The sequence below is a fragment of the Microcystis sp. LE19-8.1F genome (assembly GCF_027531715.1).
GTDB lineage: Bacteria > Cyanobacteriota > Cyanobacteriia > Cyanobacteriales > Microcystaceae > Microcystis > Microcystis wesenbergii_A.
The window spans coordinates 1-45544 of record NZ_JAPZSO010000116.1 but is presented as its reverse complement, the minus strand read 5'-3'; the positions used below and the strand labels follow the sequence as shown (position 1 = coordinate 45544).

The following is a 45544-nucleotide window of genomic DNA, read 5'->3' as shown; positions in this document are numbered from 1 at the left end:
TGGCACCATGCCATCCTAGATGGGGTTGAAGGGCTTGCTTTAAGGCGCTATACTGATTCATAGGGTTTTCGAGATTAGTGCTATTTCTCATAAAACCCTACTCCCGCCTACTTTTCAAGCTTTTTGTCCTGTACTTAGATCAGTGGATAATCTCACTTAATAAACTCATAATCTCAAAACTGAATCGGGAGGCGGATCAATGAATGATTGCTTGTCAACTCCGAGTTCTGACTGATTACTGATTACTGATTAAGTAGTCGGACATAAATTCTGTTGTCTATCTTAAGAAATGTAAATTGCCGCAATTCTTACTGAATCCTGACTCCTGACGACCGACTCCTTACCCCACAGTTAACTTTACTTTTGTCCAACTACTTACTGATCACTGAAAATGCACCATGCTTCTATTCGGACGGCTAATATCCATCGGGCGATCGCTTTTTATCAACTTCTCGGTTTTACCCCAGAGGAAAGATTCACTACGGGTTATACTTTGGCCTGTTGGCTAACGGGGTTAAACGGACGCATCGAATTAATCCAAATTCCCCAACCGAAACCCGCACCCGATGCCTTTAGTGATCAGCATTATGTCGGTTATTATCACCTGTCTTTTGACCTAACAGAAAATGTCAGCAATTTACCAGAATGGTTAGAAAAATTAACCAATAACTTTCAGCAAGCCCATCAAGAGGATGCTGATTTATATCAACCTTTAAATATTCTTTTACAACCCCAACAACAGATGATCGGCGATCATGTCTATGAAGTCATTTTTATTGCCGATACAGACGGTTTACCCTTGGAATTTATCCGTCGTTTAACCTAAAAAGATTGTCCCACTTCTAAGACTTTTGTTTGGCCGTTGCGAGACAAAATAACCTGTTGATTGCCAACTTCCACTAAAGTCCAACCGTTGATAAATTCCCCCGGAGAAATACGAGTAGTTATCCCCTTATTATCAAATAAAGCTGAAGATCGATCGCCTAAATCCATCACCCCCACCAGGGTATTTTTCACCTGATTATTGGTAGGAATAAGCACTGCCACCGGCGGTTTCACCTCGGGGGCAGCCGGTAATGGTGGCGCAGAAATATCGGGATTTGGGGGTGGAACCGGGACAATTTTGGCAGTGGTTTTAGGGGGTTGGGGATAAACGGGAACGTAAATTCTTTCTATTACCCTAGGAGTATTATTAACCGGTAAATTAGCGGGTGGTGGTGGTGGAACCGTGGCTACCGGAGAAGGGTTATTTTTAGGAGAAGGATAAGGATCGGGGGATGAAGTTTGACCTTGGCGATCGATAATAGTCAGAGATGATTGCAGATAGGCGATAAATTGGCGAGCCTCTGGAGAAACTGTGCCATTTTGAGAGACAGGGGCATTTTTTTGACTGATTAGCCCTGCCACCACCCAACCTAGATAGACGCAAGCAATGACAAAAATAACCTTATCTAGGGGCATTCTGGGATTTTCTTCATGGCCCGCTGCCATATTTTTTGCACTCCTCGATCGCTGCTGTCGTTTCGATTCTAACAGGATAGCGCATCGCCAAAAACAATTTTTAAATTGCTCAAAATGCCCCTAGGGGGGATATAATAGAAAAAGAATGATGTATCTTAATATAAATAAAGTTTTGTAACAATTCTGAAATCCTTTGCTCAACTCTACCCTAGTCCCCGCCAATCCCGATCGCCTGAAACCCCTAGTCCCTAACTGGGAAAAATGTCAATCCGTCTTTTGGACAGCAGCATTTCTGGTATCAGTCCCCGTGTTCCTGCAAGCGCCCCTAGTGCGCTACTATCCCGAAATTAGCCTAGGTTTAACCGTTTTCTGGGTGGGGTTAGGGATTTGGCTGCTCAAACAAGCAAAAATCAGTCTTTGGGGAGATTTACTTTTGGGCTTTAGTTGGAGTTGGTTAGCAGGTTCTCTGTACTGGGGTTGGTGGCGTTGGGAACCGTTGATCCATATTCCCATGGAAGCGATCGGGCTGCCCTTTGTTCTCTGGGGATTATACAAAGGTCGCGGCAAAGTGGGCAATCTTTTCTATCTGGGTTCTTTGTTAGGGACCGCCATCACCGATTTATATTTCTATCTAACGGGACTAATTCCCTACTGGCGACAATTAATGACCGTGGAACTAGATCCCAACCTAGTATCGCCGATATTTGATAACGCCTTGGCCCAAATTCAGACCCCCTGGGGCATCAGTTGGGCGATAGTGCTGCTCAACCTGCTCCTAGCGATCGGTATCTATCCTTTGCAAAAACGGGTATGCCATTGGTGGGCATTTAGCGGAGCCGTATTGAGTACAATTTTAGTCGATGGTTTATTTTGGATTACCGCTTCTCTGGCTTAATGGTTTTTCTAGCTCATTTCCATTTCTAGTCAATAGAATAAACTATATAGTTAGCACCCCCTGTCTATCGCTGCTCATACACCCGTGGCTCTACTAGGACAAAATCCCTATTTACTACTCCATACCGAGAAGGGACAACGTTTTTTCCCTCTCGTGGGGAGACCTTACTGGACAATCGGACGGGGCAAAGATAACGATATCATGATTAAAGATCACTGTATCTCTCGTAATCACGCTATTTTACAATCCACGGAAACAGGAGATTTTTATCTGATCGATCTGGGTAGTCGCAATGGAACTTTTGTCAATGAGAGAAGGTGAGATACTTTCTTCTCTGATTGGCAATTGGTTTCGCCATGCAGGGAGTATTATCCGCAGTTCCGGCAGTTGGGTAGATAAATATATTGGTGATGCGATCATGGCCATCTGGTTTCACGGCCAACAGGAAGTCCATCAAGACGATATCCTGCAAATTTTCGCAGCAATTACGCAACTATACAACGTGACCTGCGCCTTAAGCGAACAATATCCTTTACCCTTCAAATTACGCATCGGTGCGGCAGTGAATACCGGTTATGCCATGGTGGGTAATACTGGCAGCGGTGAACATCCAGATTATACGGCGATCAGCGATACAGTCAACGCCGCTTTTCGTTTAGAGTCGGCTACTAAAGAAATGGGTAGGGATTTAGCCATCGGAGCAACTACCTACAGTTATCTCATCGGTTTACCCTATCTCCACCAAGCTTTCGAGCAACATACCGTCAGTCTGAAAGGATACGACGATAACACTATTACCTACGGAACCACTTTTGATGACTTGGATCGTTTCCTCGATGCCAATAGTAGTGAGGAGATGACCGGAATTACAGGAGTTGCCAGCAGTGTCGGTTTTCAGGATTTAAATTAAATGGGGAGTGGGGAGACGTTTCAGTGATCAGTGATCAGTAAACAGTAATCAGTGAAAAGACAGTAGGAAACTTCTATTTAATACTGTACACTTAAAACTCAAATCTGATCAGTGATCAGTGATCACTGATCAGTGATCACTGATCACTGACTTACTCCTCGGCGGCGGCGAGAACTAAATCTTCCTCTTCCAGGGCGGGAGGGACTTCAATTTCTGCGACTACTTCCGAGACGGTCCGGCCTTCCGCTTCCGCTAGACGTTTTTCTCGGTATTTAATCGCCATTTCTTCCGCTTTTTCAAACACTAACGGGCGATTTTTTAGCATATCTCCCGGTTCTGGTTCTAATTGTTTAGTCGAGAGGGAAATGCGACCTCTTTCGGCATCGAGATCGATAATCATCACTTTCAACTCATCATTGACATTGAAAACCGTGTGGGGGGTGTCAATGTGATCGTGAGAGATTTCGGAAATATGCAGTAAACCACTGACTCCACCGATATCAATGAAAGCACCGTAGGGCTTGATTCCGCGCACGGAACCGATTACCACCTGTCCCACGGCTAAACCGTTCATCTTGCGTTCCACTAAAGCGCGACGATGACTTAAAACCAGACGGTTGCGATCCTCATCCACTTCTAAAAACTTTAAGGGCAATTCCTGACCGACTAAATCCTCTTTCGCTTCTCTGGTGCTAATGTGAGAACCGGGGATAAAGCCGCGGAGACCTTCAATCCTGACTAATGCCCCACCACGGTTAGTGGCGAAAACATTCGAGCGCACGGTAGCATCTTCTTTTTGCAATTGACGCACCCGTTCCCAAGCGCGCATATATTCAATGCGACGGATCGACAGGGTTAGCTGTCCATCTTCATTCTCGTCGGTAAGAATGAAAAATTCCCTGGTTTCGTTGGGTTGTAAAACTTCTTCGGGATTATCGACGCGGTTGATCGACATCTCCTGCACGGGGATAAAAGCGGCGGTTTTAGCACCGATATCGATGAGCGCTCCCCGGGGTTCCATGCTGAAAACAGTCCCGGCGACAACATCTCCCGGACTGAAATGATAATCGTATTTGTCTAGAAGGGCGGCAAAATCTTCATGGGTAAAGCCTATGTTTTTGTTTGCGGTTTTTTGGGTGGTCATGTACGTTGTTTGGTCCTCGGAATTTCCGTAGGTTTTTCCTCCTATGTGATGTACAGTTTCTAAATAAAGGAGATGCCTCCCAATTTAGTTTCTAGGCAGGGCCTAGGGGATGAACTGCCGCATCCTGCTTTCTTGCAGGCAATCTGCCTCAAGAATGACTTTTAAGAATCTAACCAGAGCTTGGACTTTAAATAGCACAAGGGATCCTAATTATAACTGAATCGGGAACTATTTAGGGTTTGCTGAATAAATCTAAAAACATTGTTCGATAAGACTTTTAGACCTTTTTGAAATCCAAAAGTACCGCCTATTGGAGTGATCGGGGGGAAATTTTCAGGACTTTTTCCCTGAAAATTAGGTAATTGACCCCCTGAAAATGGGTAAAACCCTACACCCTACACCCTACACCCCACACCCTGCCCCCAGGAAAAACTTTTTGCCGCAAAGCCTATTTAAGACGAGGTGATCACGCTGGCTTCTTCCACTTGAGACCAAGAAGGATAGGCGCGTTCGATTTCGGAGGATTGCAGCAGAGCTAAAGCGGCGATAAAGTCTCTAATTCCCTGAAAATTGCCGTAAACCGAAGCAAAGCGCACATAGGCCACTTCCGATTCTTGCCGGAGGTATTCTAGGACTAATTGACCGATCTCCTGACTTGTTACCTCCCGTTTTGAGTCTTGCTGCAGACGGGATTCGATATCATTGACGATCGCCTCTAATCTTGAGTGGGGAATGCCGGTTTTTTCGCAAGCGCGAACGATCCCCCGCAGCAATTTAGAGCGATCAAAAGATTCCCGTTTACCATCTTTTTTAATCACCGTGATCGGCACGAATTCGATGCGCTCGTAGGTGGTGAACCGATATTTACACTGTAAGCATTCACGACGACGACGAATGCTCTGACCGTTTTCGGAGGAACGGGACTCTAAAACGCGACTATCGGTATGCTGACAATTAGGACACTGCATAGGAGGCGCTCGGTGAGGGGAACCTTTAATTTAAGCCTTTAAATACGAAAACCAGAGCCGCTAACCTGCTTTTGACAAGCGGGCGGCTCAGGGAAGAAAATTATTAACCTAAACGGAGTTAAGAAATTTACTTTTGAATCCGGGGAGGTTCCCGGAAGGCGATGGCGAAGAAAATTACCGCCAAAGCCATAGTTAAAACCAAAATGTAAGCGACGCTTTCCATGGTTGGACATCCTACAAGATTGCTATGACAATCCTATAGTATCAGGAAATGAGCTTTTCGGCTTGTCTAGGGATGTAATCTACATCCCCAGAATCAGTGGCGATCTATTTAACGCTAACTTTTGCCCCGGCATCTTCCAGTTTTTTCTTGACGGCGGCGGCATCATCTTTGTTGGTGCCTTCTTTAACCGCTTTGGGAGCGGCTTCTACTAGGTCTTTCGCTTCTTTGAGTCCTAAACCGGTCAATTCGCGCACTACCTTGAGGATAGCAATTTTCTTGTCGGCGGGAACTTCTTCAAGAACGACGTTAAATTCGGTTTGTTCTTCCACAACTTCAGCCGCAGCCGCGGGAGCAGCCCCGGGGGCAGCCATCATCATCATGCCACCGGCCGGAGCGGCGGCGCTAACTCCGAAGGTTTCTTCGATACCTTTGACTAATTCAGCAGCTTCTAAGAGGGTAAGGGTTTTGAGTTTTTCTAAGATTTCAGCTACAGCAGACATGGGTTAGACTCCTAATTGTTTTAAGTGATCGATTGGTGCGGTGTTAAGCCGCTTCTTTTTCTTCTTGACGGGCCACGGCATCGACGGCACGGGCCAAAGATGCGGGAACTTCGTTGATGCTGCGGGCCAGTTTGGCGGCAATGGCGTTGATTGCTCCGGCGGCCTGAGCGATTAACTGTTCTTTCGACGGTAAATCGGCGATCGCTTTGATCTGATCTTCTGTTAACAGTTGACCTTTTGTCCCTTCTTTGAGGACACCGCCGCGCAATTCGGTTTTTTTGCTTTCTTTTTTGAACTCTTGATAGGCCTTGAAAGCTCCACCGATATCCTCTTTTACGAGCAGAAAGGCGGATGTTCCCGATAAAAGGCTTTTCATCGGTTCCCAGCCACTATCTTCAGCGATCGCCAAGCCCATCAAAGTATTTTTGGTGACTTTACAAATCGTTCCCGTGGGGCGCAATTTGCGGCGTAGATTGCTGATTTCGGCGACGGTTAAACCTTGATAGTCGATGACCATCGTTAATTGAGCTTCCCTCAGGGAGGTTTTTAATTCTTCTAGAATTACTCCCTTGCTTTCTCTGCTTCTCCCCATCCCTTGTTCACCTCCTGTATGCGGGGGACCGGTTCCACAGGCGCAAAAATAACCCCTTGTAGCGCCGGGGTTGAGTGGAGAGAATCAGTTCAGGCACGACCAAGACAGAAAATATCTCTTTCTTTAGTCTTTTTGGCTGCTGTTTTCTCGCTTTGACCTCGGCAGGGTATTTAAGCTGTTTCGCACCTGCTGTCTTTGGCTTAAGCCAGTGTTTTATTATAACATTATTGCTGGGTTTATGTCAAGCACTAGGAGAGATTGTCCAATGCGATCGCACAGTGTCTTTCATTGTAGCAGTTATCTTAATGGTGAGGTAGGAAGTCTCTGGTTTGAGGGAACGCCGGAACGCTGGAACTGCGGAACATTGGACCTCTTGCATAAATCAACAAATTTTCTTCAAATGTAAGGAAAAGGGGGTGTATGTTAAAGGCTAAAATTTTTTGGGGCTTTTTGCGTCGTCAAGTCCAAACTGGTTGTATTTTGAACTGCCAAAACTATTGAATGTTCTTTGATTCTTTCTACTGTACTTTTGGCTTGGGCAGCAATTAGTTCTGAAGGTGGAAAATAGGGGGAATTACCAAAATCATACCAAATCCGTTTTTAATAGTGTGATTACTGGCACTCCCTGCTCCCCACTCTTCTATGCCTTTTCAACAGGATTTAGTATTAGATTAAGACTTCCCCTATTTTACTCTTCAACTCAACGAACAGGCTCACTTGCTGGGTATGACAGCAGGTAAGCTGCCCGCGCATTTAAATTGCTTGTTGAGACGAGGCAAGAGGCAAGAGGCAACAGTAAAGGGATTGGGGGAGATTCGGCTAATCTTAAGAATAAGCGCTTTAAATGGGTCTTAGCTTAACACCTGAATACAGTCCGCACAAAAATGAATGAGCATGGTGCGTTCCCAAAAATCTATCGGTGGAGCAGCAGGAGTTGCATTAGGGAACGCACCCTACCAGAGCTACTTATAACGAGACAAATGGGGGAGGAGAACCGATGTCATCCGCAAATAGTTGTGTTAGAATGGCGAAAAATTCTCACAATTGATAATTATGTTAGCAGAATTAGCCGCCGCCGAAATCGCTAAAATCGCCTTTGAAGCTGTTATCGGTAAATTAACGGAAGCAGCAATGGATAAAGGTGTAGAATTGTGGCAAAAAATTAAGCAAAAGTTACAAAAGGAACCCACCGCAGCCAAGGTTTTAGCGGCAGCCGAACAAACTAAATCCGAGGCGATGATTGAACAGCAAGTGGTTCCTTTTTTACAGGTAGAAATGCTCAAAGATCCCAATTTTGCCCAAGAAATCCAAACCCTAGCACAACAAATTATGATAATTAATCAGAATCAAACAGAAACGAAAACTCAAATTGGTACGCAAATTAACAAAGATATTAAACAACAATTGAACATTCAAGAAGTTAAGGGTAATTTAAATCTAGGAATCCCTCCTGAATGACTGGCGGATCTGCACCCAAAAGCAGACGCAATAGAAAATAATCGCAGTAGTCAAAGGAGTATTTTAAGGGGAGGAGATGCTCGAAAAAGTCTCGCCTATTGGCAAGGAAGGAAGGAGGAAATCACCCAAATTAAGCAGTTATTTAATGATAAAAATGTTGCGACGATTGGCATCAAAGGAGTTGGAGGAATTGGAAAATCTACCCTAGCCAGTAAAATTTTTGAGGAGGAAATTACCCTCGATCCTTCCCTAGGGGACGATGAAGATTTATTCCCAAAACGCCTTCCCTTTTGGTGGGAAGCGGGAAATCTGGGCGGATTTAGTGGTTTAGCTCGCCAATTCCTGACGGAATTTGGTTATCCCGTCCCCGAAAAAGAAATAGATTTACAGGAAGCTTTAATCAGACAATTGCAACGCCATCGCCACCTAATTATTATCGATAATCTAGAGAGTTTATTAGGGGAAGATGGTTCTTGGAATAATGAATTTTATCAGCAGTTTTTCACTGCTTGGATAGAAAAAGGTGACACGAGCAAAATTATAGTCACCACCAGAGAAAAGCCAAAAACTAGGGGTTTTAACCGTTGGCGTTGGATTGAGCTAAAAGGTTTGAAACCTCCTGAAGGGGCGCAATTGTTAGCAGAATCGCAAATAACAGGGGATCTAGAGAACTTTTCTCGACGGGTGGATGGTCATCCATTACTCCTGCGATTGGTGGCGGATTTAATCTTAGCCGAATTTCCGCAAAACCCCAGTTTAGAAAGGTTAGCGGATTTAGGATTAGGAAATTTATCGCAACTTTTGAGCGATTCGCAGGTGGTGGGGAGTCATCGTCAAGAGACAGTGGGAATTGCTTTAGTTTTAGATGCTAGTTTTCAGCGACTTAGCCAAAGACAGCAAGAATTATTCACTAAAACCAGCATTTATCGCCGAGAATTTGATTCTCCGGCAGCCAAAGCGGTGATGGATAATTACCCGGAGATCGCACTGTCCGAGATCACGGCAGATCTGCGAGAATTACAGCGACGATCATTATTAGAAGAAAAAGAGGAAAATCGCCAGCGAATTTTTAGTTTTCAGCCTTTAGTTTGGGAATATGCACAATACAAAGCCGGCGATCAAAGGGAATTACACCAAAAAGCGATCGCCTATTATCTTTCTATTGCTCAACCCGACTCCTGGGAAATCCTCAACGATGTGCAACCTTACCTAGAAATTTTCTATCATCACTATCAGTTAACCGAGTACGACAATGCTTTTGATATTCTCCGTGCTATCGATGATTTTCTCACCCGACGGGGGTATTATCAAACCCTAGCGGATTATTACCTTGAATTAGTCACTGTTTACCAACAACAGGAGGAGCAAACCAACTGGAAATATACCGCATCCCTCACCAGTTTAGGCAATGCTTACGGTTCACTAGGAGAATACCAAAAAGCGATCGAATTTCATCAACAGTCCTTAGCAATCAAACGGGAAATCGGTGATCGGGGGGGTGAAGCGAAATCCTACGGTAATTTAGGCACTGTTTACGGTTCCCTAGGGGAATACCAAAAAGCGATCGAGTTTTATCAACAGTCTTTAGCAATCGAACGGGAAATCGGCGATCAGGGGGGTGAAGCGAATGCTTGGTTTAATCTGGGACTTACCTACTATAAACTCAAACGTATATCGGAAGCGAAAGAAGCATTTCTTCAGTCGCGGGAATTATTTCAAGCATTGGGGTTAGCAGCGGATGTTCAAAATTGCGATGATGAAATTCGGCAATTAGAAACCCGAAAATATCCCTTAATCGTTGCTTTCTTTCTGGGGGTGGTTAAGTTTCCTTTAGTTTCAATTGGGGGGATAATAGTGGCATTGTGGCGATTGTTAAAAAGATGGTTGACGAAAGCATAATTAGGGGTAGGATGGGTTAGGAATCCCTTATTTTTAACCTGAGTTTGACATCTGCTAAGTAGTCGTGCAAAATAAATTTCCTAGTGAAGAAAGGCAAAAGGCAAGAGGCAAGAGGCAAGGGGGGGTTAGATATGTGTAATTAATTTTGCTTAGGTACTTAGTTTCCCCTCATAACTACCCTAAAGTGAGAAATTATAGTAATATTTCTAAGGATTGCCAGAAAAGAAAGAGCGCCACGCTGCCGTGCCGATCGCTCCTCCTAAAAGGATAATTAACGTCCAAACTTGATTTTTTTGGGTTCCTTCCAGCTTTTCTAGTCTTCTATCCATCCCATCGACTTTCTCAGTTAGTTTTGCCTGTCCCACCTCTAGCTTAGTTAACCGTTCGTCGATTTTCTCAAATTTCTGGTTAATATCTTTCTGTAGGCTGTCAAATTTCTGGTTAACATCTTTCTGTAGGCTGTCAAATTTCTGGTTAAAATCCTTCTGTAGGCTGTCAAATTTCTGGTTAAAATCCTTCTGTAGGCTGTCAAATTTCTGGTTAACATCCTGTTGCAAGGTATCGATTTTTTGGTTAAAATCCTTCTGTAGGCTGTCAAATTTCTGGTTAACATCTTGTTGCAAGGTATCGATTTTTTGGGTGACATCTCTTTGTAGGATATCGATTTTTTGGTTAACTTCCTTGATGCTGTCTTTGATTTCCTTGAGGACAGATTCAAGACTATAAGTAACGGTTTCGTTGGACATTTTGGTAAAGTCCCTGTGAGTAAGTTTTCTTAAGCGCTCTCCGTTGATAGTACACTAATTTTATCTTAACCTCCAGTTGACAGAACCTAAAATCCTAGACTTTCGCATCTAGCGCACACTGGAAGTTTTTCGGTGATGTTTTTGCTAATTTGATTCTTACTCATCCACCTAGCAGTATGGCGATTGTTAAAACGCTGGTTTAGGAAAGCATAATTGCGTAGGGTCAATTTTATCTCTAGATTAGCGGAGAGAACGAATCTGCAATTGGTAATAATTCTCGTCTAAACCTTGATTATGCTTGTTATTAACCGAATTAAGCTGTTTTTGCAGTGCCAAAATGCGATCGCTGGTAGCGGGATGGGTGCTGAGAATTGCGGGGGTAGAAGCCCCCTGTTGTGCTAATTTTCCCATAAAGGAGATCATCGCCTTGGCTGCATAACCGGCCTCAGCTAGATTGTTTAAACCCAGTTGGTCCGCCTCTAATTCATCCTTGCGACTATTGGGCAGATTATAGGCGAGATTGACCCCCAATTGTACCCAAGTTTTTGTGTCTAATCCCGCCGCGCTGAGAAGTCCTTGGGCGAGGGCAGTATTGCGTAATTGGGTGATAGAATGACGACCGACGATATGGCCGATTTCATGGGCAATAACACTGGCTAATTCTGCCTCATTATCAGCAGTTTTAATCAATCCCGTGTGTAAATAGACAAATCCGCCCATAGTAGCGAAGGCGTTAATGCTATTGTCGCGCAGCACGTGAAAAGTGTAGGGAAGGTCAGGGCGATCGCTAGTTGCCGCTAATCGCTGCCCGATTTCTTGGACATATTGGTTAATTCTGGCATCTTTGGACAGTTGTATCTTGCCTGATTCTAATAAACCCTGATTAATCTGCTTACCGAGGGCGACTTCCTGCTGAGGAGAAATAGTGGCGAGTTGAATAACTTGCACACCGCGAAAAAGTAAATCCATCCACGAGCGTGCGAAACTAGGTTGGGGATTGATCATCCCGATACTGAGGGTGAGCAGCAGAGTAATAAGGGTTAATAGCCAAAAACGGCAGAAAATAGGGCGCATAGACGATTCGATCCCATAAAAACCTCATTCCCATTCTAGACAGTCAACATCACCCTTTGCCGGTTACGTACCTAAGCAAAATTAATTACACATATCTAACCATCTCTTGCCTCTTGCCTCTTGCAAGAGTGCCTATCTTCACTAGGAAATTTATTTTGCACGACTACTCACTGTCCCCGATTGGTTTGATAGACGTAAAAGTTAAATAAATCGAATAAACTGCCAACAAAAGCAAAGGTGACAGCGATGGTGAACATTCCTTGTAGGGGATAACCGCCGCCGAAAATGGTTAAAAATTGCAGGATTTGGCTAAAACCGGTCTGAGAAACCCAAGTAAAGCCGGGGACGTGACTGGTGGCGAATAAAGCAGCTAAAATAGAACCCACCAAGAGGACGGGGGCAACAAAACTTAATAGGGTGGAAAATAGCAGGGAACGGAGCAAAGTAAGCATGAATGCTGATCTCCAGAGAATTAGCGGGCGATCGAACGGGAATAGGAATCTACACTCGCTCCCCTCTAGGATATACGTTCATCTCGGCTGGGGGCGGTTTGTTAAAAAATCTTAAAATATCATTAAGATTCTTGGTTAACAACGATTAAGTGGTACACGGCGTCGGGTGTGGGGTGTGGGGTGTGGGGTGTGGCCCCCCAACCCCACCGACATCGGGGGTGTGGGGTGTGGGGAGAATAAATAGAAATAATCTCCTGCCTTTTGCCTCCTGCCTTTTGCCTTTTGCCGACCGCCGACCGACGACCGACGACCGATCACGGGTAACTGATCACTGATAACTGGAACTACCTGAAGCATTGATCCCCGTGGTGTGGTACTGTCAATTCAGTGTGTTTATCGGCACTGGCTTAAGATTTGTCGCTATTGTCCTCCCCTTCTCCTGTCGCTGTTTTTGAGGCTTTCTATGACCGACATTCCTTTCACCCTAGACCAACTGAGAATTATCAAAGCGATCGCTGCCGAAGGAAGCTTTAAACGGGCGGCAGATACCCTGTATGTATCTCAACCGGCGGTCAGTCTTCAGGTACAAAACCTCGAAAAACAGCTAAATGTGCCGTTATTTGACCGGGGCGGTCGGAAAGCCCAATTAACGGAAGCGGGACACCTACTCTTAAGCTACGGCGAAAAAATTATCACTCTCTGTCAAGAAACCTGTCGGGCGATCGAAGATCTACAAAATCTGCAAGGGGGAACCCTGATCATCGGAGCTTCCCAAACCACGGGAACCTATCTTCTTCCCCGCATGATCGGGCTTTTTCGGCAAAAATACCCAGAAGTATCCGTACAGCTACAAGTTCATTCCACCCGTCGCACCTCTTGGAGCGTTTCTAACGGTCAAGTGGATTTAGCCATTATCGGGGGAGAAGTTCCCGCCGAATTACAAGAAACCCTGCGGATTATCCCCTACGCAGACGATGAACTGGCTTTAGTCCTGCCTATTTTTCATCCTCTGTCTAAGGTAGAAATGATTCAAAAAGAGGATTTATATCGACTAAAATTTATCACCCTCGATTCCCAATCGACGATTCGCAAAGTCATCGACAAGGTTTTAACCCGTTGCGAGATCGATACCAAACGCTTAAAAGTGGAGATGGAACTTAACTCGATCGAGGCGATTAAAAATGCTGTACAATCCGGGTTAGGGGCGGCTTTTGTCTCGGTGACAGCGATCGAAAAAGAACTACAAATGGGTGTGATCCACGCTACCCGAATTAAAGACGTGGAAATACGACGCACTTTATCGGTAATTATTAACCCAAATCGTTATCGCTCAAAAGCGGCCGAAGCTTTTACCCTGGAAATACTACCCCAATTCTCCACCTATCCGGAATATCTGGCTGACGACCACAACTTTGAACCGATTCCTAACTCGCAACCCGCCGAAATTATGAGTAAATAAGTCGATCGAGACGGGCTAAATCTCCCTCGGAACATTTAAGCTATCTCTTGGGAAAATTACTGCCGGGATAAATTACTTTTTTATCGACTTTAATCCAATGGAGACTCTCTAAACGACTTCTAAGATTAGTAATAGTTACTCCCAACTCGTCGGCGATCGCATACAGATGTCCCCATTTAGTCAAGTCACGGCCCTTGATGGCTTTCTCTAACTCACTCATCGCCATTAGTAAACAACTGGCAAAATATTGGGCTTGCCATTCAATTCTTTGGCTAGAATCAACTGTCCGACACAGAAAAGGTTGAATTGTCTCTAGGGAATCTCCCTGATTGATTCGATCCAAAAAGTTAGAGACAGCCGTTTGATTAATATGAAGAACAAAATGACCAATTTCATGGGCTAAACTCGAATTTTTAAAACCTTCTTTTGCCAGGGATGAATTTTGAGAATCTCTTAAGAATTTTACATCTTCATTGAGAATAATTTTCTTTTCTGTGGGAATAATCATCGCGGCGATTTCTCCCTCTTTATCTGGCTTTATGTCCGTCCATTCAATAGCCAAATCAAAATGATCGGCCGTCGCTTCCGCAATATCGCAATTTTTTAAGGGACGACGACGATGAGCTTTTACTTTCTTCAGAATATCGTCTGCCTGAGTTTCAATCACTGCTTTGGGAATAAAACTATAGGGTTTAATAATATCCAAGATATCTACTCCTGCTCATCTAATTTTGTCGCCTCAGAAATAATTTTTTTGGCAAAATTGGGATTGTCTTTCATGCGACGCAATAAAATCGGCATTTGTTGGTATTTTTGAACTAATTCTTTAAAGACTTTTTGATCATCTGAACTAATTCGTCCCGCCAATTCCCCTAAGGTTTGAGCATTTAATTTTAAATGAGTCGCTAAGGACTCAATAACTTGCTGACTAGGAGGATAACCCGCATGATCATTTTCTAGCTTCGATAGATAGGTATAGTCCACCCCAATCAACTTAGCTAGTTCTCTCTGACTATATTCTTCCTCTCGACGAGCTTTGCGGATAACCTGTCCAAATGTTTCTGACACTGCTTTTCTCTCAATCGCTCAAAAAAATTATATCAAGGGTTGACTTAAATAGTCAACATAGGCTAGAGTTAGTTTATTGGTGTTGATTATTTTAGTCAACACCAGAGCAAACACTGCCGTGTCATCCTAGCATTATCCTGACCGAGGGGAAAAATTGTGTCCTGTCAGTTTCCCAAAAAGCCTTGGCATCCTCCAATGAGCTATAGTCTTTGGCGATCGCTTAAACCAGCGATTGGCTATGAGAATTGGCATTGTCAGACAAAACGGGGGTTTGAAAAAGCGCGAAACAAAGAACCAGAAGTTCAAAGATTACTATCGCAAGATAATCAGTCGCAAAAAATTGGTAAGTTGGCACAACGAGGAGTTTTTGAGTTTCATCAAGAGCCGGCGAGATTATCAGGTTCCCATGGGGTGGAACAAGTGGCAGAAATCCTGCAATTAAATCAAGAATCTCCAGAAATTAAAGCCAGGGTTTTAGTAATTTTAAACAATTACTATCAACAACCAATTTTATTGAATAAAGAGATTATTAATTTATCTAGAGGCGATGAAGGTTATCCAGAACCTATTGTTATCGAGCAAGGTAACTATCGGTTTAATTTGTCCGCTGCCTTTGATTGTATTTTTAGAGAAGCTGATGACACTATACATATTTTAGATTTGAAAACTGGTCAATCTAATTTTGATCGTCGTCAGGCTCATGTTTATTTGCTGGCGGCTAGTTACCTTTATCATCAGGAAAAAATTGTCGCTTCTTTTTACAATTTAGAAACCCAAACAAGCTCAGAAAATATCTCCCTGTCTTCCAAGGCAATAGAAGCAGTTAAAATCGAACTAGCTTCCCTGTCCAAAAAACATCAACAACAACTAAAAAAATATAAAGATCACCCCGAAGATTTTTATCATATTTTCCCGCCCCAAAGTGGCTATGCTTGTTGTTATTGTCCTTTTACATCGATTTGTGATTATGCAAATAAGGAGGTTTAGATTATGAATTACACAGCAGCTAACACAGCCAATTCTCCAACATTTTTGAGTGAAATTAGTTCCTTAACTCTCAAGAATAATTGTTTAAATTGTTTTAAGCTTAATCATCAAGTTACTAGAAAAATAGGTAATCGTTTTAGTTGGCAATTCAGTCATAAGTTTCCCGATGTGGTGGTTATTTTTGAAGATAATTGTTTTTGGGTATTAGCTAAAGATGAAAAATCTCTTCCCTCTCCACAACAGTGGAAAGAAGCTTTATCAGATATTCAAGAGGTTTTACGAGAAGATATTGGCGATCACTATTATTCTATTCATTGGCTAAAAGACTGGCAGATAACAGCTTTAGTCACAGCACAATTGGCAGTTAGAATTCTGAAAATATTTGGTAAATTTTCCTATCCAATAGTTTTTCCCAAAGATAGTCAGATAAGTGAAAACCAAGTACAGGTAAGGAGAGAAGTTAACTTTTGGGCAGAAATCATCAATGACACCGATCCGGCTATTTGTTTAACTGTTGAAAGTAGTATTGTCTATAGTGGAGATTTAGAACAATTTTATGAAAATCACCCCTATAGACAAGATGCTGTTAAATTATTAGTAGGGTTAAAGGTTAAAGATATAGAAACCAATGGGACAGCTAAAATTATTAAAATAGCGGGTACAATTGGGGAAAAAAGAGAGGAACTATTAACAAAAGCTACGGGTTCAATTAGTCGAAGAAAATTAGAAGAAGCTCATCCAGAGCAGCCGGTGGTTGCGGTACAATTTGGCAAAAATTCCCAGGAGTATATTTATCCATTGGCAGCTTTAAAACCCTGTGTAACTGATAAGGATGAGAGTTTATTTCAAGTCAATTACGGAGACTTATTAAAGGAAACAAAAATTTCCTATGCTGAACGACAAAAACTATTAAAGTTATATAAGCAGGAGGCACAAAAGACTTTAAATAACTTTGATTTTCAGTTAAGAGAAAGAAGTATTAACAGCCAAGAATACCCCGCATTATTTTGGACTCCTCCCATTTCTCTTGAGCAAACTTCTATCTTATTTGGTCAGGGAGAAAGGGGAGAAAAAAGAAAAACTCTCAAAGGATTGTCGAAGGGTGGTGTATATAAACGTCATCCGGAATATGAGGCTCCTGCTCGTAAGATTCGTTTAGCTATTCTCAAACCAGCTAATTTGAAAGTGGGAGATTTTAGAGAACAATTAGAAAAGCGATTAAAACTTTATAAATTTGAGACTATTTTGCCACCAGAGAATCAAATAAATTTTTCTGTCGAAGGTGTAGGATCCGAAAAAAGAGCTAGACTGGAAGAAGCAGTTGATCAATTAATTCGAGGAGAAATTCCTGTAGATATTGCCTTAGTATTTCTTCCCCAGTCTGATCGCAATGCGGATAATACTGAAGAAGGGAGTTTATATTCCTGGATTAAAAAAAAGTTTCTGGATCGTGGAGTTATAACTCAAATGATTTATGAGAAGACTTTAAATGATAAGAGCAACTATAAGAATATTCTCAATCAAGTTGTCCCAGGGATCCTAGCCAAATTAGGAAATTTACCCTATGTCCTTGCTGAACCTCTAGAAATTGCCGATTATTTTATTGGTTTAGATGTGGGAAGGATGCCTAAAAAAAATCTTCCGGGGAGTCTCAATGTTTGTGCAAGTGTGCGACTATATGGCAAACAGGGAGAATTTGTTCGCTGTCGGGTAGAAGATAGTTTAACCGAGGGAGAAGAAATTCCTCAACGTATGCTGGAAAATTTTTTACCGCAAGCTGAACTAAAAAATCAGACAGTTCTCATTTACAGAGATGGGAAATTTCAAGGAAAGGAGGTTGACAATTTACTGGCAAGAGCGAGAGCAATTAAGTCTAAATTTATTCTCGTAGAATGCTATAAAACTGGCATTCCTAGACTTTATAATTTTAAGCAAAAACAGATAGATGCTCCCTCAAAAGGATTAGCTTTTGCTTTATCAAAGCGGGAAGTTATCCTGATAACGTCCCAAGTTTCTGAACAAATAGGTGTTCCTCGTCCCTTACGCTTAAAAGTTCATGAATTAGGAGAGCCAGTAAATTTAAAACAGTTAGTTGACACTACGTTAAAATTAACTTTACTTCACTATGGTTCTCTCAAAGACCCCCGTTTACCTATCCCTTTGTATGGAGCGGATATTATTGCTTATCGACGCTTACAAGGAATTTATCCTAGTTTATTAGAAGATGATTGTCAATTCTGGCTTTAGAGAGGAAAATTATGTAAGTAGTCGTGCAAAATAAATTTCCTAGTGAAGATAGGCACAAGGCAAGAGGCACAAGGCAAAAGGCAAAAGCTTTATCGAAATGTGTAATTAATTTTGCTTAGGTACTTAGTAATTCCCATAGCAATCTACACCATCTAGAAAAATTAGTCAGTGATTTAGTTACCCAAATTAGTTTACTGACGGCAGAAAATCGAGTGTTCAAAGAAGGACTTACACCGAGAAAATTGATGTTGACAAGCCGAAAATTTATCTCTAGGTTAAATTACACAACTTGTTTTTCTGGGGGAGCAAGCTTTAGATTTTTTTCTTATTTCTTTGAGCGAAAAATGTCTATTATCAAAGGCGATATTATCCCGCCAATTTATGTTACCAGCGATCGGTCAAAATCATCCCCAATCTGGTAATTACGCCCCCCTAGATAGCCATCTCTGGGCCGATGCCACCTATCCCCTCGGGGCGCATTATCGGGGCGATAGTGTCACCTTTGCCGTCTATTCTAAAAATGCCAGTCAGATTCTTCTGGAAATCTACGATCGCCCGACGGGAGAAAACGCTAAGTATGATTACTGGTTGACAAAAAACCGAAATGATGATATATGGCGGGCAAAAATCGCCGGTATTGCCCAGGGCAGTTACTACGCTTTTCGCTGTTGGGGTTCCAATTGGCAATTTGATCAAAAATGGCAAAGAGGCCACAGTAACGCTGGTTTTCGGGCAGATGTGGACAATTTCGGCCATCGTTTTAACCCCAATAAAGTCCTCTTCGATCCCTACGCGCGAGAACTTTCCCACGACCTTGAAACCCCGGCCATGATCGCGGCCGGAGAAAATGCGGGAATGTATGCCACGGGAGAAGGGGACTACAAAGGAGTGATCCAGCGGCAATACGATACGGGTAAATGGTCGCCCAAAGGCATTGTGATCGCACCGGATGGGACTTCTACCGGGATTCGTCCCCGTCTGGGTGCGGAAAAAGCGATCATTTATGAGGCCCATGTGCGCGGTTTAAGCAATCACCCCTCTGCTAGTCGTTTAGAAGATATTCTCAAGGGAATTAGGGGTTTTGAGGAAGTGGCCAACGTTCCCGACCAGTACAGAGGAACTTATGCAGGGGCCGGCTATATGGCCAAATACCTGAAAGCGCTAGGATTTACCACGATCGAACTCTTACCGGTCCAAGAAACCGCTAACGATAATAACCCCGACGATCGCCCCAGCGGTAACTATTGGGGTTACATGACCTTTGGTTATTTCGCCCCCGATCGCCGTTATGCTTATGATCGCTCCCCCGGGGGACCGACCAGAGAATTTAAGGCCATGGTCAAAGCTTTCCACGACCAAGGTATGGAAGTTTATCTCGATGTGGTCTATAATCACACCGGAGAAGGGGGCAATTGGGGCAGCAACGATGTCACCGGATTTGTTAGTTTTGGTGGTTTTGATGTGGTGGAATACTATCAACTCACCGATGAACATTATCTAGTCGATGGGGCGACAGGCTGCGGAAATCAATTAAACTTTTCCCATATTGTCACCTGTAATCTGGTTCTTGATTCCCTCACCTATTGGTTAGAAACCATGGGAGTTGATGGTTTTCGTTTTGATCTGGCCCCCGTCCTCGGCCGAACTCCTTCTAGTCATCAACGAGAAGATCGGGGCAAACAAAAACAATTCTTCCCTAAACATACTTTGTTAGAAAAGATCGAGAAATTAGGCAAGAAATACGATGCCGAAATGATCGCCGAAGCTTGGGATAGCTGGGGTTACGAAGTGGGGAATTTCCCGACGGGTTGGGGCGAGTGGAATGGCCGTTATCGCGATGCAATTCGGCGTTTTTTAAAGGGAGATGGTAATACTTTTAAATTCATCGAACAGGTGAACGGAGATTATTGCAATTTTAACGACCAAGGCGGACCACAAAAATCGATCGATTTTATTGTTGCCCACGATGGTTTTACCCTGATGGATTTGGTCAGTTATAACCATAAAAATAACCTCACTCCCTGGCCCTTTGGCCCTTCCGATGGCGGCAATAATAATAACGATTCTTGGGATTCTGGGGGTGATCATGCCCTACGTCGCCAAAGATTACGCAACTTTTGGACGATTCAATTTTTGTCTCGCGGTGTTCCCATGACTATCTGGGGCGATGAATTTGGCCGCAGCCAAAATGGTAATAATAATCCCTACAATATTGATAGTGTGGCCACTTGGAATAATTATGATATGATTGCCACCCGTTCACCCCATCTACTGCCCACGGGTTATCGGGAAGCTTATCACAATAATTTTGGCACGGGAACTAATCAAGAAGAACGCAATCCTTTATTTATTTTTGCCGCTTATATTGCTCACTTAAGAAACAATCATATAGCACTAAAACAGCGCCGCTATGGCGATATGGTTCTCGATGCAGGCAATGATGTCACCTATTTATTTAAAAAACCCGATGGGGTTAGCGATTTAACTGCCGATGATCGCTGTATTTGGTTTTTAATTGATGGTAGTGCCGTCGGCGATCACGATTTTTTGGTGTTAATTAATATGTATCATCTGCCGGTGGATTTTCGTCTTCCCTCATCATCCAATAATTATCGTTGGCTAAGAATTATTGACACGGCAGCTTGGGCAGAAACCAATTATAATTGTTGGTCTGTGGATCAAGGGACAGTAATTGCCGATAACTATAAAGTCAATGGTTTTTCGATCGTGGTTTGCGAGGAGATTAACTGATACTAAATCCGTTGAGTATAGGCTACATATCAGGAGAGGCAATAGGCAATAGGCAAAAGGCAAAACGGAGAATAAATAATCAATTTTTAATAACCGGATTTAGTATGAACTACCCACACCGATATCGGGGGTAATTTGGGGACCGATCGGGCAGCTGGCTAATATTGAGATCGAGATCGATCCTATGCCGATTTCTGCTATATTTTTGGCAACAGGGAAATATAGACCCCGGCTGCATCTTATGTTTTGCAACCCGAACTTAGCCCAAAATTGCCGTTAAATGTCTAAAACTAAAAGTAGTGTCATTATCCTAACCGTAATTTGTATTATCGCCACGGCGATCGGAATTTATCTGATCGGTGGTATCGACTCCCAACAATTACAGATCTGGTTAAAACAAATGGGAATTATGGCCCCCATTTTGTATATTATTCTCTATACGATCGGGACAATTTTAATCCTGCCTTCTACCCCCTTAAACCTCAGTGGTGGGGCTATCTTTGGGGTAGTTATGGGAACAGTTTGGACAACGATCGCCGCTTTGGTGGCCGCTATAGTTGCCTTTGCTTTTACTCGTACTATTGGCCGGGAATATACCGCCAAAAAATTTCAGGGAAAATGGCAAGCGATCGATGCAGAAATGCAGCAAGGCGGCCTATTTTATATGTTTGCTATCCGTCTATTACCGATTATTCCCTACGGTATCGTTAACTTTGTTGCGGGATTAACTTCTATCCGTTTTCGCGATTATTTGATCGGTACTTTATTAGGCACTGTCCCCGGAATTTTACCCTTTGTCATGATGGGTGCGGGTTTAAAATCTTTAGGAAAAGGCGATATATTGCCCCTAATGGTGGCTTTTACCCTTATTGCCCTGTTAGTAGGTGTGGGAACTTGGTATCGTCGTCGTCGGCAATTCCCCTTTCAGTGATCAGTTATCAGTTATCAGTTATCAGATTGGAGTTTTAAGTAGATAGTGTTAAGTGAAAACTTTGGCACTTTATTTTCACTGATCACCGGTTACTGGTTACTGTTCACCGATCACTGATCACTGATTCAAGCCTGACAGCGATAAAATTAAGTTAGATTAGGAATATCCCGACTGAATCCTCATTGCTAAGGAGATAGCGTATCGATGCCTGCCGCAGATTATAAAGATTATTATGCCGTTCTGGGAGTAGGTAAAACTGCCAGCGCTGAAGAAATTAAAAAAGCTTTTCGTAAATTAGCCGTCAAATATCACCCCGATCGCAATCCTAACGATAAAAGCGCCGAAGAACGTTTTAAAGAAATTAGTGAAGCTTACGAAGTCCTCTCCGATAGCGAAAAACGCCAAAAATACGATCAATTTGGACAATATTGGCAACAGGCTGGGCGATCAAATTGGCCGGGTGGTAATCCGGGGGTTGACTTCGGTTCGGACGGTTTTGACTTTAGCCAGTACAGCACCTTTGATGATTTTATCAATGAACTGCTCGGTCGCATGGGTCGCCCCGGCGGTACTCGCACCCGTTCCTATTCCTACGGTACTCCGGGGGGAGGATTTGGCGATTTTAGCAATTTTAACGACTTTGCCGGCGCTCGTACTCCACCGCAATCCGTCACTTCTGGTATCTCCACCGCTAAACTGCGTCTGAGTTTTGCGGAAGCTTTACGAGGAGTACAAAAACGGGTTAATTTAGCCGGAGAAATGATCGATATCAAAATCCCCCCAGGAACCAAAACCGGTAATCGTCTCCGGGTACGGGGTAAAGGACTAATCGATCCCTTGAGTAAACAACGGGGAGATCTATTTCTCGATGTGGAATTAGAACCCCATCCTTTCTTTGCTTTTGAAGGCGATAATTTAACCTGTGAAGTGCCGATTACTCCCGATGAGGCGGTTTTAGGCACAGCGATCGAAGTTCCTACCCCCGATGGCCTGGTGACGGTAAAAGTTCCTGCCGGTATTCGTTCCGGTCAATCCCTGCGCTTACGGGGCAAAGGTTGGATCGACAATAAAGGACAACGCGGCGATCAATTAGTCAAAATTGTCATCGATACTCCCAAAGAATTAACCGCGATCGAACGGGAATTATACGAGAAAATTAAATCTCAGCGTAGCACCGATCCCCGTCGTCATCTCAGACAGGTGCAAATTTAGTCCCTATATCTTAATAGTGAGGTACGAAGTCTTCGTTTTGGGGAGTCAGGAGACAGGATCAGATTAGCCTATACTTCATCTTGATGAGAAACGCTATATCAGTTATCAGTGGTTATTGATTGGTCACTGTTTACTGCTTACTGTTTACTGATCACTGTCTCTGGGGTTTATCCTTGGCTAGAATTTAACCTTACTAGCCAACCAATTAGTAATTAATTTGGGGCTATTTTTTTTTACCCAATAGAGAGCATAAATTCTGAATATAGGCTTAGAAAAACGAGCGATCGCCTTCATAATAAAATTTAAGTAACGACGATGAAACTTTTTATTAATTAAATTTAACGAACCCACATCGTAAAGACAGTCAATGATAATTCTAAAAGTCGTTTCCTCTCTTTGGAATAAACTATCTATTAACAATAGCACTTCCTGAATCCGTTGCTGTTTAAGCTGTTCTTCTTCGGAAACAGCCGAGAGAATCTGCTGCTGCTTAGATAATTTACTATCCGATGGGGTTAACATGATATGGTCGCCGAAAAACTAATTTGTTTTGATTTTATCCCTATTTGCTGATTTGGCAAGGCAAAACTCCCCATCTATCGCCGTTTTTAGGATAACAGGAGTCATTAACTGATCACTGTTTACTGATCACTGATCACTGATAATAACCCTTGACCGCCAAAACGGACAACATCGGTACAAAATAACCCCGTTTCCTCCTGCACAGTTTTTATAGCTTTAACTGCCGCCTCCGGACTAAGATGAAAAGTATTTAAACTAATCCCCTTTACCTTCACCTCCCCGAAACTTCCCCCAGCGCTGGCAGTCATTTCGTAGAGTTTAATCACTTCTGTTAGGGGAGGGATGAGAATATCGGGTAAATCTTTGATGTGAATTTGTCCGGCGCGATGGACGAGAATTAACCCCGTTGGTTGACTGCCACGCATTAAGGGCAAGGTAGCCGTGGATCCAGGGTGTAAAAGAGAGCCTTGACCCTCAATAAACAAAATATCGTTATTTTCCGCCGATTCTAACACCAAAGCCTCGATCGCACCAGCAGCATAATCGACGCGCACTGCATCCAAGGGTACACCTTTCCCCGCGATCATAATTCCCCCCTGTCCAGTGGCTAAAAATTGCGATTTTAGCCCTTTTTCTGGGGCAACCCGATGTAATTCGATGCTAGTGGACATTTTGCCCACACTCATATCCGTGCCTACGGTTAAAATACGCTGACAGGTTAAATTTTTCGCCCGCGCTTGCCCAATTTTTAAGCCTTGGGGTTCCAGACGGATATCCCAAATCCATTGATCCGGTTTAAGCTGAGGAAAAAGGGGTTTTAGGGGTGTATGGAGACCATTAACGAGGGATAACCCTGCATTTACCCCCTCTTTGATTTCTTCTAGCCAATGGGGGGGTAAAATGCCTCCTGAGGGTGCGATGCCAATTAACAGGGTATCGGGATGATAGGTTAGAGCTTCCCTAACAGTAGCAACAATCGGCAAGGGGCGATCGATTCCAGCCACTTCTTTTAAGGTGCTGCCGGCACTTTCTGCGTCAATAATCGCCACTACCTGCGCTTTCCCGTAACGCAGATAACTTAATCCGGTTTTGCCCCGGGTTCCTTTGATTCCTTCATGGAGAAGAATCGCTACTTTCTTGTCAGGAGTCAAATAATTAGTCATCTTTTAAGCTGTTCGTAATTTAAATTGCTTGTTGAGACGAGGCAAGAGGCAACAGGCAAAAGGCAACAGTAAAGGGATTGGGGGAGATTCGGCTAATCTAAGAATAAGCGGTTTAAATACGTCTTAGCTTATCCGTAAACTAACACCCAAACCGGGTGAATTATTTGGTTGTAAACGTCCCTTTTCTAAGCTTAATCCCGTGAAGGGATCATCGCGTAAATTTAAATGACTATCTAGGTCAAGATAGTTGACAAGCGGGCCAAGATGTGCTAGGGCAGTATTGGCTAAACTGCTGTCAGAGTAACATCCGAACATAATTTGCAGTCGGCAAGCTTGGGCAATATGAATCATTCTTTGCACTTCGGCTAATCCGCCAGCTTTCATTAGTTTAATATTAATGCCGTGGACTCGATCGGCCAGTTTCGGGATATCTTGACTAGAAAAACAGCTTTCATCGACGAAGATAGGTAGGGGCGATTTTTGGTATAAATCAATTAAATCTCGTTCTTGTCCCACGGATAGGGGTTGTTCCACATAAATAACGCCTTTTTCCCCTAACCATTGGCACATTTTCACCGCATCGCTAAATTTCCAACCACCATTAGCATCGACAGTTAGGGGTAAATGGGGGACAATTGCTTTAATAGCCAGAATTATGGCTCGATCGGCTTCTATACCGTCTGGTGAGCCTAATTTGACTTTTAATAAGCTAAAATCGCCGATTTCTAGCCAATCTAACAGCCTTTTCTGCACATTTTCTGGAGAATTTAAACCGATAGTAACAGAAACCGGCGGAATTAAAGAGCGATCGAGTCCAAAAATTTGCCAGAGAGGTAAATTAGCTTTTTTGCCTAACCAGTCGTGCAGTGCCGTATCAATAGCGGCACGAGTAGCCGAAGATATCTGATTTTGCCATAAAATTTTCTCAATTTCTTGGCGTTGACAGGGATGAAAAGATTGTAAAATAGGAGCGATCGAGTTTAATTCTTGTAGGATTTTATCGGGTTTTTTCTCCTCGCTGGTAATATCAAAAGGGGATGCCTCTCCCCACCCTTCGATATTTTCCTCGCTAATTTTCAGCCAGATATTAGTATTTTCGCTGGTAGTGCCGCGACTAATCGTTAAAGGTACTCGTTTATGAATAGTAAAAGTTTGCCAGTTTAGCAGCATAATTCACCTCGGGATGATCGGGGAATAGGAACAGAAAAATTATCTACACTTACCCAAATCCTTACTTCTGTCCACTCTCCCCGCAATCATACAACTTCCAGAGGTGTTTTTCGTCAAAGACAAAATATGATAGGCTAACCGAAGGTATAAGCAAGACGGCCGCGGGTTAGGAAATGGGATGAAATAGGAGTGAGTTAACCAAAATCAATGATTAAGAAAAAGATTTCTTACTGGGTAAATGGAGGTATTGCCCTCATTGATCGCTATCTGATCAGCCAACTACTACCCCCATTTTTATTTAGTGTTGGTTTATTTGCCTCTTTGGGAGTAGCGATCGGCAATCTTTCCGATTTAGCTAATCAGGTAGTTGATGCCAATCTACCCCTTGCCTCGGCCCTAGAAATTCTCCTGTTAAAAGTGCCAGAATTTGTCACCTATTCCCTGCCAGTTTCCCTTTTACTGGCCACTTTAATCACCTACGGACGTTTAAGTAGTGATAGCGAAACCGTTGCCCTGCAAAGCTGTGGAGTCACTCTTTACCGTCTTTTTATACCCACTTTTTGCCTGAGTTTAATAGTTACAGTGGTGACATTTTTATTAAACGAATATGTGGTTCCCAATGCTAATTATCGAGCCACAGAAATTTTAGTGCAGAAAATTAATAAAGAAGCAAGTTTTTGGAAAAATAAAGATTTTTATTATCCCGATTATGAAATAAAAAACTTAGAAAATGGTACGATTAATCGCAATTTAATAAGTTTATTTTATGCCGAACAATTCGACGGTGAAAAGATGAAAACCGTCACCGTTATCCGTTGGCTAAAACAAGAATTAAATCAAATTATTATCGCCGATTCGGCCCGTTGGAATGCCGTCGATAACGTCTGGGACTTTTTTAACGGCATTATCTATGAATTAACCCCCCCTAACGCCTCCTATAGCCAAGTTATCCCCTTTAAAGCCGAAAAAATCGCTTTATCTCGCTCCGCTTTCGATTTTGCTCGTCAAAGCCGCGATCCCTACGAGATGAACATACCACAGGCGATCGAATATGTGCAACTGCTCAAACTCAGTGGCGATGATAAGAGAGTCAGATTTTTTCAAGTGCGAATCCAGCAAAAAATCGCCTTTCCCTTTGTCTGTATCGTCTTTGCTACCATAGGTTGTGCCTTGGGTTCTCTACCGCAAAGAATCGGTCGGGGAACCAGTTTCGGTCTCAGTGTCGCTATTGTTTTTCTCTATTATCTTTTAAACTTCTTAGTGGGCAGCTTGGGACTAACCGCCACCCTCTCCCCCTTCCTAGCTGCCTGGCTGCCTAACTTTTTCGGTTTTGGGTTGGGTCTGTGGTTATTATGGCGACTTAACGGTTAGACTTTTTTGAAAATTTTCGTCAAGATAGGAGACGTAGAGTTATAGCAGGCCCCTTAGTCTATGTTTCCCTTCTTCTTCAACACTTGTGGCAGCACTTCCCGCCAAGAATGTCAAGAGCGTAAATTAACATTCCTCAAATGGATGCGCGATGACCTCGAAACCCGTCTAGCGGGATTAAATGCCGCTATCGAAACTATCGAGCGTCAAATCAGTCGGGAAGGTCAATAAACCCTGAAAATAGGCGAGTTTTCCCCTCGCCTTCTCCCCACAATTAGCTAAGAGAGATAACTTGACAGTTGTATTGGCCAAGAGGGATAATAGAAGTTTGTGTGAACTTTAGCTAGACTAAAATACCTTGGCTAACGTTATTGTAATCGGCGCTCAGTGGGGCGACGAAGGAAAAGGAAAAATCACGGATCTGCTGAGTCGATCGGCGGATGTGGTGGTGCGTTCTCAAGGTGGCGTAAATGCGGGTCATACCGTCGTCGTCGAGGGGCAAACGTTCAAACTCCATCTAATTCCCTCTGGGATTCTCTACCCGGATACGGAATGTATAATCGGCTCGGGAACAGTCATAGATCCCTCGGTGTTACTCAAAGAGATGGCGCAATTACACGCCCTCAATGTTACTACCGACAATCTCTATATCTCGCAAACGGCTCATGTCACTATGCCCTATCATCGGCTGCTCGATCAAGCATCCGAGGAAAAACGGGGTAAATATAAAATCGGCACCACGGGACGGGGTATTGGCCCCACCTATGCCGACAAATCCGAGCGCATCGGCATTCGAGTCATCGACTTGATGAATACCGAGAATCTGCGGCAAAAACTAGAATGGACGATCAATTATAAAAACGTCATTTTAGAAAAGTTATATAACTTACCGCCTTTAGATGCGAAGACGGTGATCGAGGAATATCTAGAATATGCCGAGATACTGCGTCCCCATGTGGTCGATAGTTCCCTAAAAATCTACGAAGCAATCCGCAAGCGTAAGAATATTCTTTTTGAAGGGGCTCAAGGCACCTTACTCGACCTCGATCACGGAACCTATCCCTACGTTACCTCCTCCAATCCGATCGCTGGTGGTGCTTGTGTGGGTTCTGGCATCGGTCCGACGGTAATCGATCGAGTGATCGGTGTGGCCAAAGCTTACACCACTAGGGTAGGGGAAGGTCCATTTCCCACGGAATTAGAGGGGGAGATCGAGCAGTTATTGTGCGATCGGGGGGCAGAATTCGGGACCACCACCGGGCGTCGTCGTCGCTGTGGTTGGTTTGATGCGGTTATCGGTCGTTACGCAGTGCGAATCAATGGTTTAGACTGTCTAGCGATCACCAAATTAGATGTTCTCGATACCCTAGAGGAAATCAAAGTCTGTGTCGCCTACCAATTGGACGGCAAAACCTGTCGCCATTTACCCAGCAGTGCGGTGGAATTTGCCCGTTGTCAACCGATTTACCGAACGATGCCGGGGTGGCAACAACCCACCAGCGATTGTCGGAGTCTGGAAGAGCTGCCCAAACAGGCCCTCGATTATCTAAAATTCCTAGGGGCGATCATGGAAGTACCGATCGCGATTATCTCCCTAGGAGCTAGTCGCGACCAAACCATCATCGTTGAAGACCCCATTCATGGGCCAAAACGCGCTCTTTTGGACGAAAATGGCTCGCCTTGGGATAATTACGAATTTTAAATCATTGCCAAAGAGGATTAGTCAACTATGCAAGTTAGCGTTGAATGTCAAAAAAGACCCGAAAATATTAACCCCAGGGCCCTACGTCGTCAGGGTTTGATCCCAGCGGTTCTCTACGGCCACAACGGCACGGAATCGGTTTCCCTCGTGGTTCCTGAAAAAGCGGCCTTAACCCTACTGAAAAAAGCCTCGGTAAATAATACCCTGGTGGATGTGAATGTCCCCGAAATGCCCTGGACGGGAAAAGCTTTGATCCAAGAGGTACAATCTCATGCTTGGAAAAGAAATCTCTATCACCTCAGTTTCTTTTCGGTATCTGCCCACGGTAAGCTCGATATCGTCGTTCCAGTTAAAGCCATAGGAGAAGCGATCGGAACTAAACAGGGCGGTTTAATCGAACAGTTCGTCAACGAAGTTAATGTCTCCTGTACTGCTGATAATATCCCAGAAGTGATCGAATTTGATGTTTCGGGCATCGGTGTGGGGCAATCCCTGCTCGTGGGTGATTTAAAAATGCCGGAAGGGGTGACTTTAAAAGATGATCCCCATACCACCGTTTTTGCCGTTGTTGCCGCTAAACGGTAAATTCAGTGATCGGTGGTCGGGTGATAGGGTTTTGGGGTGATAGGGTGATGAGACAGCTTCCCCCTCCCCAACCCCCACTCTGCCATAACTACTACTGCATACTTTGTGCTTTTTGTCAAAAAAACTTTTTCTGTGCAATAAAACTACACAAAAAAAAGATCATCGTTGTGGGTGAAATTGACCGATTTACCCGTCTTAATTAGGATCACCCTGTAGCTGTAGCAAGGGTTTCAACCATTGCTGTCCAAAAAAGCACAAAATAACCCACTATGAAATTCTATCAAATCGCTGTTACCATTACAACATCGTTGTTAAATAAAAATCTTTCTCAATTAATTCTTAAGAATTTGTAAATATTGCGGAATGTTAATTTAAATATTCTCAAGTTTTTGGAGTCAATAGATAATTTTTGTTTATCTTTGGCGGAAAATAGAACTCCTGCAAAAATCCAACATCTACCATTGGGTTAGGATTCAGGATTGAGGATTCAGGATTGAGGAGACAGACTTCGGCGTGAGCTCAGTCGAACGCTTTTTTCTCCCTTTTCCCCTCTCCCCTGCTCCCCTCTCCCTGCTTCCATCTACTGGGGAGTTAGATCACAAAAACGCTTAAATAGCTCCTCGCGGGCGGATTCGATTGATAATAGCCGTGCGCTGTAAAGGAGGCAAGAAATAGACCCCTTCGGGCCAATTCGGGTCTAAGGCCGCCCCAAAACCGTTTAATATAGTTTCACTAACCAGAGGAGCAAGAATCCATAAACGGGGCAAATTTTCCTCATTGTAGGGGCTATTTTCTCGTTTGGCCTGTCGCTGTAGTTCAGCAAAAACGGCGGTTAATTTCGAGAGACAATTACGCACATCGGCACGAGTGGGAGAATTACGATCGGGTTCTAGGAGAGTGCTATTTAGGGCAATTTGACCTAATAATCCTAGATTATCGACAGTTATTTGCCCCTCTGGATGAGGCGAAAAAAATAGATCAATCTCTCGGGTTTCGTCGGTAATTTCTTTGCTAATTTCTACTTGGCCTAGGGGCGTTAACGAAGGCAGGAGGCGGTCGGCAGAGGGCAGGAGGTTTCATCAATCGAGGCGAAGAAAAAAACGGTAAGATTAGTTAAAGAAAATGATACAAATATATATTGATTAGACAAAAAAAGCTATAAGTAAAAGAAAAGTCAATCTTCCTAAGCACAATGACGAGAAAAGAACGGCCCTACTCGTGGTTCCCAAGAAAACCCTTGACCTGGCAACAATCGCGGGCCATGTGGCGCGATTTATGGTCAGAAGCGTCCCTCGATTTTCCCTATCTAGCTTTGATTGTTAGTTCTTGTGCGATCGCTACTTTTGGCTTAGTTGCCAATAGTGCAGCCGTGATTATTGGGGCGATGATTATTGCCCCTTTAATGTTGCCGATTCGTAGTCTGGCTTTTGGTGGTTTAATTGGCAGTTGGCGATTAATTCGTAAGTCAGCCTTGGCGATTTTAGTCGGTACGATTATCGCTTTAGCGATAGCTTGGTTGCTAGGATTATTGATCGGAATTTCTGAATTTGGTAGTGAAATTCAAGCCCGTTCTCAACCGAATCTTTTAGATTTAGGAGTGGCAATTACCGCGGGGGCAATCAGTGGTTATGCCAAAATAGAACCGAAAATTTCAGGTACTTTAGCAGGAACAGCGATCGCCGTAGCTTTAATGCCGCCAGTTTGTACGATCGGTTTAGGATTATCCCAAGGCAATTGGATCCTAAGTTTGGGGGCAACTCTGTTATATATTACCAATTTATTAGGCATTGCTCTCTCCTGTTTGTTGGTCTTTTTGCTGGCGGGTTATTCTAATTTTCATCGGGCGCGTAACGCTCTAATTTTGACTTCTATCCTGACAGCAGTTTTGCTAATTCCGTTAGGAATAAGTTTTGCAACTCTGGCTAATCAAGCTCGCTTAGAAAGGTTGATCAAAAAAGCTTTATTACAACGAACGATTACTTTTCAACGGGCAGAATTATTGGAATCTTCGATTAATTGGCTCAAGCAACCTCCCCGGGTGAGATTAGTAGTAAGAACTGCGGAAAGCATTACCCCCAGACAGGTAGAATTGTTGGAAGAATTTATTACTAAGGAAATGGGGCGACCTTTTCAATTAAATGTCTTGGTTTCTAAGGTTAATGAAGTCACTTCCCCAGAATAGAGTCGAGAAAATTGGCTCAAGTAATGACAAACAAGGATTAATTCGCTATCTTAATGTTTGATATTTAATCTATAGGTAGGGTTCAGGTGAGTGGCGGCAATCGACCAGAAAGCACGGCTTATGTGCGGATAATTAAGCAATCTTGGCAAACGGGTAAATTAGAGGGGGAAGTGCGGACGGAAGAATATCAATGGCGTTTTCAATGGCATTTTCTTCAAGGCAAGTTATTAGTACAACCTTCCCTAGGTAGGGCTTTGATTTTTGAACCCTTGAATCGGTTTTTAGAACGCTACGATTATCAGTTAGAACCGGGGGGAGATTATGAATTTACAGTGCGATCAAAATTTTAAATATGGGGGATTGAATTACAGCTTTTCTCCTGAGGATGAATTTTAACCTAAGTAGTCGTGCAAAATTAATTTCCTAGTGAAGATAGGCAAGAGGCAAGAGGCAAGAGGCAAGAGGTGGTTAGATATGTGTAATTAATTTTGCTTAGGTACTTAATTTGGCATCATAAAAGGAAAACTTTGTACCTCATCATTAAGATAACAGCCTATTGATCAAGAGAAATTAAACCTCTTGCATAATTAATTTTTCAGAGTTCAAAAACGGCAAAAATAAGCATTAAATAGCATAAAGTCTATAAATAGACCATTTAACTGATTATTATTCATTCTTAATTCTCCTGACTACTGGCTACTGGCTACTGACTCCTAACCCTAACAACAATTTTTGATTTTTACAAGAGGTCTATTGACGGTTTATGGACAACCCGGCCGAGATACTAGATTTTTACAGGAAGTTTTTTGATTTAAATCCTGCCGGTTAGGCTAAAATTCGGCCATAGCAAAGCGTTATATTAACGATAAGAATTTTTAGGAACAAGGGAAATGACGCAAGGACAGAAGGTTTCAGTGGGTATTGTCGGTGCTTCCGGATATGGTGGCGTACAGTTGGTACGTTTGCTCAAAGAACATCCCTTAGTAGAATTAGTCTATCTGGGGGGCGATAGTAGCGCCGGAAAACCCTACAGTGATTTATATCCCCATCTCGGTCATAGTATTAATCTTAATGTGGAGGCGATCGATTTGGAGATAATTGCCTCCCGTTGTCAAGTGGTTTTCTTGGGTTTACCCAATGGTTTAGCCTGTGATTTAGCCCCTCCTTTGCTCGCTAAAGGCTGTAAAGTCTTGGATCTGTCGGCAGATTATCGTTTTACTAGCCTAGAAACCTATAGTAAATGGTATGGCAAGGAACGTCAGGATCAAGCGATCGCATCTACGGCTGTGTACGGTTTACCGGAACTTTATCGGGAAGATATTAAAAATGCCTCTTTGATCGGTTGCCCCGGATGTTATCCTACTGCTAGTTTAATGGCGATTTCTCCCCTGTTAAAACAGGGTTTAATTATCCCGGAAACCACGATTATTGATGCCAAATCAGGAACTTCGGGAGGGGGAAGACAAGCTAAGATTAATATGTTATTGGCAGAAGCAGATAGTTCGATCGGGGCCTATAATGTAGCGGGAAAACACCGTCATACTCCCGAAATTGAGCAGATTTGCAGTGATTTAGCCGGTCATGAGGTGCGCGTCCAGTTTACTCCCCATTTAATGCCCATGGTTCGGGGTATCCTGTCCACAGTTTACGCAACTTTGCGAGATCCCAATCTGGTGCGGGATGATTTAATCACTATTTACAATGCTTTTTATCGCGCTTCTCCCTTTGTCAAAATCCTACCCGGGGGAGTCTATCCACAAACTAAGTGGGCCTGTGGTACTAATTTATGTTATCTCGGTATTGAAGTGGATCCGAGAACCGATCGAGTGATAGTGATGTCAGCGATCGATAATTTAGTAAAGGGACAATCGGGACAAGCGGTACAATGTCTCAATCTCATGATGGGTTGGGAAGAATCCCTTGCTTTGCCGCAAATGTGTTTTTATCCTTGAAAATTCCAGGATGCGTTTAACCACGCATCCTTTGCTCAATTTCGGGAAAAACTGGCAAAATTTTGTCACTATGATGGAGATGCGATGTTTCCCGATTGGCAGCAAAGACAAGGAGAAAATGGCAGAAAAGTAGTCAGTTGATCGGCAAAAGTGAATATAAGACCTTGCTAAAGTTCCTCACCACCAAACTAAATTTGATTGTCAAGTTGATATCAACCCCTTAGAAACCCTGACTTATCCGACTGGGATCACCTAAAAAAGCCCTTTCAGGAATCGATCCTTTAGTAGCTTCCGGGAGAATTTGCCAGTGTTGATCTAAAGCTTGTAACACCCGATCCTGCTGATTTCTGAATCCCTCGATATTGCCACTACCAGCATTCATAATTACAAACCAAACTTTACCCCTTTCTTGGGTGGGAATTTCTCCGGCTAAAGCGCTAACTTGGGCTAAAGTTCCAGTTTTAATCACCACTCCTTTAGGAATGGCCCGCCACTGCATAGTTCCTTTGGTATCGCGTCCCCCCACCGGAAATAAATCAGCTACTTTAATCGGTTGATTGGCTAACTTGCGATCCAAGGCCTTGAGAATCTCAATAACTGCCCGGGGAGACAAGCGATTTTCTACACCCAATCCCGAACCATTAATTAATTGAATTTCTTCCGCTCCTACCCCGGTAATTTTAGTATTAATTGCGTCCACTGCTGCCGGACCACCGAGCAGCTCCGCTAACATTTCTGACATGACGTTATTACTATAAATATTCATCTGACGCAACAGTTCCGTTAAAGTCAAGGACTGATGACGCAATAATAATCGGGCATTTTCGGGGCGAATTGGACTGGCTCGAACCATGCCCAAAATCTTCACCTGTGGGGCTTGTGTGCCGCTAGGAAGGCTCTGAAAAGCTTTTTGGGTTTCTTTTGACCATTTCGATTGATCAAGCCCAATTTTCAACAATTCTCCCGCTTTGAGGGGATCGGTTTGAAAATTCATGGCGAATTTACCCGTAATGATCAGATCGCCTTTGACCTGACGGATACCTAATTGATCGAGGCCATTGCCCACTGCGATCGCTTCTTCCCAGACAAAGAGAGGATCCCCTTCCCCTTCAATAATTAAATCTCCCTCTAACACCCCGTTTTTTAGCTCTCCCGTGCTGTAAAAACGAGTAGCAAAACGATGATCGAGAGGCCAGGTTTCCACGGCGGCGAGAGTAGTGGCGATTTTAGTTAAAGAAGCCCCCGAAGCGGGTAGATTACCCTGATGATCGGCTAAATCAGCCCATTCCGTCTCAATTAAGACCCGTTGTTGACGAGAGTTTAAACCTTTTTTAGTCAAGTCTTGCAGATAATCGGCCACGATCGCCGCCACCCGGGGATCGGGAGCGGTGGGAAGGTCAAAAATAGGCTGATTTTGCCAAGAAATTAGGGGAATATTGGCGATAGGTTGGGATTGCCCCCCCAGCCAACCCAAGAGAAAGCCGAAAACTGCCAAATTAAAAACTGAGAACATCTTTTCCTTAATCGCAATGATGCCTTATTGTATAGAAATGATTGGTAATTTTTAACAATTGCTCGATCAGAAAACACTAATCCTCGATCGGCCAGCTTTTGTCAAGAGCTGCCGCTCAACTTATTAAAGATTTCTATCCCACTGACTCAATGGCAGAAACGGCATTAAATCGGGCAAGAATCGCGGTAGATGCGATGGGAGGTGACTACGCTCCCAACGAGATTATCGCGGGATCGATGCGAGCTTCCGAAGAATTAGATGTAGAAGTATTATTAGTCGGCGATTCTGAACGGATTGAGGCTTATTTCCAGCATCATCCCCGTCCCAAGAATCTCACGATCGTCCACGCAGAGGAAGTGGTGGCCATGGACGAAGAGCCGATCACCGCTATCCGTCGCAAACCAGCGGCCTCGATTAATGTGGCCATGGATTTAGTCAAACAAAATCGCGCCGATGCGGTGGTGGCCGCCGGTCACTCCGGGGCAGCCATGGCGGCGGCGTTGCTGCGTTTAGGTCGTTTAAAAGGAATCGATCGCCCGGCGATCGGTGCGGTGCTGCCGACGATGTTGGCGGGTAAATCGGTGATTATCCTTGATGTCGGGGCGAATGTGGACTGTAAACCCAAATATTTAGAGCAGTTTGCCCTAATGGGGACAATTTACAGTAAATACGTTATGGGAGTTGAAGATCCGAAAGTCGGTTTACTCAATATCGGCGAAGAAGCCAGCAAAGGTAACGATCTCGCCCTAAAAACCTACGAATTATTGGAAAATAACCAGCAAATTCCCTTTATCGGCAATGCTGAGGGCCGGGATGTGCTATCGGGACGATTCGATGTGATCGTCTGCGATGGTTTTGTCGGTAATGTCCTGTTAAAATTTGCCGAAGCGGTGGGAGGAGTTATCCTACAAATTCTCAAAGAGGAATTACCTAGGGGGATACAGGGTAAAGTCGGGACGGCTTTAATTAAACCCAATCTTAAACAGATTAAACAACGCATGGATCACGCGGAACACGGTGGTGCGCTGTTATTTGGAGTCGATGGGGTCTGCGTGATCAGTCACGGCAGTTCCCAAGCGCCTTCGATTTTTAACGCCATCCGACAGGCGAAAAATGCCGTCGATAATCGCGTTTCTGAGCGCATTCAAGCCTACAATGACCACCATCATCAATTAAAAAAGTTGTCGGTGAACGGTGAAGATTAAGCTGTGAGCTGATAACTGATAACTGGTCACTGATCACTGATAACTGACATCATCAATTAAAAAAGTTGTCGGTGAACGGTGAAGATTAAGCCGTCAGCCATCTTGAAGCGGTCAGGAGACTCCGAGACGGGAGACGGGAGACTATTTTTATTTATTCTTCCCACTTCCCCACTTCCCACTTCCCACTTCCCACTGATAACTGATAACTGATCACTGATAACTGAAAAAGGGGGAATATTTTGAACGGATTCGGGGCAGCAGTCGTCATTACTGGTTGTGGATCGGCCACACCAAGGCAATTTCTCAGTAATGAAGAACTCAGCCAAATTGTCGAGACTTCCGATGAGTGGATTAAAAGTCGTACCGGCATCGGTAAACGCCATTTAGCGGATCAATCGGTGTCTTTAAGCCAATTAGCGGCCCAAGCGGCGATTAAGGCTCTAGAAATGGCTCAGGTGTCCCCTAGTGAGGTCGATCTGATTCTTTTGGCTACTTCTACCCCCGATGATCTGTTCGGTAGTGCGGCCCAGGTTCAAAGTCAGATCGGGGCCAATCGGGCGATCGCTTTTGATCTCACCGCCGCCTGTTCGGGTTTTCTGGTGGCATTAGTCACCGCCACCCAGTTTATCCGTACTGGTACTTACCGCAATGTCTTGGTTATCGGGGCCGATGTTCTCTCCCGTTGGGTGGATTGGAACGATCGCGCTACCTGTGTCCTTTTTGGTGATGGGGCAGGGGCGGTTCTTTGTCAAGCAAATGATACAAAAGATAACATTCTCGGTTTTGAACTCCATAGCGACGGCAGCCAGAATAGTTCTCTTAATCTCGCCTATCAGGGGGAAGAATTGCCCCTTAAGGAGGGGGTAAGGGTTCAAAAAGGGACCTATAAGCCTCTAACGATGAACGGACGGGAAGTCTATCGTTTTGCTGTGGCGAAAGTGCCAGAGGTCATCGAAAAAGCCCTCTATCGGGCTAATTTAACCACCAGTGACATCGATTGGTTAGTTCTGCACCAAGCTAATCAAAGAATTATGGACGCGGTGAGCGATCGCCTGAAACTGTCTCCCGAAAAAGTGATCAGTAATCTCAGCGAGTATGGCAACACTTCCGCAGCCTCGATTCCTCTAGCCCTCGATGAAGCTGTCAGGAGTGGTAAGGTCAAAAAAGGTGATATTATTGCTTCTTCCGGCTTTGGTGCCGGTTTAACTTGGGGTGGGATTATCTTCCGTTGGGGAGATTAATTCAGTAACCAGTAAACAGTAACCAGTAACCAGTAAACAGTAAACAGTAAACAGTAAACAGTAACCTAAAAACTCACATCTGATCAGTGATAACTGATAACTGATCACTGATAACTGATCACTGATAACTGATCACTGATAACTGATCACTGACCCAAACACATCTATCTATCTATTTTAAGAACTTATGAAAACAGCGTGGATATTCCCGGGACAAGGATCGCAAGCGTTAGGAATGATTGGAGATTTAGCGGAAAGCGCACTTGGCCAAGAGAGATTAGAAATAGCAGAAAGAATCCTCGGTTGGTCAGTCCTGGAAAAATGTCAAGGGGATGAAGAAACCCTATCTCGTACTCTTTATACCCAACCTTGTTTATTTGTGGTGGAGAGTATTTTAGCGGATTTGTTGCAAGAAAAAGGTCATTTTCCCGATCTAGTTGCCGGTCATAGTCTCGGTGAATATTCCGCTTTGTATGCGGCCAGGGTGTTTAATTTTGAGACAGGATTAAATCTAGTTCAAAACCGTTCCCGTTTGATGGATGCGGCCGAAGGTGGTAAAATGGCCGCCTTAATGAAATTTGATCGCACCAGTCTAGAGACAGTGATTAATCAGACGGAAAATGTAGTTATTGCTAATGATAATAGTGCCGAACAAGTGGTGATTTCTGGGACTCCTGAAGCGGTGGATTTGGTATTAGGTCAAGTGAAAGTTAAGCGCGTTATGCCGTTAAAAGTATCCGGCGCTTTTCACTCTCCTTTGATGGAAAATGCCGCTATTCAATTTCAGCAGATTTTAGAATTGGTTAATTTCCAAAAAGCGAAAGTTCCCGTGATTTCTAATGTCGATCCGAGCAATCCTACCCAGGACGGGGAACAATTAAAAAAATATCTAATCCAGCAGATGACTAGCTCGGTTCGCTGGCGAGAAATTATGTTAAGATTGCCGGATGTGGGTGTGGAAAAAGCGATCGAAGTGGGACCGGGTAAAGTTTTAACTGGTTTAATTAAACGAACTACTCCCGCAATTGAGTTAGAAAATATTAGTCAATTAGCCGATATATACAAAGGTAGCGACGATGTTAAATTGCAGGGTTCATTAATTGGTGTTGGTTAAATTATCTAGCAACATTTTCACTCAAAGGAGTAAATTGATGGATACCTAAGTAGTTAGGTGTTAAAAACTATCAGACACCCCCCTTATTAAGGGAAGGTAGGGTTGATTCATGAATCAACCCTACCTTGAATCAACCCTACTTATCAAGGGGGCATCGAACCCAAAATCTATCTTCAATTTAATTATAACCAGCTACCTAGCCAAAAATTTGGTTAGGTATTTTTTTAGGAAACTATCATAACTTCTACTGTTTCTCCTGCTTGTATAGTAGTTTTACCCTGGGGAATTATGGCTAAAGCATTAGTACCGGCTAAATTAATTAAATTAGCCGAATTGTGTTGTCCAGAAGCGAGTTGAAATTGATAAACTCCCTCGATAATTTCTATTTTTCCCCAGAGATAAACTTCTCTTTGTCCCTGAGATTTGAGAGTATCGCGGGTGACAACTCGCAGAAATTTGTTCTGATAATCTGTCAATCCCGATAATTTTTTAATTGCCATTTGCACGAAGCGCCAACAGGAAACTAAAGCAGAGACGGGATTACCGGGGATACCAAAGTAAACACAACCATTAGGAAAAGTGGCAACGGTTAAGGGTTTACCCGGTTGAATAGCAACGCTGCCAATCAGAATTTTTCCTCCTAATTCCCCTAAAATTCCCTCGATATAATCATAATCTCCTACAGAAACACCACCGGTGGAAAGGACGATAGCACTAGAATTAATTGCTTTTCTGATAGTTTCTCTGAGAAGTTCGGGACTATCTTTGATTATACCTAAAGGTCGGGGAATTGCCCCTAAACTGGCGACAAATGCGGTTAAAGCGTAGCGATTTGAGTCAATAATTTGACCTTTTTGTAGGGTTTCATCGGGATTAATTAATTCATCTCCCGTGGAGAAAATTGCCACTTGGGGACGGGAAAAAACTGTTAATTCGGTAGCTTGTGCCGTGGCTAAAACCGCCATTTCTGGGTAATTAAGGGCAATACCGGCTTTTAATAGGGTATTTCCTGCTTGATAGAATGTGCCACGTTGACGCACGAAAAGACCTATTTTTTCGGGAGGGATAAGAATCGCCACTCGATCCCCTTTTTTGTCAGTATTTTCCTGCATGATAATCGTATCACTGCCGGCGGGTAACATCGCTCCGGTAAAAATCCGGGCTGTTTGTCCAGGATTAATGGTTATTTCCGGGGCTTTGCCAGCGGGAATTTCGGCGATAATCTTTAAAGTAACGGGATTTTCTGGATTAGTGTCTTTGACATCTTCGTAGCGGACAGCATAGCCATCCATAGCAGAATTATCCCAGTAGGGAAAGTCTAAATCACTGCTGATATCTTCGGCTAAAATGCGCCCAAAAGCTGCCTCTAGAGAAACTTTTTCTGTTTCTTGTCGGGGTTGAATTTGAGTTAAAATTATAGATTCTGCTTCTTTGACTGAGTACATGGATTAAACAAATGAACCGATTAGCTAGATTAAGGGTGGAAGATATAAAAGCTTGGCTCGGGGAAGTGCATTTATCGGATAGGAAGGGTCATACTCCCTATTATATACCGGTTTTGAACCAAGTTAATCCCGATGTTTTCGCTCTCCAGATTCACTGTCTTGAGGGGGAGATTTTGTCTTGGGGAGATGAAACTTTAACTTTTCCTTTGATGAGTGTGATTAAACCCTTTTTGTTATTATATCTTTTAAGTCATTTAGGGGAAGATGTTGTTTTTCGGCGCGTGGGAAAACAAGCTTCTAGTTATCCTTTTAATTCCTTAACTCAACTGCAAGAGGATCGCTGTTTTCCCCGTAATCCTATGATTAACAGTGGTGCGATCGCTTTAGCGGATTTATTAGCAGGAGAAACGCCAGAATCTCGCTGTGAAAATTTGCTTTTATGGTTAAATGAAATGGGTAATTGTCAATTATTTCTCGATGGCTCTGTGCTTGATTCTGTTCACTCCTATCCTAATGCACACAATCAAGCTTTAAGCTTAGAATTAGAAAAAAACGGTTATATCAGTCATCGTTATTTAGCCCTAGAAACCTACAATCGAATCTGTTGTTTATCTGGAAAAATTGCCGATCTTGCTAATTTAGGTAAGTTGATTTTAGCTGCTCCTTTTGGTGAAATTATTCTAGAAATTATGACTAATTGTGGACTCTATGAAGCTTCCCAACAATTCGCCCTTGATGTAGGTTTTCCCACTAAATCGGGAGTCAGTGGGGCCCTATTATCAATTGTACCGCAACAGGGAGCGATCGCTTGTTATAGTCCTCTGTTAAATGAGCAAGGTAATTCAATTTTAGGACTTAATTTGCTAACACATATAAGTCATTTTGTCAAGGAAATTTAATCTATGAAAATAAGCTTTAATTCTCAAAAAAACACCGATACTTTTTCTGATTTTTCTGGCCAAGTACCGTGAAAACTGGGAGGGATAAAGTTGATTTTGTCAAGGATTGTTAAGATGCGCTTACCCTGATAATTCCAGTGATCAATTGGCTATCCTGATCATCTCTGGTGATTTTACCGCAGCATAAATATCCCACATTGTCCGATAAGCTTTTTCTAAATTGCGGGTAAAACGAAGGGTATCAAATAACGGATAAGTAAGACGATTTTGGGCTAGTTTCTGTTTAATTTCGTGCAATTTATCAGGAGATTTTGCTAAATTAATCGCTAAATTTTTATACTCATCTAAATTCTTAGTAATTAATTCAGGTAGGCCAATAGCTGTCAGTAAACTAGCACCAACACGGGAAGGAAAAGTTGCACCAGGACAAGTTATAATCGGTAAACCTGCCCATAAAGCATCACTCCCAGTAGTATGAGCATTATAGTATAAAGTATCAAGAAATAAATCAGCTAGTTGATGTCGCGCCAAATGTTCCGGCTTAGGTTCGAGATGGGCAAAAATTAAGCGATCGCCCTCAATTCCTCGCGCTTGTGCTTCCCGACGTAGATTTGCTTCCGCTTCAGCTACTCTCGAAAATAACCATAACACACTACCTGGAACATTAGCCAAAATTTGCATCCATACAGTGAATATTTGCGGCTCAATTTTATAGGTGTGGTTGAAACAACAAAAGACAAAACCCGATTCAGGAAGACCATACTGGGAACGAGTAACAGGTTTAGATGATATAATTTGTTGATAATCATTAGCCTGATAACTATCCGGTAAAATTACTAATTTTTCAGTAAAATTATCAGCAGACTCTGGTGGTGTAACTATGGCATCACCAATAATATAGTCGATAAAATCTGCTCCCATTGTCCCCGGATAAACCAAATAATTAACTTGAATCGGTGCAGGTTTTAAAGCCAATATTTGCGTCCGCGCTTTATCAATATATCCCATCAAATCCACTAAAATATGCACCCCATCATGAAAAATACGTTGTGCAGATTCCGTAATTGATAAAGTAGCAATATCATAAAAGCGATCGCAATCATTGGCAATGCGACGACGATACTCACTACCATCATCAGGACCATAGGAATAGGCAATTATTTCACAGTTATTGCGATCATGTAAACCAAAGACACTTTGCATCAAATGACTGGTGGGATGGTTACGAAAATCATGGCATAAATAACCTATTTTTAATCGTCCAGATCGGGTGCGGGAATGGTTAAAGTTGAGGGGTTTAGTCCCTAAGGCTAATTGTCTTTTAACCTCTTGAGCATAGTTACAAGCTACTTTTAACTGTTGACTAGCAGACCAAGGTTTATATAAGGTATCAAAGGGAGTTACTGCGGTAGATTTTCCCTCTTGTAACTGGTTTTCGGTTAATTGCCAAAGTTGGATTAAATCAGCTTCTCTTGTCTCCCAATTACAAGTCATTTCCTTCATAGAAAATAAGCAAGCAAAAGCCTCTGGGGAATTAGGTTGAATGGCTAAAGCTTGCTTAAATACGCTCATAGCTGCTTCTACTTTGTCCTGTCTTCCTAAAGCTAAAGCCAAACTATTATAAGCTTTAATGTATTTAGGATTAAGCTTAATTGCTACTTGAAAATAAGCGATTGCTTCTTCAATTTTTCCCTGTAGTTGTAACACATTGCCTAAATTAAAGTGTGCCTCTGGATAATTAGGGTTTTTCCTGATTGCTTCTTGAAAATTGACCACAGCATCCCCTAACTTATCCTGCATTTGTAAGACTAAACCTAAATTATTATCAGCAAAAGCATAGTTTTGATTGCCACAAATAGCTTGGTTAAAGCAAATAATCGCCTCGTCTAAATCTCCCTTGCTAACTGCTATTATTCCTAAATTATTATGAGCTTCTGCATAATTAGGATTAATCACTAAAGCTTGCTTATAAGCCAAAATAGCTTGATCAATTTGTCCTAAACTATCCATGATTACCCCCAACTGATGCCAAGCAGCTGCATATTGAGGATGTTGATTAATTAATTGTTGATAGAGAGCGATCGCTTCTTCAAGCTTAAGCTGTTTTTGCAAGGTGTATGCTTGCTGATAAAGGGTATCTGCTGGCGAAGTATCAGGCTGATTATTTGCTAGATTTCCTCCAACTAAAGGAGAAATAGGATCGAGAGTAATAATTTTACTGATGTCATCATTTTGGAATCCTAAAGCTTGGGGACGTTTAACTCCTTCTAAGATTTGTATATCATAAAGTTCAGTCACTTCACCTTCTAAGCGTATCCAGTGAACAACTTCACCTGTTTTCAAATCAATAATTAGCAGACCACAGCGAGGATCTGCTTCTTTAGCCATTAAATTATCATCTAAGATTAACCCCGAAAAAGTCTTATCTACCCCACGATTTTTAGATAATCCAACAATGGCATAATTTCCGACAAATGCTAAACCGCGCAGAAAACCAGGACAAAAAGTAACAGGCTCAAAAATGCCTTTGTCTTGATCAATATAACCAAAGTAACCCGTACCCGCATTTAATAACCATAACTTACCCTGATAAAATCGGGGAGAATGAGGCATAGATAAACCAGTAGCAATTACTTCATTAGACTGAATATCAATGACACAACCGCCAGTTTGTCTTCTGTCTCTCCACCCATCCACCACATCTGATTGACTACAAGCGGTAACATAACGCGCCTTCCCATCTACCAAAGCTAAACCATTGAGATGACAACGATCTTCATTGACTAAAGCGGAAATAAACGACGGTTTCCATAGAGGAATACAACTATGGCGATCGCTTACTGTCGCCAGACAATTTAACATCGTACTGATAAATATAATTCTTTTAGATAGATTTTCTATTGCCAAATCGTGAATATCTAAATCCCCAGTAGTATAACTAATACGGGGGATATAAAGTTTATCGTAACCATCATAAAGCTGTGGGGATGATAGCACATTATCTAGTTGCCAGATTTGATAGCGGGAACTAAGATAAATCCTTTCTGGGGTAGTATATAAACCCATGGCGCGGTCAAATATCCGCTCAAATCCCGACATCCCCCTTTGAGGGTTAACTCCTAAAAACATCAGTCGAGAACTTTGATAGGTAGTAAAAGCCAGACTAATCTGCTGAGACTCTAACCAATCAATGAAATTACGGGAAGCAATTATCTCTACGGGAATAGATTGATTAGTATTGGGATTTGATTGATTCATCATAACCACAAAGACACAAAGAACACAAAGATTAGCCTGTAGGGTGTGAAGCGCAATAGCGTAACGCACCGATTTAATAATAGAGGTGGTGCGTTACGGCGGATTGTTAATTTTGGTTTTTTGACCGAATTGATGGCCGCCTAACGCACCCTACTGGATTGTTTCAACTGCGACCTCTTCCCATGATTGATGTCCTCAGTTAGGTTTATCTATTGCCTTATTTTAGCTGAAACAGTCCACTACGATTTATGTTTTTGTTTGAGCGCGATCGTTTATAATCAAAATATCATTATTTTGGGGTAAAAGAAAAATGCGTAAACAGACCATTCAATATACATCATCTTTAGATGCTTTGATTGCTGTTGCCAAGCGACTTAGCGTTTATGAGAACCAACATAAAATGGATTCCGAAGATTTTTATAACCAATACAATCAGGGAACATTATCAGATGATATAATATTTATAGAATGGGCAAACGATTATCGTCATTACCTTGCTTTGCGTCAAGAATTAGAACAAATATTAAATCATGCTGCTTAAACTTTTATCTGATTACCTCAATCAAGTAGAGCAAGCAATTGTGCAGTGTGAAAATGCTTATGTAGAACGTTATCAAGAAGAAATACTGACATCACAAAGAGCCAACTTAAGAATTAGGTTGCGTTTCAAGCAGCCCCATTTATTAGAAATAAACGAAGCTATAGTAATCACAGGCAATTACTTAGAATTCCTAGATTATCGTTACCATTTCCAAGATGAAAAAAACAACCTAGTTTTTCGTTATGATAGTACCCCTCACTTTCCCAATCTCTCTACTTTTCCCCATCACAAGCATTTACCAAACGATGTAATTAGTTGTCACAAACCTGAAATTACTCAAGTCTTAAAAGAAGCAACAGAGTTATTGAGGTAAATAAAACGTATTTAATGCGAGCGCCTGATCTTGTAGTGGACTGTTTCAGCTAAAATCGGGCAATAGATTTCGGCTTAAAGTCTTAGATTATAGAATTTATAGCATTTTTCTAATGTACCAAATTAGTTGAAACAATCCACTACGCCTACTTAATTAAACAAAGAAATTACCCACTGGAATGCTTCCTAAAGCAGGTAAACTACCAGTAAATCCAGTGATATTTATTAATAAATCATTGCTGGATTGGAAGCCAGCCGTGCTATCATTAATAATCAGGTAAGTTCCAGCTATTGCACCAGTTGTTACCTGCACTAAGGCTGCACTATTAATCCCT

General features: G+C 42.8%; 43 protein-coding genes, 3 pseudogenes and 1 other annotated feature. Of the genes and pseudogenes, 26 read left to right on the top strand and 20 right to left on the bottom strand.

The features are described from left to right. The first annotated feature begins 391 nt into the window (after positions 1-391). Positions 392-826, top strand: a complete 435-nt coding sequence (locus O9334_RS11630; RefSeq protein WP_045357775.1) for a VOC family protein — start codon at positions 392-394, stop codon at positions 824-826. Here O9334_RS11630 and O9334_RS11625 read toward each other — a convergent pair. Further along, positions 823-1491: a hypothetical protein gene (locus O9334_RS11625; RefSeq protein WP_045357772.1), complete on the bottom strand. Its 669-nt coding sequence runs from the start codon at positions 1489-1491 to the stop codon at positions 823-825. The two genes, O9334_RS11630 and O9334_RS11625, sit on opposite strands and share 4 nt — an antisense overlap. A gap of 163 nt (positions 1492-1654) precedes the next feature. Here O9334_RS11625 and O9334_RS11620 point away from each other — a divergent pair, with 163 nt between their 5' ends. Both O9334_RS11620 and O9334_RS11615 read left to right on the top strand, forming a co-directional pair. After that, positions 1655-2356 carry a DUF3120 domain-containing protein gene (locus O9334_RS11620; protein WP_045357769.1) on the top strand — a complete coding sequence of 234 codons (702 nt, stop codon included), beginning with the start codon at positions 1655-1657 and terminating at the stop codon, positions 2354-2356. An 84-nt stretch (positions 2357-2440) separates the two neighbouring features. Beyond that, a pseudogene (locus tag O9334_RS11615) lies at positions 2441-3266 on the top strand (FHA domain-containing protein). A gap of 151 nt (positions 3267-3417) precedes the next feature. Here O9334_RS11615 and O9334_RS11610 read toward each other — a convergent pair. From O9334_RS11610 to O9334_RS11585, 6 genes and pseudogenes are all read right to left on the bottom strand, one after another. Beyond that, positions 3418-4410, bottom strand: a complete 993-nt coding sequence (locus tag O9334_RS11610) for a 30S ribosomal protein S1 (protein WP_002757124.1) — start codon at positions 4408-4410, stop codon at positions 3418-3420. A gap of 452 nt (positions 4411-4862) precedes the next feature. Continuing rightward, positions 4863-5378, bottom strand: a complete 516-nt coding sequence (gene nrdR / locus O9334_RS11605) for a transcriptional regulator NrdR (protein WP_045357764.1) — start codon at positions 5376-5378, stop codon at positions 4863-4865. A gap of 127 nt (positions 5379-5505) precedes the next feature. Beyond that, the gene (locus tag O9334_RS11600; RefSeq protein ID WP_071823417.1) at positions 5506-5601 is read right to left on the bottom strand and encodes a photosystem II reaction center protein T; all 96 of its coding nucleotides are present in this window, start codon (positions 5599-5601) and stop codon (positions 5506-5508) included. A gap of 104 nt (positions 5602-5705) precedes the next feature. Then, positions 5706-6101 carry a 50S ribosomal protein L7/L12 gene (gene rplL, locus O9334_RS11595; protein ID WP_045357761.1) on the bottom strand — a complete coding sequence of 132 codons (396 nt, stop codon included), beginning with the start codon at positions 6099-6101 and terminating at the stop codon, positions 5706-5708. 43 nt (positions 6102-6144) lie between these two features. After that, positions 6145-6693, bottom strand: a complete 549-nt coding sequence (gene rplJ, locus O9334_RS11590; RefSeq protein ID WP_002757128.1) for a 50S ribosomal protein L10 — start codon at positions 6691-6693, stop codon at positions 6145-6147. 97 nt (positions 6694-6790) lie between these two features. After that, positions 6791-6910, bottom strand: a sequence feature (ribosomal protein L10 leader region). 221 nt (positions 6911-7131) lie between these two features. Continuing rightward, positions 7132-7281, bottom strand: a pseudogene (locus O9334_RS11585) (IS4 family transposase); the annotation flags it as partial. 465 nt (positions 7282-7746) lie between these two features. Between O9334_RS11585 and O9334_RS11580 the strand changes: the two are divergent. Both O9334_RS11580 and O9334_RS11575 read left to right on the top strand, forming a co-directional pair. Beyond that, complete coding sequence (locus O9334_RS11580) at positions 7747-8151, top strand: hypothetical protein (RefSeq protein ID WP_288000339.1); 405 nt, start codon at positions 7747-7749, stop codon at positions 8149-8151. Continuing rightward, complete coding sequence (locus tag O9334_RS11575; RefSeq protein ID WP_502846542.1) at positions 8152-10050, top strand: tetratricopeptide repeat protein; 1899 nt, start codon at positions 8152-8154, stop codon at positions 10048-10050. A 206-nt stretch (positions 10051-10256) separates the two neighbouring features. On the opposite strand, the gene O9334_RS11570 is transcribed toward O9334_RS11575, so the two are convergent. From O9334_RS11570 to O9334_RS11560, 3 genes are all read right to left on the bottom strand, one after another. Then, positions 10257-10796: a DUF4164 family protein gene (locus O9334_RS11570; protein WP_045357756.1), complete on the bottom strand. Its 540-nt coding sequence runs from the start codon at positions 10794-10796 to the stop codon at positions 10257-10259. 240 nt (positions 10797-11036) lie between these two features. Continuing rightward, a complete protein-coding gene (locus O9334_RS11565) occupies positions 11037-11870 on the bottom strand; it encodes a M48 family metallopeptidase (protein WP_045357754.1) in 834 nt (277 codons plus the stop codon). Between the two features lie 167 nt (positions 11871-12037). Continuing rightward, positions 12038-12322 (bottom strand): hypothetical protein, encoded by a 285-nt coding sequence (locus O9334_RS11560; protein WP_045357752.1) that lies wholly within the window; start codon positions 12320-12322, stop codon positions 12038-12040. 149 nt (positions 12323-12471) lie between these two features. Between O9334_RS11560 and O9334_RS11555 the strand changes: the two genes are divergently transcribed. Together O9334_RS11555 and O9334_RS11550 are read left to right on the top strand one after the other, a co-directional pair. Further along, on the top strand, positions 12472-12657 hold the full coding sequence (locus O9334_RS11555; protein WP_288000337.1) for a hypothetical protein: 186 nt from the start codon (positions 12472-12474) through the stop codon (positions 12655-12657). A gap of 128 nt (positions 12658-12785) precedes the next feature. Continuing rightward, the gene (locus O9334_RS11550) at positions 12786-13781 is read left to right on the top strand and encodes a LysR family transcriptional regulator (protein ID WP_190380691.1); all 996 of its coding nucleotides are present in this window, start codon (positions 12786-12788) and stop codon (positions 13779-13781) included. A gap of 40 nt (positions 13782-13821) precedes the next feature. Here the strand turns inward: O9334_RS11550 and O9334_RS11545 are convergent, their stop codons facing one another. Together O9334_RS11545 and O9334_RS11540 are read right to left on the bottom strand one after the other, a co-directional pair. Continuing rightward, a complete protein-coding gene (locus tag O9334_RS11545) occupies positions 13822-14487 on the bottom strand; it encodes an ImmA/IrrE family metallo-endopeptidase (protein ID WP_288000336.1) in 666 nt (221 codons plus the stop codon). Positions 14488-14492: 5 nt separating this feature from the next. Continuing rightward, positions 14493-14849, bottom strand: a complete 357-nt coding sequence (locus tag O9334_RS11540; RefSeq protein WP_045357746.1) for a helix-turn-helix domain-containing protein — start codon at positions 14847-14849, stop codon at positions 14493-14495. A gap of 195 nt (positions 14850-15044) precedes the next feature. On the opposite strand from O9334_RS11540, the gene O9334_RS11535 reads away from it, so the two are divergent. From O9334_RS11535 to O9334_RS11515, 5 genes are all read left to right on the top strand, one after another. Beyond that, entirely contained in the window at positions 15045-15836 is a 792-nt protein-coding gene (locus O9334_RS11535; protein ID WP_353737866.1) for a PD-(D/E)XK nuclease family protein, read from the top strand. A 3-nt stretch (positions 15837-15839) separates the two neighbouring features. Beyond that, the gene (locus O9334_RS11530) at positions 15840-18083 is read left to right on the top strand and encodes a Piwi domain-containing protein (RefSeq protein WP_288000334.1); all 2244 of its coding nucleotides are present in this window, start codon (positions 15840-15842) and stop codon (positions 18081-18083) included. Between the two features lie 381 nt (positions 18084-18464). Beyond that, a complete protein-coding gene (locus O9334_RS11525; protein ID WP_288000333.1) occupies positions 18465-20834 on the top strand; it encodes a glycogen debranching protein in 2370 nt (789 codons plus the stop codon). Between the two features lie 280 nt (positions 20835-21114). Further along, positions 21115-21765 carry a TVP38/TMEM64 family protein gene (locus tag O9334_RS11520; protein ID WP_288000332.1) on the top strand — a complete coding sequence of 217 codons (651 nt, stop codon included), beginning with the start codon at positions 21115-21117 and terminating at the stop codon, positions 21763-21765. A gap of 204 nt (positions 21766-21969) precedes the next feature. Then, positions 21970-22977, top strand: a complete 1008-nt coding sequence (locus O9334_RS11515; RefSeq protein WP_045357737.1) for a DnaJ C-terminal domain-containing protein — start codon at positions 21970-21972, stop codon at positions 22975-22977. Positions 22978-23154: 177 nt separating this feature from the next. Here O9334_RS11515 and O9334_RS11510 read toward each other — a convergent pair whose 3' ends face one another. From O9334_RS11510 to O9334_RS11500, 3 genes are all read right to left on the bottom strand, one after another. Further along, positions 23155-23499, bottom strand: a complete 345-nt coding sequence (locus O9334_RS11510) for a hypothetical protein (RefSeq protein ID WP_002781516.1) — start codon at positions 23497-23499, stop codon at positions 23155-23157. Positions 23500-23618: 119 nt separating this feature from the next. Next, positions 23619-24662, bottom strand: a complete 1044-nt coding sequence (locus O9334_RS11505) for an N-acetyltransferase DgcN family protein (RefSeq protein ID WP_045357735.1) — start codon at positions 24660-24662, stop codon at positions 23619-23621. Positions 24663-24785: 123 nt separating this feature from the next. After that, positions 24786-25832 (bottom strand): dipeptide epimerase, encoded by a 1047-nt coding sequence (locus O9334_RS11500; protein ID WP_045357733.1) that lies wholly within the window; start codon positions 25830-25832, stop codon positions 24786-24788. A 207-nt stretch (positions 25833-26039) separates the two neighbouring features. On the opposite strand from O9334_RS11500, the gene O9334_RS11495 reads away from it, so the two are divergent. The 4 genes from O9334_RS11495 (at position 26040) to O9334_RS11480 (ending at position 29487) form a co-directional block, all read left to right on the top strand. Next, positions 26040-27203, top strand: coding sequence for an LptF/LptG family permease (locus O9334_RS11495; RefSeq protein ID WP_288000331.1), 1164 nt, complete (start codon positions 26040-26042; stop codon positions 27201-27203). Between the two features lie 60 nt (positions 27204-27263). After that, positions 27264-27431: a hypothetical protein gene (locus O9334_RS11490; RefSeq protein WP_002759244.1), complete on the top strand. Its 168-nt coding sequence runs from the start codon at positions 27264-27266 to the stop codon at positions 27429-27431. Positions 27432-27558: 127 nt separating this feature from the next. After that, the gene (locus O9334_RS11485; RefSeq protein WP_045357727.1) at positions 27559-28902 is read left to right on the top strand and encodes an adenylosuccinate synthase; all 1344 of its coding nucleotides are present in this window, start codon (positions 27559-27561) and stop codon (positions 28900-28902) included. Positions 28903-28929: 27 nt separating this feature from the next. Further along, positions 28930-29487, top strand: a complete 558-nt coding sequence (locus O9334_RS11480; protein WP_045357724.1) for a 50S ribosomal protein L25/general stress protein Ctc — start codon at positions 28930-28932, stop codon at positions 29485-29487. Between the two features lie 638 nt (positions 29488-30125). Here O9334_RS11480 and O9334_RS11475 read toward each other — a convergent pair. Beyond that, positions 30126-30557, bottom strand: a pseudogene (locus O9334_RS11475) (hypothetical protein); the annotation flags it as partial. 122 nt (positions 30558-30679) lie between these two features. Here O9334_RS11475 and O9334_RS11470 point away from each other — a divergent pair. The 4 genes from O9334_RS11470 to O9334_RS11455 all read left to right on the top strand — a co-directional run bounded on the left by O9334_RS11470 (position 30680) and on the right by O9334_RS11455 (position 33754). Beyond that, positions 30680-31669, top strand: a complete 990-nt coding sequence (locus O9334_RS11470; RefSeq protein ID WP_288000330.1) for a DUF389 domain-containing protein — start codon at positions 30680-30682, stop codon at positions 31667-31669. An 86-nt stretch (positions 31670-31755) separates the two neighbouring features. After that, positions 31756-32019: a DUF3146 family protein gene (locus O9334_RS11465; RefSeq protein ID WP_002787479.1), complete on the top strand. Its 264-nt coding sequence runs from the start codon at positions 31756-31758 to the stop codon at positions 32017-32019. A gap of 540 nt (positions 32020-32559) precedes the next feature. After that, the gene (gene argC / locus O9334_RS11460) at positions 32560-33621 is read left to right on the top strand and encodes an N-acetyl-gamma-glutamyl-phosphate reductase (protein ID WP_045357713.1); all 1062 of its coding nucleotides are present in this window, start codon (positions 32560-32562) and stop codon (positions 33619-33621) included. A gap of 10 nt (positions 33622-33631) precedes the next feature. Further along, complete coding sequence (locus O9334_RS11455) at positions 33632-33754, top strand: hypothetical protein (RefSeq protein WP_274518324.1); 123 nt, start codon at positions 33632-33634, stop codon at positions 33752-33754. Between the two features lie 87 nt (positions 33755-33841). Here O9334_RS11455 and O9334_RS11450 read toward each other — a convergent pair whose 3' ends face one another. Further along, on the bottom strand, positions 33842-35134 hold the full coding sequence (locus O9334_RS11450) for a D-alanyl-D-alanine carboxypeptidase (RefSeq protein WP_288000329.1): 1293 nt from the start codon (positions 35132-35134) through the stop codon (positions 33842-33844). Positions 35135-35283: 149 nt separating this feature from the next. Here O9334_RS11450 and plsX point away from each other — a divergent pair, with 149 nt between their 5' ends. The 3 genes from plsX (at position 35284) to fabD (ending at position 38694) form a co-directional block, all read left to right on the top strand. After that, complete coding sequence (plsX, locus tag O9334_RS11445; protein ID WP_004157969.1) at positions 35284-36339, top strand: phosphate acyltransferase PlsX; 1056 nt, start codon at positions 35284-35286, stop codon at positions 36337-36339. 239 nt (positions 36340-36578) lie between these two features. Next, positions 36579-37580 carry a beta-ketoacyl-ACP synthase 3 gene (locus O9334_RS11440; protein WP_288000328.1) on the top strand — a complete coding sequence of 334 codons (1002 nt, stop codon included), beginning with the start codon at positions 36579-36581 and terminating at the stop codon, positions 37578-37580. Between the two features lie 187 nt (positions 37581-37767). Beyond that, entirely contained in the window at positions 37768-38694 is a 927-nt protein-coding gene (fabD, locus tag O9334_RS11435) for an ACP S-malonyltransferase (protein ID WP_190380905.1), read from the top strand. 224 nt (positions 38695-38918) lie between these two features. Here fabD and O9334_RS11430 read toward each other — a convergent pair whose 3' ends face one another. Beyond that, the gene (locus O9334_RS11430) at positions 38919-40139 is read right to left on the bottom strand and encodes a molybdopterin molybdotransferase MoeA (protein ID WP_288000327.1); all 1221 of its coding nucleotides are present in this window, start codon (positions 40137-40139) and stop codon (positions 38919-38921) included. Positions 40140-40150: 11 nt separating this feature from the next. Here O9334_RS11430 and O9334_RS11425 point away from each other — a divergent pair, with 11 nt between their 5' ends. Then, complete coding sequence (locus O9334_RS11425; RefSeq protein WP_190380907.1) at positions 40151-41038, top strand: glutaminase; 888 nt, start codon at positions 40151-40153, stop codon at positions 41036-41038. A 141-nt stretch (positions 41039-41179) separates the two neighbouring features. On the opposite strand, the gene O9334_RS11420 is transcribed toward O9334_RS11425, so the two are convergent. Next, positions 41180-44299 (bottom strand): TIGR03032 family protein, encoded by a 3120-nt coding sequence (locus O9334_RS11420; RefSeq protein ID WP_288000340.1) that lies wholly within the window; start codon positions 44297-44299, stop codon positions 41180-41182. Between the two features lie 307 nt (positions 44300-44606). Between O9334_RS11420 and tumA the strand changes: the two genes are divergently transcribed. Together tumA and tumE are read left to right on the top strand one after the other, a co-directional pair. Beyond that, complete coding sequence (gene tumA, locus O9334_RS11415; protein ID WP_002771674.1) at positions 44607-44837, top strand: antitoxin TumA; 231 nt, start codon at positions 44607-44609, stop codon at positions 44835-44837. Next, positions 44827-45210: a toxin TumE gene (gene tumE / locus O9334_RS11410; RefSeq protein WP_288000326.1), complete on the top strand. Its 384-nt coding sequence runs from the start codon at positions 44827-44829 to the stop codon at positions 45208-45210. Before tumA ends, tumE begins: the two co-directional genes overlap by 11 nt. A gap of 153 nt (positions 45211-45363) precedes the next feature. On the opposite strand, the gene O9334_RS11405 is transcribed toward tumE, so the two are convergent. Beyond that, positions 45364-45544 (bottom strand): bluetail domain-containing putative surface protein (locus O9334_RS11405; protein WP_288000325.1); only part of this gene is annotated, 181 nt, incomplete at its 5' end.

Excerpts from the sequence above, each read along its gene's own strand:
- O9334_RS11490 (WP_002759244.1), top strand. The coding sequence starts at position 27,264 with ATGTTTCCCTTCTTCTTCAACACTTGTGGCAGCACTTCCCGCCAAGAA.
- O9334_RS11520 (WP_288000332.1), top strand. The coding sequence starts at position 21,115 with ATGTCTAAAACTAAAAGTAGTGTCATTATCCTAACCGTAATTTGTATT.
- O9334_RS11530 (WP_288000334.1), top strand. The coding sequence starts at position 15,840 with ATGAATTACACAGCAGCTAACACAGCCAATTCTCCAACATTTTTGAGT.
- O9334_RS11500 (WP_045357733.1), bottom strand. The coding sequence starts at position 25,832 with ATGCTGCTAAACTGGCAAACTTTTACTATTCATAAACGAGTACCTTTA.
- O9334_RS11610 (WP_002757124.1), bottom strand. The coding sequence starts at position 4,410 with ATGACCACCCAAAAAACCGCAAACAAAAACATAGGCTTTACCCATGAA.
- argC (WP_045357713.1), top strand. The coding sequence starts at position 32,560 with ATGACGCAAGGACAGAAGGTTTCAGTGGGTATTGTCGGTGCTTCCGGA.
- O9334_RS11515 (WP_045357737.1), top strand. The coding sequence starts at position 21,970 with ATGCCTGCCGCAGATTATAAAGATTATTATGCCGTTCTGGGAGTAGGT.
- O9334_RS11455 (WP_274518324.1), top strand. The coding sequence starts at position 33,632 with ATGCGTTTAACCACGCATCCTTTGCTCAATTTCGGGAAAAACTGGCAA.
- O9334_RS11565 (WP_045357754.1), bottom strand. The coding sequence starts at position 11,870 with ATGCGCCCTATTTTCTGCCGTTTTTGGCTATTAACCCTTATTACTCTG.
- O9334_RS11550 (WP_190380691.1), top strand. The coding sequence starts at position 12,786 with ATGACCGACATTCCTTTCACCCTAGACCAACTGAGAATTATCAAAGCG.
- rplJ (WP_002757128.1), bottom strand. The coding sequence starts at position 6,693 with ATGGGGAGAAGCAGAGAAAGCAAGGGAGTAATTCTAGAAGAATTAAAA.
- O9334_RS11495 (WP_288000331.1), top strand. The coding sequence starts at position 26,040 with ATGATTAAGAAAAAGATTTCTTACTGGGTAAATGGAGGTATTGCCCTC.
- O9334_RS11480 (WP_045357724.1), top strand. The coding sequence starts at position 28,930 with ATGCAAGTTAGCGTTGAATGTCAAAAAAGACCCGAAAATATTAACCCC.
- O9334_RS11560 (WP_045357752.1), bottom strand. The coding sequence starts at position 12,322 with ATGCTTACTTTGCTCCGTTCCCTGCTATTTTCCACCCTATTAAGTTTT.
- O9334_RS11630 (WP_045357775.1), top strand. The coding sequence starts at position 392 with ATGCACCATGCTTCTATTCGGACGGCTAATATCCATCGGGCGATCGCT.
- O9334_RS11510 (WP_002781516.1), bottom strand. The coding sequence starts at position 23,499 with ATGTTAACCCCATCGGATAGTAAATTATCTAAGCAGCAGCAGATTCTC.
- O9334_RS11570 (WP_045357756.1), bottom strand. The coding sequence starts at position 10,796 with ATGTCCAACGAAACCGTTACTTATAGTCTTGAATCTGTCCTCAAGGAA.
- tumA (WP_002771674.1), top strand. The coding sequence starts at position 44,607 with ATGCGTAAACAGACCATTCAATATACATCATCTTTAGATGCTTTGATT.
- O9334_RS11535 (WP_353737866.1), top strand. The coding sequence starts at position 15,045 with ATGAGCTATAGTCTTTGGCGATCGCTTAAACCAGCGATTGGCTATGAG.
- O9334_RS11600 (WP_071823417.1), bottom strand. The coding sequence starts at position 5,601 with ATGGAAAGCGTCGCTTACATTTTGGTTTTAACTATGGCTTTGGCGGTA.
- plsX (WP_004157969.1), top strand. The coding sequence starts at position 35,284 with ATGGCAGAAACGGCATTAAATCGGGCAAGAATCGCGGTAGATGCGATG.
- fabD (WP_190380905.1), top strand. The coding sequence starts at position 37,768 with ATGAAAACAGCGTGGATATTCCCGGGACAAGGATCGCAAGCGTTAGGA.
- O9334_RS11580 (WP_288000339.1), top strand. The coding sequence starts at position 7,747 with ATGTTAGCAGAATTAGCCGCCGCCGAAATCGCTAAAATCGCCTTTGAA.
- O9334_RS11450 (WP_288000329.1), bottom strand. The coding sequence starts at position 35,134 with ATGTTCTCAGTTTTTAATTTGGCAGTTTTCGGCTTTCTCTTGGGTTGG.
- O9334_RS11425 (WP_190380907.1), top strand. The coding sequence starts at position 40,151 with ATGAACCGATTAGCTAGATTAAGGGTGGAAGATATAAAAGCTTGGCTC.
- O9334_RS11430 (WP_288000327.1), bottom strand. The coding sequence starts at position 40,139 with ATGTACTCAGTCAAAGAAGCAGAATCTATAATTTTAACTCAAATTCAA.
- O9334_RS11470 (WP_288000330.1), top strand. The coding sequence starts at position 30,680 with ATGACGAGAAAAGAACGGCCCTACTCGTGGTTCCCAAGAAAACCCTTG.
- O9334_RS11625 (WP_045357772.1), bottom strand. The coding sequence starts at position 1,491 with ATGGCAGCGGGCCATGAAGAAAATCCCAGAATGCCCCTAGATAAGGTT.
- O9334_RS11505 (WP_045357735.1), bottom strand. The coding sequence starts at position 24,662 with ATGACTAATTATTTGACTCCTGACAAGAAAGTAGCGATTCTTCTCCAT.
- O9334_RS11525 (WP_288000333.1), top strand. The coding sequence starts at position 18,465 with ATGTTACCAGCGATCGGTCAAAATCATCCCCAATCTGGTAATTACGCC.
- O9334_RS11420 (WP_288000340.1), bottom strand. The coding sequence starts at position 44,299 with ATGATGAATCAATCAAATCCCAATACTAATCAATCTATTCCCGTAGAG.
- tumE (WP_288000326.1), top strand. The coding sequence starts at position 44,827 with ATGCTGCTTAAACTTTTATCTGATTACCTCAATCAAGTAGAGCAAGCA.
- rplL (WP_045357761.1), bottom strand. The coding sequence starts at position 6,101 with ATGTCTGCTGTAGCTGAAATCTTAGAAAAACTCAAAACCCTTACCCTC.
- nrdR (WP_045357764.1), bottom strand. The coding sequence starts at position 5,378 with ATGCAGTGTCCTAATTGTCAGCATACCGATAGTCGCGTTTTAGAGTCC.